The 50,747-nt window shown below is 71.5% G+C and carries 43 protein-coding genes and 10 pseudogenes; 27 read left to right on the top strand and 26 right to left on the bottom strand.

The features are described 5' to 3' along the window. Positions 1 to 998: 998 nt before the first annotated feature. On the bottom strand, positions 999 to 1,208 hold the full coding sequence (locus ACZ4V6_RS34525) for a hypothetical protein (RefSeq protein ID WP_467834919.1): 210 nt from the start codon (positions 1,206 to 1,208) through the stop codon (positions 999 to 1,001). A gap of 256 nt (positions 1,209 to 1,464) precedes the next feature. Here ACZ4V6_RS34525 and ACZ4V6_RS34520 point away from each other — a divergent pair, with 256 nt between their 5' ends. From ACZ4V6_RS34520 to ACZ4V6_RS34490, 7 genes are all read left to right on the top strand, one after another. Then, entirely contained in the window at positions 1,465 to 1,785 is a 321-nt protein-coding gene (locus tag ACZ4V6_RS34520; protein WP_467834918.1) for an ankyrin repeat domain-containing protein, read from the top strand. Next, the gene (locus ACZ4V6_RS34515) at positions 1,778 to 2,266 is read left to right on the top strand and encodes a hypothetical protein (protein ID WP_467834917.1); all 489 of its coding nucleotides are present in this window, start codon (positions 1,778 to 1,780) and stop codon (positions 2,264 to 2,266) included. The genes ACZ4V6_RS34520 and ACZ4V6_RS34515 overlap by 8 nt, the downstream gene beginning before the upstream one ends. Next, the gene (locus ACZ4V6_RS34510; protein ID WP_467834916.1) at positions 2,263 to 4,911 is read left to right on the top strand and encodes a helicase associated domain-containing protein; all 2,649 of its coding nucleotides are present in this window, start codon (positions 2,263 to 2,265) and stop codon (positions 4,909 to 4,911) included. The genes ACZ4V6_RS34515 and ACZ4V6_RS34510 overlap by 4 nt, the downstream gene beginning before the upstream one ends. Before the next feature lie 140 nt (positions 4,912 to 5,051). After that, positions 5,052 to 5,246 (top strand): hypothetical protein, encoded by a 195-nt coding sequence (locus ACZ4V6_RS34505; protein ID WP_467834914.1) that lies wholly within the window; start codon positions 5,052 to 5,054, stop codon positions 5,244 to 5,246. Between the two features lies 1 nt (position 5,247). Continuing rightward, the gene (locus tag ACZ4V6_RS34500) at positions 5,248 to 5,640 is read left to right on the top strand and encodes a hypothetical protein (RefSeq protein ID WP_467834913.1); all 393 of its coding nucleotides are present in this window, start codon (positions 5,248 to 5,250) and stop codon (positions 5,638 to 5,640) included. Positions 5,641 to 5,900: 260 nt separating this feature from the next. Then, positions 5,901 to 6,941, top strand: a complete 1,041-nt coding sequence (locus tag ACZ4V6_RS34495) for a tetratricopeptide repeat protein (protein ID WP_467834911.1) — start codon at positions 5,901 to 5,903, stop codon at positions 6,939 to 6,941. Positions 6,942 to 6,943: 2 nt separating this feature from the next. Then, positions 6,944 to 7,963 carry a polyprenyl synthetase family protein gene (locus ACZ4V6_RS34490; RefSeq protein WP_467834923.1) on the top strand — a complete coding sequence of 340 codons (1,020 nt, stop codon included), beginning with the start codon at positions 6,944 to 6,946 and terminating at the stop codon, positions 7,961 to 7,963. 37 nt (positions 7,964 to 8,000) lie between these two features. Here ACZ4V6_RS34490 and ACZ4V6_RS34485 read toward each other — a convergent pair. Next, positions 8,001 to 8,780 (bottom strand): annotated as a pseudogene (locus tag ACZ4V6_RS34485) (alginate lyase family protein); the annotation flags it as partial. 163 nt (positions 8,781 to 8,943) lie between these two features. Between ACZ4V6_RS34485 and ACZ4V6_RS34480 the strand changes: the two are divergent. Continuing rightward, the gene (locus tag ACZ4V6_RS34480; protein WP_467834910.1) at positions 8,944 to 9,441 is read left to right on the top strand and encodes a cupin domain-containing protein; all 498 of its coding nucleotides are present in this window, start codon (positions 8,944 to 8,946) and stop codon (positions 9,439 to 9,441) included. A gap of 125 nt (positions 9,442 to 9,566) precedes the next feature. Here ACZ4V6_RS34480 and ACZ4V6_RS34475 read toward each other — a convergent pair whose 3' ends face one another. Next, positions 9,567 to 9,722 carry an NlpC/P60 family protein gene (locus tag ACZ4V6_RS34475; RefSeq protein ID WP_467834908.1) on the bottom strand — a complete coding sequence of 52 codons (156 nt, stop codon included), beginning with the start codon at positions 9,720 to 9,722 and terminating at the stop codon, positions 9,567 to 9,569. A gap of 121 nt (positions 9,723 to 9,843) precedes the next feature. Between ACZ4V6_RS34475 and ACZ4V6_RS34470 the strand changes: the two are divergent. Beyond that, positions 9,844 to 10,138 (top strand): annotated as a pseudogene (locus ACZ4V6_RS34470) (transposase); the annotation flags it as partial. A gap of 1,691 nt (positions 10,139 to 11,829) precedes the next feature. Here ACZ4V6_RS34470 and ACZ4V6_RS34465 read toward each other — a convergent pair. Continuing rightward, positions 11,830 to 12,768 carry an alpha/beta hydrolase gene (locus ACZ4V6_RS34465; RefSeq protein WP_467834906.1) on the bottom strand — a complete coding sequence of 313 codons (939 nt, stop codon included), beginning with the start codon at positions 12,766 to 12,768 and terminating at the stop codon, positions 11,830 to 11,832. Positions 12,769 to 12,875: 107 nt separating this feature from the next. Between ACZ4V6_RS34465 and ACZ4V6_RS34460 the strand changes: the two genes are divergently transcribed. Further along, positions 12,876 to 13,511 carry a TetR/AcrR family transcriptional regulator gene (locus ACZ4V6_RS34460; protein ID WP_467834904.1) on the top strand — a complete coding sequence of 212 codons (636 nt, stop codon included), beginning with the start codon at positions 12,876 to 12,878 and terminating at the stop codon, positions 13,509 to 13,511. 103 nt (positions 13,512 to 13,614) lie between these two features. On the opposite strand, the pseudogene ACZ4V6_RS34455 reads toward ACZ4V6_RS34460, so the two are convergent. Together ACZ4V6_RS34455 and ACZ4V6_RS34450 are read right to left on the bottom strand one after the other, a co-directional pair. Next, a pseudogene (locus ACZ4V6_RS34455) lies at positions 13,615 to 14,026 on the bottom strand (winged helix-turn-helix domain-containing protein); the annotation flags it as partial. A gap of 59 nt (positions 14,027 to 14,085) precedes the next feature. After that, positions 14,086 to 14,949, bottom strand: coding sequence for an alpha/beta fold hydrolase (locus ACZ4V6_RS34450; RefSeq protein WP_467834903.1), 864 nt, complete (start codon positions 14,947 to 14,949; stop codon positions 14,086 to 14,088). Between the two features lie 223 nt (positions 14,950 to 15,172). Here ACZ4V6_RS34450 and ACZ4V6_RS34445 point away from each other — a divergent pair. Beyond that, a pseudogene (locus tag ACZ4V6_RS34445) lies at positions 15,173 to 15,469 on the top strand (helix-turn-helix domain-containing protein); the annotation flags it as partial. Positions 15,470 to 15,971: 502 nt separating this feature from the next. Here the strand turns inward: ACZ4V6_RS34445 and ACZ4V6_RS34440 are convergent. From ACZ4V6_RS34440 to ACZ4V6_RS34430, 3 genes and pseudogenes are all read right to left on the bottom strand, one after another. Beyond that, positions 15,972 to 16,238: a DUF6199 family natural product biosynthesis protein gene (locus ACZ4V6_RS34440; RefSeq protein WP_467834902.1), complete on the bottom strand. Its 267-nt coding sequence runs from the start codon at positions 16,236 to 16,238 to the stop codon at positions 15,972 to 15,974. Positions 16,239 to 16,464: 226 nt separating this feature from the next. Further along, a pseudogene (locus ACZ4V6_RS34435) lies at positions 16,465 to 17,028 on the bottom strand (MFS transporter); the annotation flags it as partial. Positions 17,029 to 17,343: 315 nt separating this feature from the next. After that, complete coding sequence (locus ACZ4V6_RS34430; RefSeq protein ID WP_467834900.1) at positions 17,344 to 18,684, bottom strand: erythromycin esterase family protein; 1,341 nt, start codon at positions 18,682 to 18,684, stop codon at positions 17,344 to 17,346. A 122-nt stretch (positions 18,685 to 18,806) separates the two neighbouring features. Between ACZ4V6_RS34430 and ACZ4V6_RS34425 the strand changes: the two genes are divergently transcribed. Next, a complete protein-coding gene (locus ACZ4V6_RS34425; RefSeq protein WP_467834898.1) occupies positions 18,807 to 19,397 on the top strand; it encodes a TetR/AcrR family transcriptional regulator in 591 nt (196 codons plus the stop codon). Positions 19,398 to 20,144: 747 nt separating this feature from the next. Here the strand turns inward: ACZ4V6_RS34425 and ACZ4V6_RS34420 are convergent. Together ACZ4V6_RS34420 and ACZ4V6_RS34415 are read right to left on the bottom strand one after the other, a co-directional pair. Further along, positions 20,145 to 20,744: a hypothetical protein gene (locus tag ACZ4V6_RS34420; RefSeq protein WP_467834897.1), complete on the bottom strand. Its 600-nt coding sequence runs from the start codon at positions 20,742 to 20,744 to the stop codon at positions 20,145 to 20,147. A gap of 359 nt (positions 20,745 to 21,103) precedes the next feature. Continuing rightward, the gene (locus tag ACZ4V6_RS34415) at positions 21,104 to 21,538 is read right to left on the bottom strand and encodes a hypothetical protein (protein ID WP_467834895.1); all 435 of its coding nucleotides are present in this window, start codon (positions 21,536 to 21,538) and stop codon (positions 21,104 to 21,106) included. A gap of 556 nt (positions 21,539 to 22,094) precedes the next feature. Between ACZ4V6_RS34415 and ACZ4V6_RS34410 the strand changes: the two genes are divergently transcribed. Then, positions 22,095 to 22,919, top strand: coding sequence for a C40 family peptidase (locus ACZ4V6_RS34410; RefSeq protein ID WP_467834893.1), 825 nt, complete (start codon positions 22,095 to 22,097; stop codon positions 22,917 to 22,919). On the opposite strand, the pseudogene ACZ4V6_RS34405 reads toward ACZ4V6_RS34410, so the two are convergent. Together ACZ4V6_RS34405 and ACZ4V6_RS34400 are read right to left on the bottom strand one after the other, a co-directional pair. Beyond that, positions 22,898 to 23,167 (bottom strand): annotated as a pseudogene (locus ACZ4V6_RS34405) (transposase); the annotation flags it as partial. The gene ACZ4V6_RS34410 and the pseudogene ACZ4V6_RS34405 sit on opposite strands and share 22 nt — an antisense overlap. A 78-nt stretch (positions 23,168 to 23,245) precedes the next feature. After that, positions 23,246 to 23,548, bottom strand: coding sequence for a transposase (locus ACZ4V6_RS34400; protein WP_467834891.1), 303 nt, complete (start codon positions 23,546 to 23,548; stop codon positions 23,246 to 23,248). 1,071 nt (positions 23,549 to 24,619) lie between these two features. Between ACZ4V6_RS34400 and ACZ4V6_RS34395 the strand changes: the two genes are divergently transcribed. After that, on the top strand, positions 24,620 to 24,844 hold the full coding sequence (locus ACZ4V6_RS34395) for a hypothetical protein (RefSeq protein WP_467834889.1): 225 nt from the start codon (positions 24,620 to 24,622) through the stop codon (positions 24,842 to 24,844). Between the two features lie 256 nt (positions 24,845 to 25,100). Here the strand turns inward: ACZ4V6_RS34395 and ACZ4V6_RS34390 are convergent, their stop codons facing one another. Next, positions 25,101 to 25,283 (bottom strand): hypothetical protein, encoded by a 183-nt coding sequence (locus ACZ4V6_RS34390; RefSeq protein WP_467834888.1) that lies wholly within the window; start codon positions 25,281 to 25,283, stop codon positions 25,101 to 25,103. A gap of 1,317 nt (positions 25,284 to 26,600) precedes the next feature. On the opposite strand from ACZ4V6_RS34390, the gene ACZ4V6_RS34385 reads away from it, so the two are divergent. The 3 genes and pseudogenes from ACZ4V6_RS34385 to ACZ4V6_RS34375 all read left to right on the top strand — a co-directional run. Beyond that, complete coding sequence (locus ACZ4V6_RS34385) at positions 26,601 to 27,329, top strand: dienelactone hydrolase family protein (protein WP_467834886.1); 729 nt, start codon at positions 26,601 to 26,603, stop codon at positions 27,327 to 27,329. 73 nt (positions 27,330 to 27,402) lie between these two features. Further along, a pseudogene (locus ACZ4V6_RS34380) lies at positions 27,403 to 27,816 on the top strand (transposase); the annotation flags it as partial. Between the two features lie 178 nt (positions 27,817 to 27,994). Then, positions 27,995 to 28,420 (top strand): annotated as a pseudogene (locus ACZ4V6_RS34375) (helix-turn-helix domain-containing protein); the annotation flags it as partial. A gap of 76 nt (positions 28,421 to 28,496) precedes the next feature. On the opposite strand, the gene ACZ4V6_RS34370 reads toward ACZ4V6_RS34375, so the two are convergent. The 7 genes and pseudogenes from ACZ4V6_RS34370 to ACZ4V6_RS34340 all read right to left on the bottom strand — a co-directional run. Further along, the gene (locus ACZ4V6_RS34370; protein WP_467834885.1) at positions 28,497 to 28,877 is read right to left on the bottom strand and encodes a hypothetical protein; all 381 of its coding nucleotides are present in this window, start codon (positions 28,875 to 28,877) and stop codon (positions 28,497 to 28,499) included. A 365-nt stretch (positions 28,878 to 29,242) separates the two neighbouring features. After that, positions 29,243 to 30,607: an RICIN domain-containing protein gene (locus tag ACZ4V6_RS34365; protein WP_467834883.1), complete on the bottom strand. Its 1,365-nt coding sequence runs from the start codon at positions 30,605 to 30,607 to the stop codon at positions 29,243 to 29,245. Between the two features lie 206 nt (positions 30,608 to 30,813). Next, positions 30,814 to 31,854, bottom strand: coding sequence for a C40 family peptidase (locus ACZ4V6_RS34360; RefSeq protein WP_467834881.1), 1,041 nt, complete (start codon positions 31,852 to 31,854; stop codon positions 30,814 to 30,816). 553 nt (positions 31,855 to 32,407) lie between these two features. Next, on the bottom strand, positions 32,408 to 33,037 hold the full coding sequence (locus tag ACZ4V6_RS34355) for a hypothetical protein (protein WP_467834879.1): 630 nt from the start codon (positions 33,035 to 33,037) through the stop codon (positions 32,408 to 32,410). A gap of 4 nt (positions 33,038 to 33,041) precedes the next feature. After that, a complete protein-coding gene (locus ACZ4V6_RS34350) occupies positions 33,042 to 33,689 on the bottom strand; it encodes an RNA polymerase sigma factor (RefSeq protein WP_467834877.1) in 648 nt (215 codons plus the stop codon). Further along, entirely contained in the window at positions 33,686 to 33,886 is a 201-nt protein-coding gene (locus ACZ4V6_RS34345) for a hypothetical protein (protein ID WP_467834876.1), read from the bottom strand. The genes ACZ4V6_RS34350 and ACZ4V6_RS34345 overlap by 4 nt, the downstream gene beginning before the upstream one ends. Positions 33,887 to 34,458: 572 nt before the next feature. Then, positions 34,459 to 34,662: pseudogene (locus ACZ4V6_RS34340) on the bottom strand (hypothetical protein); the annotation flags it as partial. 271 nt (positions 34,663 to 34,933) lie between these two features. On the opposite strand from ACZ4V6_RS34340, the gene tap reads away from it, so the two are divergent. The 3 genes from tap (at position 34,934) to ACZ4V6_RS34325 (ending at position 38,288) form a co-directional block, all read left to right on the top strand. Next, positions 34,934 to 37,063 (top strand): telomere-associated protein Tap, encoded by a 2,130-nt coding sequence (tap, locus tag ACZ4V6_RS34335; protein WP_467834875.1) that lies wholly within the window; start codon positions 34,934 to 34,936, stop codon positions 37,061 to 37,063. A gap of 48 nt (positions 37,064 to 37,111) precedes the next feature. Then, entirely contained in the window at positions 37,112 to 37,669 is a 558-nt protein-coding gene (gene tpg, locus ACZ4V6_RS34330; RefSeq protein ID WP_467834873.1) for a telomere-protecting terminal protein Tpg, read from the top strand. Positions 37,670 to 37,967: 298 nt separating this feature from the next. Next, the gene (locus ACZ4V6_RS34325) at positions 37,968 to 38,288 is read left to right on the top strand and encodes a hypothetical protein (RefSeq protein WP_467834872.1); all 321 of its coding nucleotides are present in this window, start codon (positions 37,968 to 37,970) and stop codon (positions 38,286 to 38,288) included. 61 nt (positions 38,289 to 38,349) lie between these two features. Here ACZ4V6_RS34325 and ACZ4V6_RS34320 read toward each other — a convergent pair whose 3' ends face one another. From ACZ4V6_RS34320 to ACZ4V6_RS34310, 3 genes and pseudogenes are all read right to left on the bottom strand, one after another. Further along, a complete protein-coding gene (locus ACZ4V6_RS34320; RefSeq protein ID WP_467834871.1) occupies positions 38,350 to 38,586 on the bottom strand; it encodes a hypothetical protein in 237 nt (78 codons plus the stop codon). A 76-nt stretch (positions 38,587 to 38,662) separates the two neighbouring features. After that, entirely contained in the window at positions 38,663 to 39,889 is a 1,227-nt protein-coding gene (gene thrS, locus ACZ4V6_RS34315) for a threonine--tRNA ligase (RefSeq protein ID WP_467834921.1), read from the bottom strand. Positions 39,890 to 40,084: 195 nt separating this feature from the next. After that, a pseudogene (locus ACZ4V6_RS34310) lies at positions 40,085 to 40,298 on the bottom strand (hypothetical protein); the annotation flags it as partial. Positions 40,299 to 40,876: 578 nt separating this feature from the next. Here ACZ4V6_RS34310 and ACZ4V6_RS34305 point away from each other — a divergent pair. Genes ACZ4V6_RS34305 through ACZ4V6_RS34295 form a run of 3 tightly spaced genes read left to right on the top strand, consistent with a single transcriptional unit; the run spans position 40,877 to position 43,874 of the window. Next, positions 40,877 to 41,989, top strand: coding sequence for a bifunctional DNA primase/polymerase (locus tag ACZ4V6_RS34305; RefSeq protein ID WP_467834870.1), 1,113 nt, complete (start codon positions 40,877 to 40,879; stop codon positions 41,987 to 41,989). Next, positions 41,986 to 43,497, top strand: coding sequence for a DNA primase family protein (locus tag ACZ4V6_RS34300; RefSeq protein ID WP_467834869.1), 1,512 nt, complete (start codon positions 41,986 to 41,988; stop codon positions 43,495 to 43,497). Before ACZ4V6_RS34305 ends, ACZ4V6_RS34300 begins: the two co-directional genes overlap by 4 nt. Next, complete coding sequence (locus ACZ4V6_RS34295) at positions 43,494 to 43,874, top strand: DUF6009 family protein (RefSeq protein ID WP_467834867.1); 381 nt, start codon at positions 43,494 to 43,496, stop codon at positions 43,872 to 43,874. Before ACZ4V6_RS34300 ends, ACZ4V6_RS34295 begins: the two co-directional genes overlap by 4 nt. A 141-nt stretch (positions 43,875 to 44,015) precedes the next feature. On the opposite strand, the gene ACZ4V6_RS34290 is transcribed toward ACZ4V6_RS34295, so the two are convergent. After that, positions 44,016 to 45,962 carry an acyl-CoA dehydrogenase family protein gene (locus tag ACZ4V6_RS34290; RefSeq protein WP_467834866.1) on the bottom strand — a complete coding sequence of 649 codons (1,947 nt, stop codon included), beginning with the start codon at positions 45,960 to 45,962 and terminating at the stop codon, positions 44,016 to 44,018. A gap of 384 nt (positions 45,963 to 46,346) precedes the next feature. Between ACZ4V6_RS34290 and ACZ4V6_RS34285 the strand changes: the two genes are divergently transcribed. Together ACZ4V6_RS34285 and ACZ4V6_RS34280 are read left to right on the top strand one after the other, a co-directional pair. Further along, positions 46,347 to 47,027 carry a ScbR family autoregulator-binding transcription factor gene (locus tag ACZ4V6_RS34285; RefSeq protein ID WP_467834864.1) on the top strand — a complete coding sequence of 227 codons (681 nt, stop codon included), beginning with the start codon at positions 46,347 to 46,349 and terminating at the stop codon, positions 47,025 to 47,027. Between the two features lie 119 nt (positions 47,028 to 47,146). Next, entirely contained in the window at positions 47,147 to 48,376 is a 1,230-nt protein-coding gene (locus tag ACZ4V6_RS34280) for a cytochrome P450 family protein (RefSeq protein WP_467834863.1), read from the top strand. A gap of 54 nt (positions 48,377 to 48,430) precedes the next feature. Here the strand turns inward: ACZ4V6_RS34280 and ACZ4V6_RS34275 are convergent, their stop codons facing one another. Continuing rightward, a complete protein-coding gene (locus ACZ4V6_RS34275; RefSeq protein ID WP_467834861.1) occupies positions 48,431 to 49,894 on the bottom strand; it encodes a multicopper oxidase family protein in 1,464 nt (487 codons plus the stop codon). 334 nt (positions 49,895 to 50,228) lie between these two features. On the opposite strand from ACZ4V6_RS34275, the gene ACZ4V6_RS34270 reads away from it, so the two are divergent. Both ACZ4V6_RS34270 and ACZ4V6_RS34265 read left to right on the top strand, forming a co-directional pair. After that, positions 50,229 to 50,426, top strand: coding sequence for an acyl-CoA carboxylase subunit epsilon (locus ACZ4V6_RS34270; RefSeq protein WP_467834859.1), 198 nt, complete (start codon positions 50,229 to 50,231; stop codon positions 50,424 to 50,426). A gap of 116 nt (positions 50,427 to 50,542) precedes the next feature. Then, on the top strand, positions 50,543 to 50,747 hold a 205-nt coding region (locus ACZ4V6_RS34265), incomplete at its 3' end, for a carboxyl transferase domain-containing protein (protein ID WP_467834857.1).

Genomic DNA, 50,747 nt, shown 5'->3' with positions numbered 1-50,747 from the left:
CCCCGCGGAGCGGGTACCTCCGCGCTGGCGCGCGGAGGATCGCGGGCCCGGCGCTGCGCGCCGGGCACAGCGGCCGGCCCTTCTCCGCTGACGCTTCGAAGGGCTTCGCCCCTGGCCTGCGGCCAGGGGCAGCGCGGTCCGCTGCGCTCCCCGCGCGGGTGCTGCGCTGCGCGCAGTTCACTCCCCGCAAGCGGGGAGTGAGGGTCCGTCCGCTGCGCTCCCGGACCGGGGCCCCTTCGGGGCCCTGCTCGCTACCGGAGGGGGCAGCCGGGGTCCGGCGAGCTCCGTCTGCTGCGTGTCTCGGGGTTGCGGGATGGCCAGCGGGCCTACGGCTCAAGCAACGAGGGCGCGGGAGGCTGGGGTTTCTGGATCGGTTAGCCTCCGCGCCCTTGTGCTTCCCTCCTGGCCCGGCTCGCCACCCACTGCACCACCACGTTGACCACAGCCATGAGGCCAGCGAAAACAAACGCGTCCAGCCACGTCCTATCCGTCAAGGCGTGGCTGGCCACTGCGGCCGCCCCGTAGACGGCAAGCCACACGGTCACAACGACTGCCCAGCGCAGCCACCGTCGAGACCACCACTTGGCCAACCGTTCCCGTCCCTGCATACCGTTCGGCTACCTTCGTGACTGCTCGTCAACGAGACTGTTTTTGTGGGTTGGACGGTTATGGGAAGGGTTTTTCGCTTCCGGCTCGGGTCGCGTTCTGATGGCGTCTCAGGCGGGTGAAACTCTGGACCGCGAGAGCCGGCCAGAGCAATGCGCAGGCTCCTGGGAACCACAGGTTGAAGCCCGCGGGCCCGTACTGCTGTCGCCACAGTGCCAGGCCGAACCAGACCAGCATGAGGACCGCGGTTGCGAGGTGTACCCATCGCACTGTCCGTAGGGTTTCGGCCTGGCCCTGGGGTAACGGATACGAACGATCTGTCATTCCCGTCGGCTACCCCCGGGGGGCTGGTCACCTCCACCGCCCTGCCACTTTCCCGGGGGCGCTGGGCGTTAATGCCGGGCGCGGATCGTCTTCTCCTGGCGGTGACGGCGCAGGGTCCACAAGGTGCCGAGGAAGAACAGCGAGAACATGACTGCGCATGCGGCCGCCTTGACGATTGCTGTCCTGCCCTCGTCACCGGTGATCGTGTCGATCAGCAGCAGGCACCACAGTAACGCGAATCCTCCGTGGAACCAGCGTCCGAAGCGAAGGATTCTCACCGCGCGGGCCGGAAGCGGGTACCGGCTTCGCCACCTGAACGGACTCATAGGCGTCGGCTACCCGCCAGCAGGCAGTTCGCACCCTGCCCCCTGTTTTATGCAGCTTGATGTGATGCACGATGTATCTTTGGGGGAAATGGGCTACCCGCCTGGGGGGTGTTGGATAGGGTCGGTGAAATAGTGGGCGCGGGTGGAGGAGGGAAGAGCAGATGGGCCGTGATGTGTTGGGGCCGGGTTCCTGGCCTGAGGTGGAGCCGTGGAGGTCAGTGAGTACGAGACCCTCTCCATGCTCCTGGATGCTGGGGCGGACCCGGACGAGGTGTTCTTCGAGCTCACGTTGCTGACTCACGCGATCGACCTGGAAGGCCAAGGCCACGTGCAAGCGAACTACCCGCTGGACACAGCCTCCACGGCAATCTTGCTGGCCTACGGTGCCGACCCTCGCCTGCTGGCCATCGACGGCGAGACTCCCCTGCAGATCGCCGAGTACTACCACCATGAACCGGCCCAGCGGCTGCTCCAGCGCTTTCTCTCCCTCACCCCGGCAGAAACTCCAGGGAGCGCACGTAATGAATGATCGCGGGCTTTCGCCCCTCGGCCCGGACTCCCCTTACAGTGGCGCCTCGATTTACATGGATGTGGAGGCCGCCGCGCGGCTCGTGGGCCGGCTTCGAGACGCCCTCGGCCTCCAGGACAACGGTGCGGAACTCACCGTCGGGCCGGTGCGCGCGGAAGGCGAGTCCAACGACTACGCCACCGGCCGGCGCGCCCACCCCTTCGACTTCCTTCAGTGGCCGACCGTGCTGGAGTGCGAGGCCCAGGCAGGAGCGCCGGACGAGGTGGTGCAGGCCGTCACCTCTGTGCTCGAAGCGCTGTGGTGTGGCGGATTCAAGGCTGTAGCCACCTGCGCCTTCGAGGACGAGCTGCCCGCACGCGGCGGGATCGACAGATACCCCCGCCCCGCTCCTGCCCCCGACGAGGGCAGGGTCTCATCGGGCACGGGCACGTGGTGGAAGAACCTGTTTTCGCCCGGAAAAAGGAAAGGTCGAAATCTGTGATCAGCCTCCGGGAACATCAGGCCACCCAGAGAACGGCAATTCGGGAATGGGTCAAATTCTTTGCAAGATCTTCTGTGCCCGCGCAGGGGGCCCGGGGCACGCTGGTGTCCGCCACCGGATCGGGCAAGACGATCACGGCTGCCGCGAGCACGTTGGAGTGCTTCCCTAACGGGCGGATCTTGGTGACCGTGCCGACCCTGGACCTGCTTGCACAGACCGCTCAGGCGTGGCGGGCGGTCGGGCATCGGGCGGCGATGGTGGCGGTGTGTTCGCTGGAGAACGACCCGGTGTTGGGCTCGCTGGGGGTGCGTGCCACCACGAATGCGATCCAGCTCGCGCTGTGGGCCGGGACCGGGCCCGTGGTCGTGTTCGCCACCTATGCCTCCCTGGTGGCCCGTGAGGATCCGGAGGATCCGACGGGCCAGCGGATGGTTCGCGGGCCGCTGGAGGCAGCTCTGGCGGGCGGGGAACGGCTCTATGGCCAGCAGATGGCCCCGTTCGACCTCGCCATCGTGGACGAAGCCCACTCGACCGCGGGTGATCTTGGCAGGCCGTGGGCGGCGATCCACGACAACGCCCGCATCCCCGCCGACTTCCGGCTCTACCTCACCGCCACCCCCCGGATCCTCGCCGCTCCCCGCCCGCAGAAGGGAACCGGCGGCCAGGAGGCGGAGATCGCGAGTATGGCCGACGACCCGGGCGGCACGTACGGCGCGTGGCTGGCCGAGCTGGGGCTGTCGGAGGCGATCGAGCGGGGCATCCTCGCCGGGTTCGAGATCGACGTCCTCGAGATCCACGACCCCTCCCCCGTCCTCGGGGAGTCGCAGGAGGCGCGGCGTGGCCGGCGCCTCGCGTTGCTGCAGACGGCGCTGCTGGAGCACGCCGCCGCGTGGAATCTGCGTACGGTCATGACCTTCCACCAGAAGGTGGAGGAGGCGGCCGCGTTCGCGGAGGAGCTGCCGAAGACCGCGGCCGCGCTGTATGCGCGTGATGCCTCGGACGAGGACCTGACGGCCGCGGAGAAGCTACCGGCGTCGTCGATCGGCGCACAGTTGTACGAGCTGGAGGCCGGCCGGCATGTGCCGCCGGAGCGGGTGTGGTCGGCGTGGCTGTGCGGCGATCACCTCGTCACGGAGCGGCGGGAGGTGTTGCGGCAGTTCGCGAACGGCATCGATGCTGACGGGCGCAGGGTGCATCGGGCGTTCCTCGCCAGCTGCCGGGTCCTTGGGGAAGGTGTCGATATTACCGGGGAGCGGGGTGTGGAGGCCGTGTGTTTCGCGGACACCCGTGGTTCGCAGGTGGAGATCGTGCAGAACATCGGCCGGGCCCTTCGGCTCAACCGGGACGGTTCCACGAAGGTCGCGCGGATCATCGTGCCCGTGTTCCTGGAGCCGGGCGAGGATCCCACCGACATGGTCGCCTCCGCCTCATATGCCGGGCTGGTCGCTGTGCTCCAAGGCCTGCGCAGCCACGATGAGCGCCTGGTCGAGCAGCTCGCCTCCCGCGCGCTCACCAGCGGCAGGCGCACGGTCCACGTCCGGCGTGACACCGACGGGCGGATCATCGGGGCCAGCGACGGCGAGGACCAGGAGCACGCCGACGCTGCGGCCGGGTCGGTGCTGCTGCACTTCTCCAGCCCGCGCGACGCCGCGACCATCGCGGCGTTCCTGCGCACACGGGTCTACCGGCCCGAATCCCTGGTCTGGCTAGAGGGCTACCAGGCCCTGCTGCGGTGGCGGAAGGAACACGAGATCACCGGCCTGTACGCCGTCCCCTACGACACAGAGACGGAGGTGGGGGTGACGAAGGCCTTTCCGCTGGGGCGATGGGTGCACCAGCAGCGCAAAGCCCTGCGGGCGGGTGAGCTGGAGGAGCGGCGCAAGACGCTCCTCGACGCCCCGGAGGCCGGGATGGTCTGGGAGCCCGGCGAAGAAGCCTGGGAGACCAAGCTGGCTGCGTTGCGCTCCTACCGGCGCGCCACGGGGCACCTGGCCCCGAGGCAGGACGCCCTGTGGGACGACCCCACCGACGGCAAGCCTGTCCCCATCGGTCAGCTACTGGCGAATCTCCGGCGCAAGGGCGGCCTCGGCAAGAACCCCGAACGAGCCACTCTGCGGGCGCAGCAGCTGGCCGCGGTGGACGAGGACTGGAACTGCCCGTGGCCGCTGGACTGGCAGCGCCACCACCGCCACCTCGCCGACCTCGCCGCCGACGAACCCGGCGGGGTCCTGCCCGACATCCAACCCGGCGTGACGTTCGACGGCGACGACCTCGGACGATGGCTGAAACGACAACGCCGCGACTGGAGACTGCTGTCGAGCGAGCAGCAGGACCGGCTGACCAAGCTGGGCGTGCAGCCCGCCCAGACGCCGCTCCCCGCCCCCGCGACAAAGGGCGCGGCAAAGAGCCCCAGCAAGGCAGAGCAGGCCTTCCACCGCGGACTGGCAGCCCTCGCCCAATGGATCGAACGGGAAGGACAACGGCCCGTCCCCCGGGCTCACGCCGAACAGATCACGGTCGACGGCACGACCGAGCCGGTGGTCATCAGGCTGGGCGTATGGGTATCGAACACCCGCGCCAGACGCGACAAACTCACCCATGACCAACGCACCGCACTCGCGGAGCTCGGCATTGAATGGGCGTAGCAAGGTCTCTTGGATTGACCTGTAGCGGCGGCAGCGGGCGCTGGAGTGTGCGCTCGGCGACTTGTGTTCTCCTCTCGGATCATCCGTCGCAGGCTGGTGCGTGCTGCGGTCAGGTCTGTTTCCAGGATTCTCACGCGGGCGTGGAGCTCGTGGTTGTCGTCGGTGGCCTGCTGGAGGCTGTCTTCGAGTCGTTGGTCGGTCCATGTGAGTTCGTCGACGCGTTCGGTCAGGTGCCTGGTGTCGAGGGCGTCGAGTTGCTGTCCGAGCTGGTGCTGGATGGCCTGCCGCATCCGGTTCTCTTTCTTCCCTCAGGGCCCGGATCTCCTGCCTGGTGAGTTGGAGTTCTGTGCGCAGCGTTGCTGTGGTGCTCCGAGTACGCGCGGGCGGGGGGACTTCAGCGCGTACATCGACGCCAAGGGCGACTACACCGACCCGGACGCGACGCTGGCCACGGCGCTGCGCGCGCACTGCCTGACGCCCGACTTCGCCGCACGGCTCGCGGCCTGGGAGAACGGCAACGGTGCCGACGGCGTCCTGCGCGCCCGGAACGTCCCGACGCGGTGGACCGTGAGCGACAACGGCGCCGTGGGCAACGGCCACGGGGTCGTGGTCGTGGTCGTGGTCGCCCTGACGTTCGGCAGCGGTGGGACGACCCGGACGACCAAGCTCTTCGTGCTGCTGGAGCGGTACGACCGCATCATCGGCATCGAGGCGACGGGCAGTTGCTGACGCAGGGCGGCGGGCGGTGGGCCTCCTGGCTCGGGGAGGAGGCCATTGCCCGGCTGGTGTGTGCGCTCGGTGTTGTCGTGCCTTTCGTCGATCGGCGGAGGCAACCCCGGAGCGAGGTCCTTCGTCTTGACGGACGACGAACGGGCCGTAGTCCTCTCTTTCCTCCCTCAGTGGAAGGGCTGACGGCCGCCGGACTATACACCCGACGTATACGCGATGTGTATACAGGGGGGTCCGGGCCACCGAGCGGAAAGGCTTCGATGTACGGCAAGGCATTCGCCCCGGAGTACCAGGGCGCCCTCACCACCCTGTCCGTCAACGCACCGCTGGCGGACGTGCTCGCGGCCGGCACCGAGCAGATGCAGGAGGCCGTACGGGCCGGACGGACCGCCGAGGCGGCGCGCACGGGCCTGGCGGTCGCCGAAGCGCACCGGCGCCTGGGGCAGGTGCGCGAGGCCGAGCGGGCCTGGAAGGCGAGTTACCGCACGGCCCGGGAGGCCAAAGACCTCGCGGGCATGGCCTGGGCGCTCTGGAGCGGCGGCACCCTGGCCCGCCAGCGAGGCGCGTTCCCGCTGGCCCGCCGGCTGCTCGCACTCGCCGCCGAGCTCGGCGAGCGGGCGGGGGACGTCGTCGTGCGCGGGTACTCGCTGGCGGGTCTCGCCGAGACCGGCCGCATCCAGGGGGACTACGAGGCCGTGGGCCGGCTGCACGAGCAACTGCTCGACGAGGCCCGCAGGCGCGGGGAGGCCCGCCACACCGTCTGGGCGCTGGAGGGCATCGCCCAGATGCGGCGCAACACCGGCCAGTACGACAGCGCCCACGCACTGTTCGCCGAGGCGGCCGGGATATCCGCCCGCGCCGAGGACCGGCGCGGGCACGCCTGGGCCCTGCGCGGCCTCGCCGACGTCGTCTCCGTGCGCGACGGCGACACCGAGCGGGCCCTGTCCCTGCTGTCGCAGGCCGAGGCCACGTGCAGGGAGATGAAACTGAAGAGCGCCCTCGCCTACAACCTCAAGATGCGGGGCAACGTCCTCTACCGCGCCGGGCGCTACGCCCAGGCGCGTGACCTGTACCGGGACGCGCTGGCGGAGTTCCGTGAGATGACCGAGCCGCGCGGTGAGACGCTGGCCCGGCTCGGGCTGGCCAAGGCACTGGCCCGACTGGGCGGTGACCGCGCCGCGACGGCGGCCGAACTCGCCGAACTCGCCCGTCTGACCGAGCGGATCGGACTGCGGCACGCCCGGGAGATGGTCGCCCGGGCCCAGGCGGAGTTCGTCCCGGACGGGGAGGTCTGCGCGTGACGGTGACGGCCCTACCGGCGGCACCGGCCCAGATCGTCGACCGGTGCGCGCGGTTGACCCGGCCGGCGTTGCGGGAGGCCGTCGGCCAACTGCACCCCTGGGTCGGTGAGATGGCCGCCTACTCCTTCGGCTGGTGCGACGTGGGCGGCGCGCCGGTCACCGCCCCCGGTGGCAAGGGCCTACGGCAGGCACTGGCCGTGCTCGGTGCGGAGATCGCCGGAGCGCCCCCGGAGACAGGGGTGCCCGCCGCCGTCGCGGTGGAACTGGTGCACGCCTTCTCGCTCCTGCACGACGACATCATGGACGGCGACCCGGTGCGGCGGAGCCGTCCCGCCGTCTGGCGGGCGTACGGGACCGGCCCCGCCGTCCTCGCCGGCGACGCCCTCTTCGCGCTCGCCGTCGACACCCTCGCCACGTCCGCCGGCGGGATCGAGGGCGTACGGCTGCTGTCGGCGGCGCTGGGCGACCTGGTGCGCGGACAGGCCGACGACCTGCTGTTCGCGGGGCGCCCGTGGTCCGGGCCACGCCGCGTGCGCAGCACGGAGTACCGGCACATGGCCGAGGGCAAGACCGGTTCGCTGCTGGGCTGTTCGCTGGCCCTGGGGGCGCAGATCGCCGGCGCGTCCCCCGCCGTGGTGGCCGGCCTCGACCGGGCCGGCCGGCAGGCGGGGGTCGCCTTCCAGATCGCGGACGACGTACTGGGCACGTGGGGCGATCCCGCCGTCACCGGCAAGCCGGTGCACGGGGACCTGCGCGAGCGGAAAAAGACCCTGCCGGTGGTGTCCGCCCTGGAGAGCGGCCGCCCCGCCGCCCGTCGTCTCGCCGCTGTGCTCGAAGCGGACGGGGACGTGGCCAGGGCGGCAGAGCTGGCCGAGGAGGCGGGGGGACGCGCGGCGGCGCTCGCCGTGGCGCGGCGGTGCAGGGCCTCGGCGCTGTCGGAGCTCGACCGGATCCGGGCTCCCGCCCGGCCGGCCCGCGACCTGCGGGCGTTGCTGGACGGTGTGGCGGTGCGCAGCCAGTGACGAGGTCCGGGGCCCGGACGGCGGGCCCCGACGCCCATCCGGCGATCGAGTCCAGCCGCTCCGGCGCCGGGCGCAGCAGCCGCAGGTCGCCTCCCGGCGGCGCTCCCGAGGAAACGAGGGCCTTACGGGCCCGGCTGTCTGCCGCGCCGGCGGCCGCGTGGACGACGCCGGTCGCGGCGTAGCGGTGGAACTCCAGTTCCGGGTGCGGCCAGGCGGCGGCCCCGGTGGCGGCGGGGAGCAGGTAGTCGACGGCCTGGAACAGGCTCTGTCCGTCCGGGCCCTCATAGCCCCACAGGTCCACGCCCACGTGCTGGCCGATCGCGGCCGGCCGGGTGTGGGCGACCAGGGTGAAGGCGGAGTAGTGCCAGCTCCGGGTGCGGGCCGGCTCCTGGGGCCGGCTGCCGTCGGCGGCGATCTGCGGGATGATGCGTGTGGTCGCCGCCTGCCGGACGGTACGGCGTGCCAGGTCCTCGTCGCCCGTCGCGTACGCGGGGGCCGCGAGCTGCACGTACGCGGGGGCCGCGAGCTGCATGTCGTAGAAGGTGCCGTGGTTGTTGGTGGCGGCGCTCTCCTGGTGGCCGAAGCCGCTGTCGTGCAGCCGGCGCAGGAAGTCCTCGATCCACCGGGTCATCGCGGCACGGTCCCCGGCGGACCAGCCGGGGGCGCCGGTGTCCAGGAGGGCGATCGTGCGGAGGACGCCGGTGTACGACTGGGAGAAGTCGATGATGCCGATGGCCCGGCCGTCGTACCGGCAGGGGACGGACTGCGCGTGGTCCAGGCGGAGGTTCATCTCAGGGGCAGGTCGCGGCGGCCACGTGACGGGGCCGATCCCACGGCCAGAGCTCATCTGGCGTCGGGTGATTGACCCATGATTATCCACCGGGAATGAACCATTTCATGGGTCTTTCCCCGTCGTAGAGTTGTGGACACAAGGCCGTGAGGGAACACTGGAACGGCCTCTGACCAGGGGAGACACCACAATGAGCGCCAACATGCTGAAGCCCGTCCTGACCCGTGCCGTCGAAGCGGAGACGACCAGTGACCCGAGCAGCACGATGACGCTGCTGGCCGACTGCGGCACCGACGGCAGCCCGATCACCAGTTACCGTTCGACCTTCGCGAAGGGCGCGGTCGGGGCCCCGGCGCACTTCCACACGCGGGCCTCGGAGCTGTTCTTCGTGATCGGCGGCGCGCTCCAGGTTTTGGTGGACGACGAGGTGAAGACGCTGAACGAGGGCGACTTCCTGCTTGTCCCGCCGCGCACTGCGCACGCCTTCGCCGCGGCCCCCGGCTCCACGGCCGACGTGCTGTTCACCTTCACGCCCGGCATGCCGCGCTTCGACTACCTGCGCCTGCTCGGCCGCGTCATGCGCGGCGAGGCGAGCCCACAGGAGATCAAGGATTCCTCCGAGCTGTACGACAACCACTACGTCGACAGCCCGCTCTGGAGTGCCACCCTGGAGGCGGCGGCCGAGTAGGTCCGGCTCCGCGGGGAAGATCCGGACGCCACCGACAGACCGCTCACGAGACGGTTGCGGAGGGTGGCACGGCCGGCGTGGATCCGGCTCCAGGTGGTGCGCGGCAACTTGGCCCCGGCTGTCCCTCACGTCCGCATCACCAGGCCGGAGCAGTCGAATCCGCTCGAGCCGGTGCCGCCCCGGACGTAGGGCTTGCCGAGCCGCGCGCGGGCATGGGCGATGACGGCTCTCGGCGTCGATCGGACCCGCTTGCCCACCTTGCGTTCCTCGCCGGTCTTCACAGGCTTTCCGGTCCGGCGTGGATCAGCGTCGGCGAGCCCGGGCCGTTGAGCCACTGCAGCACCTTCACGCTCGTGCCGTACGTGCGGGCCGGCCCCTAGGCCGTGTCTGATGATTGATCTTGTGGTGGGCCGTGGAGAGCTGACGGATGCGGCGTGGGAACGGATAGCCCCCCCTGCTGCCGGGTGGTGTCGGGCGGGGCCGTCCGTGGCGGGATCGCCGGCAGGTGGTCCATGGGGTGTTGTGGCGGTTGCGGACCGGTGCTCCGTGGCGTGACCTGCCGAAACGGTACGGGTCGTGGCAGACGGTCTACGAGCGGTTCGCCCGCTGGGAGGCGGACAGGGCCTGGGCCCGCCTGCTCGAGCAGGTCCAGGTCCGCGACGGCTCGCCGCCCGCGACGTCGCGCTGGTCGGCTTCCTGCGCGAGGTCCCCGTCCTGGCCGCGCCCATGACCGACCTCCTGCGGCACGGCCCAGCCGCACCCATCCGGCACCCCGTCCCCGACCCCGACCACCGCGTCGGCCGGACGCACGCCCGACACCCCTGACCACCAGCAGAGTCAGGGCCGTGGTCGGGATCCGAGCGGGCACTGCTCAGACCCGCCCGCGGCCACCAGGTCCCCGACCACGAGCCCCACCACAGCAGGCCACAGCCATGCGCAGGCACTACGCAGCCGTCGGACATGCGGTAGAGGCAAGCCCGGCGGGCGATAGGACACCACACCGCCGTCCCACGTGGGGTATGAGGAGCTGAGGGCGGGGTAACAGGAGGGGCGGCCGGACGAAGTGGCAGGCGTCCGGGTGCCGGCGGGAACACGGCGGGGCGGTGGCGGTCAAGACCTGGGGAGGTCACACGCCACCGCCCCGCCGCGCCCCTCTGGCGGCCCATCCAGGAACCCGGCCACAGGGACGACTGGATGCACACCCGACACCGGTCCCACCGGTGTCACCACCTGCCTGAAGGCCTTGAACGCCGCCGCCCGACAGCCGGAGCTCGCCGTGTTCCTGCGCGAGGTCCCCGTCCTCGCCGCAGCCATGACCGGCCTGCTCCGACACAGCCCCGCAGCACCCATCTGGCACCCCGTCACCGGCCCCGCCCACAAGGCCGGCTGGGCGCACACGGCACGCCTTCCCGGGCCCTGCCATGGACGCCGGGCCCAGGCCTGCAGGCCCGACCACCGCAGGTCACAGCCCCGCGTGACGAGTCAGCTGACGACCTGGAGCTCCCCGACCCGGACGCCGACGGGGCTGGTGCGGGGCTCGGTGAACCGGCCGGAGTCCGCTCCCCGCCGGTGACCTCCCGATCCACGGTGCAGGGGGAGGTGACGGTCAGCGCGAACCGCTCGCCGGGCCGGCCGCTGCTGCGCGCCCGTATTCGCTGCGACCATCGATGTGCTGCGGTCCTTCTGGTTCTGCCCAAGAAACCGGCACCCGCCGCAAGACACGTGCTCAGCAGCGAGCCCGGCCGGTATGCGGGCGGCCGGGCTCGGCGACTGCGGTTACTCGGCGAGGGGTTAGATTGCGGTGGGCGCCGCTGTCGGGCTTCTCGTGCCTTCCAGGACAGGCGTCTCAAACCCGGTGAGGTCGAGTGGGTTTTGGTGGGCCCGAGTGAGTCCCTTGCAACGTACGGCACCAGTTCCCTGACCGGCACCCTCGACGGGCTGGAGCCAGGTGGCGAGGCGGCTCGGGGGCGGGGCTCCTCGTCGGTGCGGCCTCCGGCTGCGAGGGCTCGCCGCTGGGTCGGGAACGTCGTCTGTTGTTCGCCGAGTACGCCACGGGCACGCAACTCGGCAACGTCGGGGAGGTGGACGCCGGACAGGGCGTCGACGAGGCCGCGCCGATCGCGGGCACCAGGACTCCTGGTCGTTGTCGCCGGACCGCTCACTGATCGCTCGTCCGGCACGATGCCGAGCTGCGAAGGCTTCGGGAAGCTGATCCAGAAGACCGCGTGCTGTGAACAAGGGGACGCCTACAGCGCCTGCCGCAGCCGAAGCGGCCGGTCCGGTCAGCCCCGCGCCGGCCGCTTCACAGCAAGGGCCGGCGCAGTGGTGATCGCAGTCCCGCTTGCGTGCGGCCGAAGACCGGCGGCTGGCGGTGCCGCACAGGCCGGGTCAGTCGAAGGCTGTGGCCACGGCGTCCGCGAGCTGGTTCAGTACGTCCCGCGAGAGCTGCACCGAGCCGGTGAACGAGAGGAAGCCGTGAACGGCTCCCTTGACCGGGAGGTGCTGGACCGGCACGCCGGCGTCGGCCAGTTTGCGGGCGTAGTGGTCGCTCTGGTCGCGCAGGGGGTCGTTCTCGGCGGTGGCGATGACGGCAGGAGCGAGTCCAGCCAGTTCCTCGGAGCGTGCCGGCGAGACCCGCGGGTCGGCGCCCTGGTCCGGGGTGTCGAGGTAGGTGCCCCAGAACCACTCGAGGTAGGAACGGGAGAGGACCGGGCCCGCCATGTTCTCGTACATCGAGGGGCTGTCGTCGAACCGGTCGACCGCCGGGTAGGCGAGCACCTGGAGCGTGATGCGGGGTCCCCCGCGGCGCAGGGATTCCTGTGCGAGAACCGCGGCGAGGTTGCCGCCGGCGCTCTCACCGAACACGGCGATGCGCTCTGCGTCGCCCCCGAAGCCGGGGGCGTTGTCCGCGACCCAGGTCAGCGCGGCGCAGGCGTCGTCGACCGCGGCCGGGAAGCGGTGCTCGGGTGCCAGCCGGTAGTCGACGGAGACCACGATCGTGCCGGAGCGGGCGGCCACGGTGCGGGCCATGTTGTCCTGGGTGTCCAGGTCACCGAAGACCCATCCGCCGCCGTGGAAGAAGAGCGTCACGGGCAGTGGCCCGGCGCCCGGCTCGGTGAGGGGCCGGTAGATGCGGACGGGTATGTCCCGGCCGTCGGCAGGCACCGTGGTGTCCTGGACGTCGGCGACCGGTACGGGATCGCCGGCCAGGGCTCCGAAGGCGCGCCCGAACGTGCGGTTCTCCGCCACCGTCAGGGTTTCGGGAGCCGGTCCGCCTCCTGCGGCCACGTTCTTGAGCAGGGTCTCGATCTGGGGGTCGAGGGGCATGGCGTTCACCTGTCTGAAGAGACGGTCACCCGGGGTGAAATGACCTTTCCAGGATCATTGGCGGAGCGTAATTGGAATGTCAATTCCAACTTGGGTAGCGTGGGCGCATGAGCGCACCAGTGAAGGACGGAGAGCCGAAGGGGCCGCGGCTCACCAAGGGCGGCCGCAAGACCCGCGAACGCATCATCGAGGCCGCCGCGGAGCTGATGTTCCACCGCGGCGTGGGAGGCACGAGCATCCCGGACATCCAGGCGGCTGCCGGGGTCAGCGCGTCGCAGATCTACCACTACTTCGGCGACAAGCAGGGCCTGGTCCTGGCGGTCATCGACCACCAGACGGACGCCCGGCTCGCCCAGCAGCGTCCACTGCTGGACAACCTGGACAGCATCGAGGCCCTGCGCGAATGGTGCGACCGGGCAGGGAGCCGGCAAGACGCACGAGGATGCGAAGGCGGCTGCGAGATCGGCTCACTCGCCGGCGAACTCGCCGACAGCGACCAGTCGGCACGGACCAGACTCGTCTCCGCCTTCGACCGGTGGGAAGACCCCATCAGGTCGGGACTGGCACGCATGCAGGCACGGGGCGAGCTGAGCGAGCACGCCGATACCGCCGTGCTCGCCACCGCTCTGCTGGCCGCCATCCAGGGCGGCATGCTGCTGTCCCAGGTCCGCCGGTCGAGCACCGCCTACCGGCAGGCCGTGTCAGCGGTGATCGACCACATCGAGAGCTACCTCGTCCGGTAGCGGCTCGGGGGCACCGGCTCACCACTACTGAACTCGCCGGCGTGATGTCGTCAGGGTGAGACCGGTTGCGGCGAGGCATCCGTCGACGGCTTCGCTGCGGTATCGGAACCTGACGGCTCCACCCGTGACGCCGCAGCATCCGCGCGATGGCCGAGGGCGTGAGGGTCCGGTGGAACCGGCGTCCGATCAGCGTCTTGATCCTGGCCAGGGTCCAGGTCCGATCCGGCCGGCCGGCCGTGCGCGACCGGCCTCTTGGCCGGCTCCTGCTCCAGAACTGCGAACAGGGCCTCGTTCGGCTTGGGACGGGCGGCCGATCCCTTGGAATCCAGCGTCTGTCGGCCGCCCTCCTGCCAGGAACGGTGCCGGCGCTGCACCGAGCGCACGCTGACCCGCAGCCCCTTCGCCACCACCGCGTCGTCCTGTCCCTCGGCGGACATCCCGGCCGCCTCCATGCGGATGCGTTCACGAAACGCCCGCCGCCCGGCGGTCAGGCCGCCGCCTTGCGGATACCTCACGGTTCCGGCATACCGCGACGACCGCCCTTTGTCAGCCTCGCGACATCACGCCGACAAGTTCAGTAGTGGGTGAAGAAGTCGCCCAGGGCGGTGGCGAGCGGGCCGGGGGCTTCTTCGGCCACGTGGTGGCCGGCGTCGATGCCGTGGCCCCGGACGTCGTCGGCCCAGTCGCGCCAGATGGTGCGCGGGTCGCCGTACAGGTCCTCCAGGTCGTCTCGCAGCGACCACAGAACCAGGACGGGGCAGTCGATCCGCACACCCCGGTCTCGATCCGCCTCTTCGTGTTGGCGGTCCACGGTGAGCCCGGCGCGGTAGTCCTCCAGCATGGCGCGGACGACGTCCGGATTCCTGGTGGCGGCCCGCCACTCGTCGTGGTTCTCCTGTCCCATGGCCTCGGGGTCGCCGCGGTACCAGGCGTCGGGGTCGGCGTTGATGACGCGTTCGGGGATCTCCGGCTGGGCGAAGAAGAACCAGTGCCACCACGCGGTGGCGAACCGGGCATCCGCACGGGCCAGGTGCTCGCTCAGGGGCAGGCCGTCCAGGAACGCCACCCGGGTCACCGCAAAGGGGTGGTCCAGCACCAGCCGGAGCGCCACGGCTACCCCGCGGTCGTGGCCGACGAGACCGAAGCGCTGGTGCCCGAGCGTCTGCATGACCTCGATCATGTCCTCGGCCACGGCACGCTTGGAGTGCGGGACATGGTCAGGAGCGGGCGCCGGGCCGCGGGAGCGCCCGTAACCGCGCAGGTCGGGGCAGACGACGGTGAAGCCGCGCCGCACCAGGACGGGCGCGACCCGGTGCCAGGTCGCCGACGTGCGCGGGTGGCCGTGCAACAACAGGAGGGGCGGGCCCTCGCCCCCGTACCGGACGAAGACGGACGCCTCGTCGGTGCGCACCGTCGTCGTTGTGAACTCCTCAAACACGATATGCACCTTTCCGCTTCGAGACCCGTTCCGCAGTACCCGGCCGTTCCGCCTGTCCAGGACGGACCCCAGCACGTCTTCTGGGCGGTCGAGAAGCCAGGGTTGCGGTCAACCCTCCGTTGTCGGCGACGGCCGACCCTGGCCCCCTCACGGTGTATCAGGAGTGCCCCACGTGGTGATCTTCGTCTGACTCCGGCCTTGGCGGTCAAGGCCAGGAGGAAGGGTGATCCTCGTGGAGGACTGGGCGGAAATCCGGCGGCTGCACCGAGCGGAGCAGATGCCGATCCGGGCGATCGCTCGACATCTGGGCATCTCGAAGAACACGGCCGAGCGCGCCCTGGCGAAGGATCGGCCGCCGAAGTACGAGCGGTCGGCAGAGGGTTCAGTGGTGGACGCGGTCGAGGCGCAGATCCGTGAGCTTCTTCGGGAGACGCCGATGGTGCCTGCGACGGTGATCGCCGAGCGGATCGGCTGGGAGAGGGGGATGACGATCCTCAAGGACCGGATCCGTGAGCTTCGGCATGCACCGCGTTTCTTCGCCTTCCTGCACGGCTGTGTCACTGCTCGGTGCTCAGCTGCCTGGAAGCAGCACGAGGGAGCGGGGCGGCCGAGGCGGTCAGGTGGACGGGCGGCCGGTGATGGCCGGCAGGGTCGTTGTCCTGATCCGGCGGTAGGTCCTGAAGCCGTGCACGGTCAACGCTGTCCAGATGACGGTACTGACCAGAGGCCACCACAGATCCCGTCCCTGATCGCCCTGGATGAGATTGACGGCCCCGTTCACCGCCCAGCCGGCCGCGAGAACAAGTGCTGCCCACCTGGCCCACCGCCAGATCCGCATCGTTCCCCGGGCACGGGTTTCCTGTGAGCTCTGCTCGTCCTGTCGAAGTCGTGTGCCATCCATGCTTATCCGCCTACCCCCTGCCCGTCCCTTGCCTCCCGGCCCCTGGGAGAGGGCCGAAAACGGACGGCTTCGCCGGCTACGGGGACACTCCGAGGTGGGCTGGGGAGGGACTGGCTCGTAGTCAGATGTTCTGGATGAGCGTCCATGTGGCGACTGCCAAGAAGAGCACTCCGGTCGCTCTTTGCATCGCGTACCCCTTGTTGGTGGGTTCGGTCGCGTCAGGGTTCTTCACCCAGCCACGCTGGAGGCGGCTGTTTACCCGCCAGAGCAGTTGAGGGCGTATGACCTGGACCAGGCCCATGATCAGGAAGAGGGAAAGGAACAAGATGAGGGCCGGGCTGGTGCCGCTGTCTTCGGAGGAGGCATGCACGATCACATCGTGATTCATGGACCTTCGGATTCCCTGACGCGAACTCAGGAAACGAGCAGGGGATCCAGAGCTTCGTGATTCGTTCTGTTTCGCAGACAGACTCCGGAACTGCTCCGGGGCATCGTTCTGGGCACCCTGGAACGCGCGCACCAGGCTGGCCTTCCAGGGTGGGATCTGATCCTTGTGGGCGAGGCCCACCGGTGTTCCGGCCGGATCGGCAAGCCCTGGGCGGTCGCGGCAGGCGTCACAGCGAGTCGGGTGCGCTCTCCTGGGCGGGGTCCTTGCCTGCCGGGTGATCCGGACTGCCGGTCGGGGCGGCGGCACGCAGCGCCGCTTCGATCCGGCGGTTGCTGGTCATGGATGCCGTAACAGCCGTCATCGCCAGGAGGAGGGCGGCGGCGGCGTAGAGCGGGGTGCGGACGTCGTAGGCGGTGGCCAGCCAGCCGCCGAGGAAGGCTCCGAGGGGGGCGGCGCACATGGCGAGCATGCGGGAGGTGGAGGCGACCCGGCCCATGAGGTGGGCCGGGACGATCGCCTGCCGGAGGGAGGGCCCGAGCACCATCGTGGCGCCCATGCCGGCCCCGCAGAAGGCGAGCGCCAGTCCGGCCGCGTACGGGTTGGGGGCAGCGGCAAGGCCCAGGACGGCAAGACTCTCGACGGTGGCTGTGCACGTCAGTGCGGTGCCGGTGCCGAGTCGTCGGCCGAGGTGGGAGGCGATGCCTGCACCCAGCAGACCGCCGGTGGCCTCCGCTGCGAGGAGCAGGCCGAAGCCGTAGGTGTCGATGCCGAGGCGGTCGTGCGCGAAGAGGCTGTCCGGCGCGCGGGACCTCCTGCCGGAGCCCTCCGGCAGAGGTCTGCGCCGGCCTCCTGAACAGCCGTGACGCGCTGACCGCTCGAGCTCGCCCTCGGTTCATGGAGATCTCTCCCGAGGGGTCGCCCAGCCCTCCCGACGCCTTCGACACGGTGACGATCAGGTCGAACAGCGCCTGGTCGGCGAGGGGCCCTGCGGCGGGCCGGTCCTCGGCGGCCGCAGTGCCGGCGGCGGGGCCCGCCTCTCGGACCCGGCCACCGTGAAGGCCGCCTCCTTGCCTCTTTCGGAGCCCGGCTCCCTCCGCCCGTCGGGTCACCGGAGGATGTGGGCGGCTTGGACCTGGTGGAGGTGGACGAGGATGTCGTACGAGCGGCCGAGCGCGATTTCCGGGTCGTCGGCCGACCAGTACAGGCCGTAGGAGCGGGTGGGGCGGGCTGCGGCGAGCCAGGTGCGGGCCGCCGCGGGCGCGGTGCGCAGATCGATGCTGAAGTCGCGGTGGCGGAGCTTGTCGAGGGTGTGCTCGTTGTAGCCCTCGGGAGCCGGTGTGACGGTGTACTTCCGGGGCTGCTGGGCGGTGAAGTCGGGCAGGGCGTTGACGGTGCCCTGATTAAAGGTCAGACCGATATTGACGTAGTCCGGGCCGAGTCGGGCGCGCAGGAAGGCGCCGGTGGGCTCCGGGAACTCGTCCGGGTTGTCGCTGACGTAGGCGACGTGGCCGTTGTTGGAGGCGAGCAGGATGCGGCCGCCCTCGTGCCGCAGCCACCAGGCCGTGTTGGCGGCCATGGCCCGGTCGCGGTAGCGCATGCGCTCGGGGAACTGCTCGTCGGGGAAGGCGTAGCCGGTGAAGCTCTGGGTGATGGCGGCGGCGTTCTGCAGGGCCCAGGCGTGCGCCCGCTCGGTGTCGCGGCCGGCCGTGCGGGGGCGGCCGTGGTCACGGAGCAGTGCCAGGGCGGCGTCGGCCCGGTCGGCCTCGGCCCGGCGTGCCGGCAGTTGTTTGGTCAGCTGACCGGCCATCCACGGTCCCGCCTGTGTCCCGGCCGTCGGCTTCAGTCCCGCGTAGAGGTCCGCGATGCGCCCGGCCAGGTCGGGGCGGTGCACGGCGAGGTAGTCGGTGACGTGGCCGAAGGCGTCGGGCCCCGCGTAGCCGAGGTCGTTGCCCACGAACCGCAGCTGCGGCCGGTCGGGGCGGGTGATGTTGTATCGGCGCATCCACCGGATCAGGTCCAGGTACTCCTGGGTGTTCCAGAAGACGTACTGGCCCTGGAACTCGTCCCGCATGATCTGCGCGGGATCGCCGATGCCTCGGGTGACGTAGGTGTCCAGGCGCAGGCCGGTGCTCCAGCTCGCCTCCAGGGCGAAGGCGGTGAAGCCCTTGGTGGCGACGAGGTGCCGGAAGAGCCGCTGCTTGAGCGTGAAGAACTCGTGGGCGCTGTGGCCGGCCTCGCCCAGGCCCACGACGCGGGCGTCGCCGACCATGCGGCCGAGCCCGTTCAGGTCGTTCAGGGGCCGCGCGCTGCGGTTCAGGGCGTTGACCGGCTCGGCGGCCGAGGGGGCCGCCGCTGCGGCGGCGCCGGTGCCGAGGGTCTTCGCGGCGAGGACGGTGGTGGCCAGGCCGAGCAGACGGCGGCGGCTGACGGAGTGGGCGTGGCTCATGGGATCTCCCTCGACTGGTGGGTGCGGCACGACAGTACTCAGGATTTGGGCGCTTGCACAAGACGATTGTCTAAGGCATTCGTCTCACGCATGCGCACAATGCATCGGGTAGCGTTCTCGGCATGGGAAATCGCGAGGACCTACTGGCGGGGGCCAGGCGCTGCCTGGAGGAGAAGGGCTGGGCCCGGACCACGGTGCGCGACATCGTGACGGAGGCCGGCGGCGTGAGCATGGCGGCCATCGGCTACCACTTCGGCTCCCGTGAGGCGCTCTTGAACGCCGCGCTCATCGAGGCGATCGACGCGTGGGGCACACGGATCGGCCGCACACTGGCCTCCTTCGGCGAAACCGGAAGCAGCCCGGCCGCACGCTACGAAGCGATGTGGGCGGAGGTCGTCAAGTCCTTCCAGGACGACCGGGCGCTGTGGCTGGCCACGCTCGAAGCCCTGCTCCAGGCGGAACACTCCGACGATCTGCGCCGCCACCTGGCCGGAAGTCAGGCCCTGGGCCGCCAGGGCCTGGCCGCGCTGCTGCTCGGCACACCCGAGGACGAGGTCGGCGACACCGCCGCCCGCACTCTGGGCGCCGCGCAGATGGCCCTGTTCACCGGCCTGATGACGCAGTGGCTCACCGACCCCGACCAGGCTCCCGACGCCTCTGAGATCGTCGCGGGCCTACGCGCCCTCACCGGCATCGTCGACGCACACGAGTAGCCAAGGCATCGGCAGGACCACGCCATCGCCGGACAACGACGGGCGGCCCGCTGCGTGACCGGCGAGGAACGGATGCCGCTGCCCGCGCGCCTTCCCCGGGCATGAGCCGGCCCGGACCGGCATGCCCGTACGCCGAGCCGTTCCTGGACATCCGAGGGGGTGAAACACCCTGGTCGGACAAGCCGAGGCGACTCCGGCCGTACGTGTCCGTCAGGTTCCGAAGCCGGCCGTGCGGATGGCCGAAGCCCTCCGCACCGCGGCGTGAGTGGTCCTGTCGCCTCTCGGCACGAGTCGATGTGGCGCCGTAGGCTCCGCCGGCCAGGACCGTGGTGAGCCCCGGTCGGCTTCGCCTGGTCCTTGGCCCGCGGGCTCACCGCCAGTGGTGCCGGCGGTGAGCCCGGGACCCGTCGCCGACGAGCGGGAGACCCCTGGTAGATCCCTAGCGCGGCCGTTGACGTCGCACGGCCAGGGCGGCGGAGAGCGCCGCCGTGACGGCGGCCAGGGGCAGGGCACCCCGCAGGGCGTAGCCGATCCCGCCGGAGAAGGAGATGGCTTCCGCAGCTTGCAGAGTGAGGCACGGCGCGCCCGGAACAGGAAGTCGGGCCGCTGTCACGTCCGCGGGGAAGTGGCCTTGCCTCCCTCTCGCGGACGTGGCGGCGGTCTGGGGAACAGCGGGTGCACGCGGTCACCGGACGGTGGAGTCCTCGGGGTGGCGAGCGCGTGTTCCCGCCTTGGGGCCGAGGCGGGTCAGGCGGCGACGATGTCGTCGTCTCGGCTCTGGTCCTTGGCGCTCACCAGCCACTTCGTGCCCTTCTTGTTCACGGTGATGGTGAAAGTGATGTTGTTGTGGCCGCAGAAGGGGCCGTACTTGGTTCCCAGGCACGTCTTGTGGTCGACGTCCTGCTCGAGGATGTATTGGGTGCCGCCGGCCTTGATGATGGCGGGGGCGGTCTCCGGGGTGACGGTGACTCCGTAGAGGAGGTCGCCGGCTGTCGTCGTGGTGGCGAAGATGCGGCTCGTGGTGCCGGCGGTCAGTGCTCCGGAGGCGTTCACGCACCGGGTGATGCGGATCTTGATGTTGGCCGTCTTGATGTCCACCCAGTGGTTGCGGACCTCCCACGTGGAGGTGGCGGTCGTGCACTTCTCCGACTTCTTGGCCTTCTTGGCGGCGCCGGAGGACTTCTGCTGTGTGGCTGCCGCGTTGGCGATCGTGTCGGTGGTGTCGTCCGTGGGCCGGGAAGAGGTGAATGCGCCCTGGGAACCGGCGACGATCCCGCCGGCCAGCAGGCTCGTGGCGGCGGCGGCCACTGCCATCGTGCGGATCTTGGGCATTCGTGTGCTGCGCATGCTGCTGCTCCTCGTGACGGTTACCGATGGTGTGGTGTCGCGCCGCGTGACGCGGCGGCATGAGAGAGCGCTCCCCCTGCCGCTGGTCCGCGCAAGGGCGGTGGCGACCGGTGGGGCGGGTTCGGCACCCCGAGAAAGGCGCCTGGCGGATGCCGGGCGGTGCGGGGTGAGGGAAGAGGCGATGAGGTGCGTAGGGCCTGCAGGCCCGGCAGGGCGCCTGAGGGCCGGCCGCGAGCTCGGTGACCGGGGGACGTGGTGGGCGGCTCTCGCTTCCTGCCGGTTCGCCGCGGGTGGTGTCCGGTGTTCCGTCGGCGGCCTGGGGCCGCCGACGGAGACGGACAGGGGGGCCCGTGTCCGGATCAGCGGATGCTGTAGATCGACTTCGCCTTGATGTAGACCCTGGCGCCCCAGGTGGTGCACAGGCTGGTGCTGTTGGCGGAGCGGTACTTCTTGGTGCCGTTGGCCTGGATGCGCCAGCCGGGGTAGGCGATGAAGCCGCCGCGCTTCTTGTAGAGGGCGCCGTTGCCGCCGATCGTGTAGCCCTCGAGGTAGTAGTGGGTGCCGCTCGAGGTGACGAGGTAGGGACAGCCGTCCGCCTGCTGGAAGGTGCCGGTGAACTTCTTCTGTGCCCCGGCCTGGGCCCCGGCGTTGACGACCGTGTCGGTGGTGGTGTTCGCGGGTTGGGCGGAGGTGAAGGCGCCGCTCGCGCCGGCGGCCGTCCCGCCGGCCAGCAGCCCCGTGGCGACGGCGGCGACGGCCATCGCCCGGACCTTGGACGTTCGTGCACTGCGCATGCTGGTGCTCCTCGTGACAGTGGTGGACTCCCTCGTCCCGCCGAAGCGCGGCGGTGAAACGGGGGAGAGGGCTCTCCCGCCGAACCCGTGCGAGAGCGCATGCCGGGCGGGCGGGAGGGGGTTGGGCACCCGTCGCCGGGAGGGCGCCTGAACGAGGCGCCGGCCGGGCGGCACGGGGCGGTGGAAGAAGCGTTGCCCAACGGCCGAGGGCGGGGCAACAGGTAACGGCGGCCCGGACAGTCCCGCCTCGTCCACGCAGGTCACAGCCGGTTTCCGCGGGCCGGACACTGTCCCTTCCTCCCGCCCCTGGAGAGCGTGGACAGGCCGGGACTGTCCCAGACGCCACCAGAGGCGGCGGGACACCGACACCGCACAACAGCCTCCTTCCAGGCCGCACGGCGCGGCCCTTTTCCGAAGGAGGTCGTGATGGCACGGCAGACCCTGCTCCCGCCCCCGGCGCGGACCCGCGGGAAGCAGAACCCGAAGCAGAGCGGTCAGCCGGCGCCACCGCGCGCCGCGTGCCCGAAGTACCGGCGTCAGAAGGGGCCGCACCTTCGTGTGGGGCACTACCGGGCTGGCCGTGGCCTTCGTGCTGCCCCCGCTCGCCGGTGCGCTCCTGGCCGTGCACGGCCCGACGGACTCACCGTCGGCTTCCGACGGGCCGTCGGTCGCCCTCCGGCAGAAGACGCCGGCCGGTGCCGGGCCCTCGGCGGTACCGCCCGCGACCGCCGGGCCCGACGCCGGCAAGGAACCGGAGAAGAAGACCGAAAAGATCAAGCTGCGGCCCGGTGACAGCCTGTGGAAGCTGGCCCGCACCCACCGCACCACCGTGAAAGCCCTGCAGCGGCTCAACGGCCTGGGCTCCTCGACGCTGATCCACGCCGGGAAGACGCTGAAGGTGCCCTCCGGCGGGGCCTCGGCCGACGCGGCGCGGCAACCGGAGACCGGCCGGCCCGCCCCGGCCGCCGCGCCCACGCACGACAGGCCGTCCGCGCCGGCGGCCGCTCCCAAGGCCCCCGAGCCCGAGAGGCCGGCGTCGAGCAGCGTCATCGCCTACGCCGAGAACCAGCTGGGCAAGCCCTGCGTGCGGGGCGGCACCGGCCCTCGCGGCTTCGACTGCTCCGGGCTGGTGATGCGGGCCTGGGCCACAGCCGGGGTGAAGCTCCCGCGCACCACCTGGGACCAGATACGTGCCGGCAGCGCCACCACCCGGGGCCGCCTGGTCCCCGGTGACCTGGTCCTGTCCTACGGCGGCGGCCACGTGGGGCTGTACATCGGCGAGGGCAGGGTCATCCACGCCCCCCGGCCCGGCACCACGGTCACCGTCGCGCCGCTGCCCGCCCCCGGCCACGTCGTCGCCTACCGCCGCATCCGGGCCTGATCCCCCCGCCGGCTGGCCGGCAGCTGCCAGAGGCGTTCGCGGGCCCGGTCCACGAGGTCGCCGGCGTAGCCGCGGTCGGCCCGGATCCGGGTGATCTGCGGCCGGGTGAGGCGCGGGCGCCACAAGACGTCGCGGGCGGCGTAACGGTCCTGGATGTCGGCGGGCGTCACCGTGATCGTCACGGGCAGGCCGAGCGTGTCCACGGTGACATGTCTTTTGCGGCCGTTGGTTTTCTTCGCGGCGTCGTAGCCGCGGCTGTTGCGGCCGACGGTGGGGGCGCCGTGGGGGCGCCGTGGGGGCGCCTTTGACCGACTGGGAGTCGACGATCAGCGTGACCGGGTGGGGCAACGACCCTTGCCGGTACGGACCCGGCGCCGGAGCCGGTCACGGATGCAGGTGACGACCCCGGCCTGGTTCCATCGCCAGAAGACCCCGTAAACCGTCTCCCACAGGGGGTCCGCAGGCAAAGCCCGCCGCTTCGCGCCGTTGTCGACGATGTGGCGGATGCCGCCGACGATGTCCCGCCGCGGCCACTTCGCCCTTACCGCTGCGCTTCCTGCCCTCCCGCACGGGGAGGCTGCTGTCCGAGGGCTGCGGGACGGGCAGCGTGGAGGTGCACTTCGGCGCATCCGAGGCGCCCGTGCCCTTGCCGGCTTTGTTCACGAGAACCGAGAGCACGTGTACACGACTTCGGACGGCGGTGGCGTCAATGCGTGAATTCGAACGCCGGGGTGTCGGCATGATCTCCGGGGCGCCCCGGCAACTGCGTCACGAGCGTCCGAACCTGCGCTTCTTGACGGGCCGTTCAGGCTCCGCGGCCTCCTGCTCGTGCTCCAGCTCGGCGATCGAGATCCGCAGGACAGCTTTCCTGGTGACGGTCATCGTGTAACTTTCAAGCCAATCCCTGACGGCGAGCTCCACGATCCAGCTCCTGTCCGTGTCCCGGAACACTCGCCGCCCGCACGCCTCGGCGTCCAGGTCTCCGTACCGGGCGGGAATGTAGGTGCGAGCCACCGCAGCGGCCTGAGTGACCGCCTGGTCCGGGCCTCCGTCGCACGGCACGGCCTGTAGCAGGACCGAACGGGAATCGTCGCGGTAGAGCCCTTCGGGACCTTCTACGAGGATCCACCAACCGCGGCGGCCACTCATCGCAGGTACCGTGCTGAAGAGCATTCACGAATGTCATGAGGGCTGCCGCCCGAATATCCGGTCGCGCCCACGTGGAGTATTCGCGTGGGGGCGAGCTTGTCCGTTCGCTCAACCGAGTGCTTCACGGGACCGACCTTCGCAGGACCGCGCTTTCCTGACAACAGTCGAACAGCCCCTGCCCGAGTGCCGTCACAAGTGGCGCACAGGTGCTGTTGGTTGTCGTAAACAAAGACACCAGACGCTGTTCGAAAGCGGGGGCGTCACAGATGCGCCCGCGCGCCCCATGACACCAACGGGGAGCAACCGGTAGCGGACCGGACGCGCGACGTCATGGGCTGCCGGTCGGTCGTTCGCACCCGGCTTCGTTGGCCAAGACCGGCATCGGGCGTGTCCGTGCCGGTCGTCGCCGGGGTTGCGGGGCTGACCCCGCCGTCCCTGACTCTGGCGGTCGCTGTCCGGCGCCTCTGTCCGAGACGCCGCTGAGGAGTCTCCGCGCTCCGCCTTCCGTCCACGCGGATCGTCCGCGCGCTCGAACCCTGAGAGGGGACCTCGTGTCCGCGCTTGCTCTGTTCGTTCTGGTGATCGGCATCGTCGTCGGCCCGGCGGTCATCGAGGGCCTCGGCCACCTCGTCCACTGCCGCCCGGCGCCCAAGACCCCGGTGACGGTGATGCCGACCGCCACCGGCGTCCTGGCCGCCTTCGTGGTCGGGGTGTTCGGCATCGCTCAGGCCAGCGCGCTGGCAGGCGGCGCCGGGCCCTCGCCATCAGGGCGCTGACCTGCCGTGGTCGGTCTCATGGCCGAGGGCCGGAGTCATGGTCGGGCCCGCATCGCCCGGCCTCCCGACAGGCCCTCACACGACTGTCGGCGGCCCCTCGCAGTGGGCACCGCCCACCGCCCGCCCGGCCACCGACCCCGCGAGCCCGCCATGGCCTCGCGGCCGTCGCCAGGGGTCGTTGCCGCGCCGGGCATGGTGACGCGGGAACCGGCGCCTTCCCCGCCGCTGTGGGGATGGAGCCGGTTCCCGGTGGGTGTCAGCCCGAGCGTGGGACGGCAATCCTGGCTGCGAGCGTGAAGCCCGAGCCGGCCAGTGTCACGGTCGTTCCCAGTGCCTCGAGGTGACCGGGCATCAGCAGCAGTACTGCGATGGCCCCCAGGAGAACGACGACGGCGATGACCACGGCCGCCACGGCATTGGCCACGGGCAGCCGGGGCACGGCGGCGGGGTGTTGCCGGCGTCCCGGAGCGGTTCCAGTACCTCGTTCTTCGGGCGGGTGAACTCTCATGTCGGCCGGTGTCCTCTCGTGTCAGCCCAGGTGGATCAGCGAAACGAAACGGAACCGGTGCGGTAGCAGCCGCACCTTGGTGTTCCGTGCTCCGAGAGATGCCCTCCTGGCGGCGCGTCAGAACGCGGGTACAGCACAGGAGATGTAAATGCGGCGTATGCGGCAGATACACCTGCCGCATACGCCGTAGGTTGCCTACGTCTGCAGCCCCGCCGGACTCAGGTCCGGCGGGGCTGGCGCAGGTCTGGGGGGCCTGCTGCTACAGGCCCCTTGTGCGGCCCGCTGCTACAGGCCATCCGCCTCTGTTCCACCTGGGCTGACAGGAGAACCGAGAGCCAACTTTTGCCAACTCAACCAAGTTGGCAACCAACTTCTATAGTCATTGTGCCCACACCACCGGGAGCCATAAACATGTCCCGCGCCGTGGACCCGGAGAACGGGCCCGTCACGGACGCCACCGCATCCCGGTCCCGGCCGCCGACCTCATCGGTGCAGCGAGAACCGCCGGCGATGAAAACCCGTCCGCCACTCCACCGCGTCCCCCTCGACCTGCACGAAGGACAGGCGCCAGCGACGGATCGCCGCGCCGATGGTACAGAGCGGAACCCCGCGCCGCCGCTCTGTGCCACCCGACGGCATGCGCGGACATCGGCTGCCGCGTGTCCTTCACCCGCCGTCCTCCGCCCCCAGCACCAGCCAGCGCGGCCCGCACCGCCCCAGGCTGGCGCGTTCTCCGACCATCTACCGCCAACGCCGCAGACATGGGCGCCATCCGGCATCACCGCGCGGCGGATCAATGCATCGTCGTTCCCCGTCCCGTCACCGAGGTGGCCCGGCACCGACCGGATCAGTTCACGCGTCCTCGTGTGGACGAGTGTGCCGACCCCAGCCCAGTACGCCCGGACACGCACGTCGCTGCTCGGCTGCATCCAGGCGAAGAAGGACCGGATGCAGGCAGCACGCGCCGTCGGCTTCCTCGTGGACGCGCGCAGCGGAACGATCGCCGACTTCCTCTTCGACAACCGTCTCCCAGGGCCTGCTCCCGAACTCGATCGGCTAGTGCCGCATCAGGCGGCGTTCGCCCCGGCGAGGTGCGGGTGGTGATCTTTGTGTTGACTTCTGTGTCGCCGTGCACCACCGCACATTCGAGGAGGTGAGTCCGATCAACGCTGTGACCAGTCGGGACTCCCTCCTTTGCATGGCCTAGGGAGCGCCCGCACAAGGCATCACGAAAGGCTTGAAACGCTGATGCGCTTCAGCTCCCCGACGTCGTCGGACGGCGTCACCGAACAGTCCTTCACCCTCGACGGGATTCCCGGCGTGCTGTGGACGCCGGAAGACGCCCGCGGTACTCGTCCCCTGATTCTGCTGGGCCACGGCGGCGGGCAGCACAAGACGGCCCCCGGTACCGTCTCCCGCGCGCGCCGCTACGCCGCCGGGGGTTTCGCGGTCGTCGCGATCGACGCGCCCAACCACGGAGACCGGCCCCGGGACGAGGAGTTCGGCCGGATCGCGGCCGAGATGCGGGCCGGCATGGCTGCCGGTGAGAATCCGGGCACGCTTGTCGCCGGCATGCACAGCTATCTGGCCCCTCAGGCCGTCGCGGACTGGCAAGCGGTCCTGAACGCGGTCCAGCGCCTCGACCGGGTCGGCGTCGGCCCGGTGGGCTACTGCGGCATGTCGATGGGCTGCGGGCTCGGTATCCCGCTCATCGCCGCAGAACCCCGGATCCGCGCGGCAGTACTGGGCCTGCTCGGCGCGCACGGACTGGCCGAAGACGCCGGGCGCATCACCGCGCCGGTGCAGTTCCTGGTCCAGTGGGACGATCAGATGGTGCCGCGGGACCAGGGTCTGGCGTTGTTCGACGCCCTGGCCTCGACTGAGAAGACGCTGCACGCCAACCCCGGCAGACACGGGGATGTGCCGCCGTTCGAAGTGGACGGCTCGCTGCGGTTCTTCGCCCGGCACCTGAGCTGAGACGAGATCCCGTACTCGGCGCGCCGGCCCGGAACCCGTTCCCGGCCGGCGCGTTCGGTCCGGACTGTCCGGCATGGCCGAGCGGGCGCGGGTACGGGAGGCCGATGACGACGAGGGCAGGCGACTGCTGCGGATCGTCCGCAGGGGCACCGGGCCTGTGGTGACCTGGCGGCGGGCGCGGTCGGTGCTGCTGTCAGCCCAGGGCATGAGCGCGGCGGGGATCGCCGAGGTGACGTTCACCAGCGCGGGCCGAGTCCGAGACGTGGTCCACAGCTTCGACACCGACGGCTTCGACGCGTTCCACCCGAAGTACAAGGGCGGCCTGCCGAGGACCTTCACGCTGCCCGGACGCCGGGAGGTCAAGAAGATCGCCAAGTCCGGGCCGGTCGACTTCCCGGTCGCCGAGGGGGTGATCGACGACATCAGCCACGAGGGCCTGCGGGTCCTGCTCCGCGAGGAGGGCGCCTCCTTCCGACGCGTGAAGACAGGAAGCGGGGCGACGTGTTCCGCCGCTACGTCATCCGGCGGAACAAGCGCGCCCAGGACGAGCGCCTGCGCTCGGTGGTCAGCAGGGCGAACGTTGCCTGATGCGGCATCAGCCAGGGACAACTTGTCCGCGGTTGGAACCGGCCTTCATCCGGTTTCCGGTTCGCGTCAGGATTCTCCTGTCGAACAGAGGAGGTCGGACGACGGACCGGGCGTTGCTGGCGGATTCCCTCCGAGCGCGTCGTGCGGCGTTGCAGCCGGAGGATGCCGGGCTTCCCCGCGGGCAGCGGCGCCGCACCGGCGGGCTGCGGCGCGAGGAGGTGGCAGCGCTGGCCGGGATGTCGGCCGACTACTACAGCCGAATCGCGCAGCAGCGAGGTCCGGCGCCGCCGGAGCGGATGCTCTTCGCGCTCGCCCGGGCTCTGCGTCTCAACCAGAGCGAGCGTGATCACCTCTTCGCCCCGGGCGGGGTTCCGGCGCCGCGGCGGATCCTGCGGGAGGATCAGGTCGGTCCCACGATGATGCGGATCGTCGTCGGCCTCTGGGACGTGCCCGCGATCGTGCTGTCACGGCTCGGCGAGGCGTTGCCGCAGACGCGCCCGGCCGGACCCTTCCGTGCCGCTTCCCCCCTGGACGAAGGACGTCACAGCGTCCGAGGTGACCGCGCCACCGGCCGGGCGCTCATGCCCCGCTGGACGCCCACCGCACCACCGCCGCCACCGCGAGCAGCACAGCCGGTGCCGCCCACGGCCACCGCATCACCCGCCGCACCGGGGGCGCCAGCCACAGCGCTCCCACCGCGCCTGCCGGAACGAGGGCCAAGGCGCAGGCGAGCTCGATCCCGCCGTACGTGGCTTGGTCCCAGTCGCCGTCCGGACGGGTGATGATCGCCAGCCAGAGGAAGAAGGCCGCCGCCAGGGTCAACAGCACCACCGGTACGGCGAGGACCACGCGGAGCAGCCGGCGGTCGTCGTCGGGGTGGTGCGGGCGGTCGTCCGCCGGGTGACGGGAGTGTCCGGTCTTCTGCCCGCCGCCGGTGTGCGGGGGTTTCGAGGACTGCATCAGCGGATCGCGTTCCTTGCCCGGTCCAGGTGAGGGGCGAAGTCGCGGCCATCACGTTGCGCCTGGTCGTTCTCCCGGTACGGTCCACCGTCGTACCGCGCGGCAAGCTCCTGTTGTTGCTCCACCGTCATCTCCTCCGGGGGTACGTGGGCGAAGTCCGTCGGTGTCCGGGCCCCGACCGGTGGAGCCGTCTCGCCTCCCCTGCTGGTCAAAGTCGTCAACCAGCGCAACGGGCGACTCGGTGAACCCAGGTGGTCACAGCACCAGCAGGGCCGCCGGTCCCGGTTGTCTCGCCCCCGGGCCCGCATGTCCTGGAACCCCGGGGGCTGCTGCTCCGTCTCCCCGTATCCGCGAGCCCGGGCACTTCAGCTCGCGGTGAAGGTGAACACCTGGCTGGAGGTGTCGGCGCATGCGGTCTGCATCGCCTCGGCGCCTTCGGTGACCGGGGGGAGGAATCCGATGCACAGGCCGCTGTGGAGGGGCCGGAGCCGGAAGCCGTTGCCGGTGGCTTCCAGGCGGAACCTCTGGCTGTCGCCGTCCGCGCAGTCACGGGGGGAGAGCAGGGCGCCGGAGACGGTGGAAGCGTCGTCGACGGCCAGGCAGCCGGTGCCGTGTGCGGGGTGGTGCCACTGGATGCGGTAGGTCTGTGCGCCCAGGTCCTCGAGGTAGACGCGGGGCAGGGAGGCGTCGGCGCAGGAGAGCTGGACGGCGATCTCGCGGTCGGTACGGCCGTTGCGTTCGCGGCCCTCGGTCAGACACCGGGAGGGAGCGGAGGCGGGGTGGATGCTGGTCCATCCGGCGGCCGGGAGCCGGGCGGAGCCGCCCGTCCGCCGGGGGCTGGGGGTGGCGGTGGGGCGGCTGGAGGCGGGGGCCGTCTCCTCGTGCTCGACAGGCGAGATCTCAGGGGCGGCTACGGGATCGGCGGTGGCCGAACGGCTCGGCGCGGGCGAGGAACCGGGCTGCTTCGACTCGGGGCTGTCGCTGGGCGCGGTGCTGAAGGGCGCGGTGCTGGGGGGCGGGGTGCTCGTGGGCGCGCTGTCCGTGCGGTGGTCGCTGGAGTCGTTGTCGTCCGGCCACAGGGCCAGGGTCAGTATTCCGGCGACGGTGCAGGCAGCGATCGCGACCATCGGGCCGTGCCGTTGCCAGTTCGACTGGGCGTGCGGGGCGGCGGGGCCGTCGTCGGCCGGGCCCGTGGCCGGTGTCCCGGCCGGGACGGGGCCGCCTGGTTCGCCGGCCGGGTCGGTGGCCGCGTCAGTGGCCGGGGCTTCCTTGTCGTCGGCGGCTTCCTGGGGGCTGGTAGGCGGTTCTTCGGAGGGGGCAGAGCCCGGTTCGCCGACGGGGCCGGTGGCCGAGGCTCCGGTCGGGCCGGGGTCTGGTGCGCCGGTCGGGCTCGGCTCCTCGTCCGTGCCTTCCCTCTCGCCCCGCGGTGTTTCCTGCCGGACGTCGTCGTCCCCCTGGAGGACAGTGCTCTGCGCGGCGTTCCCGGAGTCGGGCGGTGGTGCCGTGGTGCCGAACGTGGCCAGGCGTCGGCGGGCCTCCAGCCAGGCGGACACCGCGTCGTCGTCACCGCCGCAGGCCCGCACGTAGGCGGCCAGGAGTTCCTCGCGGGGAAGGTCGTCACGGGCGAGGGCGGCGGAGATGGTCGCGCGCGGCAGGACGTCGCCGACGTCGGTGGCGTTGCGCTCCAGCTGCCGGTAGCTCAGGTCCGCCCAGCGGCGTAACTGCCGCATGGACTCCATGAATTGCGCAGGGCTGTGCGCCGCCGCCGGATCCGGCCCCCGTCCCATCACCGCTCCCTTGTCCCGTGTGTACCAGGGGAGCTTAAACGTCATTGATCTGTTCATGAGGGCTGTTCTCCGTCATCGCTCGGCCGGCTGTGCGGATGGGGTGCCGCAGCCGCTGGAGGTCGTGTCACCCGCGCTGCGTTTCGCATCGTTCAGGGGTGTATGTGGCGGTAGGCGGTGACGACGCCGGGGTCGGGCAGGGGGGCGATGGTGACGGTGGTGCCGGGTTTGGGGGCGTGGATGATCTGTCCGTCGCCGATGTACAGCCCGACGTGGCCGCCTCCGTAGGACAGGACGAGGTCACCGGGCACCAGGCGGTCGCGGGTGGTGGCACGGCCGGCGCGGATCTGGCTCCAGGTGGTGCGCGGCAGCTTCACCCCGGCCGCCTCCCACGCCCGCATCACCAGGCCGGAGCAGTCGAATCCGCTCGGGCCGGTGCCGCCCCAGACGTAGGGCTTGCCGAGCTGCGCGCGGGCGTAGGCGATGACGGCACTCGGCGCCGGCTGGACCCGCTTGCCGACCTTGCCGGGCTTGCCGGGCTTGCCGGCCTTGCCGGGCTTCGCAGGCTTGGCGGGCCTCGCGGGCCTGTCCGCGGACGCCACCCTCGGCTGCCCGTCCGCAGTGGACGTGGCCGCCGGCGGCCGCGCCGGGCCGGCGGAGCCCGGTGTGGCGGGCACGACCAGGGTCTGCCCGGCGTAGATCAGCGTCGACGAGCCCAGGCCATTGAGCCGTTGCAGCACCTTCACGCTCGTGCCGTGTGTGCGGGCCAGTCCCCAGAGCGTGTCGCCGGGCCGCAGTGCGACCTTCTCGGCCTCGACGGGCCCGGCCTCTTCCGGGCCCTTCTCGGCGGGCTTCTTCGGGGCGGGTTCGGGCGCGGCCGGTGTCCCGGGCCGGAGCGTGACCGACGGCCCCTCGGCCGCCGGTGGACTGGACGGACCGTGCACGGCCAGCAGCACGCCCGCCAGCAACGACAGCACGAACCCCACGGCCAGCCCCGCCACGCCTGACACGACGAGGCGGGTCTTTCTCCTGGCCCGGCTCGGGGTGCGCGGCCTGCGGTGCGACGCCGGTGCGGGCCGGGTCCCCTTCTTCGGCGTCTGCTTCCCGGCGGTCTGCTTCCCGGTGATCTGCTCCTTGGCGGTCTGCTTCCCGGTGGTCCGTCGCTGAGGCGGGAGCAGGGTCTGCTGTGTCATCACAACCTCCTTTTGCGGGCCGGGATCTCACGGCCCGGAAAGGAGGCTGTTTCGTCGCGTCGGTGTCCCGCCAGATCTTCGGGCGTCCGGGACAGTCCCGGCCCGTCCACGCCCTGCGGCACCCTGCCGAAAGGACGGCGTCCCGCCCCTGGGAACCGGCGCTGACCTGCATGGACGACTCAGGACTGTCCCAGACGCCGTCATGCGTTGCCCACCGCCGACCGCACCCGGCACGCTCTTGCCACCGACCGGCCTACCCGGAACGACGCCAGACGCCGAAACGCATCCGGGTCAGCCGCGTCTCCTCGCGCCCGGTCTCCACGAACGCGACGAGCAGCCCGGCAGCCGGGCCCGGGCCCGTTCCGCCTCCGGCTCCACCCGTTCGCGGGTCCGTGTCGCACCCGGACGGCTCACCGCACCGGAAGCGAGCGCTCCCGATGGCGCTGCCCGGGGGCCCGACCCTGTCGGTGCGCGACGTGTGGCTCCCCGTCAGTCGTTCGCCCCCGCAGGTCGGGCTTCACACGCTCGACGTGCGCACAGGCACTCCTTTTCGTCAGCAGGCGCCGGTGAGTTCCTCGAGCTGGTCGGCGAGGCGGTGGTCGGGGTGGTGGAAGGGGGCGCCGGCCAGTTCCTCTTCGACCCTGAGGCGTTCGACGGCTTCGCGCAGGGCCAGGGTGGGGTGCGGCAGGCGGCGGGCGGACCAGGGGTGGGTGGGGGCGAGATGGATCTCGTCGTCGAGGTGGAGGGCCTGGTGGGCCCAGTGGTCGGCGTCGCGCAGTTCGCCGCGCAGCAGGTGGTGGAGGTGGAGGCAGTAGGCGGCGGTGGCGTTGTCGGCGCCGGCGGCGAACTGCCACCACCACAGGGCGCTGTCGGGTTCCTGGGCGAGGTTGAGCAGGCAGCCGAAGTACAGGGCGCCGTCGGCGTCGTAGGGGACGTCGACGATGCGGGCGAGGTGTCCGGCGGCGTCGGTGCGGCGGATGAGTTCGCTGGAGAGGGCTGTCAGGGCCGACTGCGCCTCGCCGAGGGCGGTGGGGTAGTAGCCCTCGGGGGCGGGGCGGGCGCCGAACATGAGGGTGGCGGTGACGTCGCGGACGATCTCCTGCTGCAGGGTGCCGAGGTCGGCGTCGGTGACCGTGTCCGCGAGGGCGGTCTGGTCGAGGTAGTCGTCGATGCTGCGTGGCACGGTGTTACTCCTTCTCCTCGTCGTCACCCAGGTCTATGCCGAGTTTGGCGGCGATGCGCTTGCGGGCCAGGCGGCGGTGGGTGCGGGCGGTGGCCGGGGTGATGCCCATGGTGTTGGCGGCCTGTTTGCAGGAGTAGCCCAGGACGTATTGGAGGATGATCACGTCGAACTGGCGTTCCGGCAGGGTGGCGATGGCGGTGTAGAGACCGAGGGGGGACTCTATGGCCGCCAGCTGCGTGCGCATGCGTTCCAGCGTGGCACGTACGGCGTCGTGGACGGCGGTGGTCCGCGCGGTTCCGGCGGGAGCGGTGCTGCGTCCGTCGGCGGCGGGGCCGAGGTTCATGCGCAGGTGGAGCTCGACGCGCATCTTCAGCAGGCGCCAGGCGTAGGCCTCCGGCCCGCCGTCCTCGAGCAGGACGACGGCCCAGTTGAGGGCGAGGTGACTGTAGAGGCGGCGCACGACCTGCTGGGCGGCCTTCATGTCGCCCAGCACGGTGGCGGCGTAGCGCAGCTGCGGCCGGGCGTACATGCGGTAGAAGGCGTCCAGGTCGGACGGCATCTCGTAGTGGACGCCCTGCAGGGAGTTCAGCTCCCGGGGCTGGGCGGGGAGGGCGTCGGGGACGTTGCTGTCCTCGGGGACGGCCATCGTCATGCCTCCTCGTCCCGGACGGGGGCTGCGGTGAGGGTCTCGGTGGCCCCGGTGCGCGCCGGCTGGGAGCTCAGCAGCTCGGCGACGCCGACCCGGGCGCCGGCGCGCAGCATCCGGCGCAGTCCCGCGACGACGTCGGGGAGGAAGACGCGCACGGCGGTGGCGGCCGCCAGCAGCGCGAGCAGATCGTTCACGGTCATCGGGACCTGGTCCTCTCCTGCCAACACGGCGTCAACTCCGTTTCCGCGACGGGGAGATGACGCTGCGGAGGACACCGCTCTGGGCCCTCGGCTGCAGGATTTCCGATGAGAGGGGTCAAACGCGCACACCCTTCCCGACCAATTTTTTACGACCTGTGATCACTTCACCACGCACAGGCATAGACCACAGCAGTAAGTTACCGCTCAGACACCATGCGTGAGCTGCGGGAACGCACGCCTCGCGCCGCACGGAGCCAGCCATCCCCACCGTTCCGGACAGGTGATCGAACCTTCGAACATGTGACGGGTATCACACGAGCAGAACGTTTCCGGAGCTGAACAAGACGGTCGCTGCGCCCGTACGACAGCGGGCGGGACGTGTCCCGGCGGGCATCGTCCGCACCGTCGTCTCGGTCGGGGGCGGCGACGGGCCGGGGCCGGGCGGCACGAATCTGCGTCCGCACGTGCCCGTCGACGCCATCGGGGCCGTCCTCACCGGCGGACCCGGGGCGCCCGGGGCGGTCCTGAAGCCGGCGTTCGTGACCCCGGACCCCGCGGCCCTCGACGTACGGCCCGGCGGCGAAGCCGGTCAGCGGCAGGATGATCTCGCTCGGCAGCGGCGGGAAGAGGTTCTCCAGGACGACGGCGAGGCCGGCGCCGGGCGCGCCCATGGCGTCCACCAGGTCGGCCGCCCATCCCGCGATGCCGTCCGCGGGCTCCTGCGGCAGCGCGAGGGTGATGTGGCCCCTCTCGAAGTCTCCAGGTGCGAGGCTCACGCCGCGGGCCGGTGCGGCGATCCGGGACCACGCTAGAAATCCCAGCTCGGTGCCGGCATGCGGACAACCGGCGAACTCGTGCGGTTCCCCCCACCCCGGACCCTGCGGTTTTCCGCAGGGTCCGGGGTGTCCCGCACCCTTGCCCCGACCGCATCGACCGCATCTGGCCGACAGTTCGAGAACACACAGGTCACTTAATTGTTTTGGGTTACATGAAAGGGTTAAATGAACGGGTTAAGAATGCTAGGGTCCGGGCAGAAGGGAGCCCTGCATGGCATCCGAGGAAGAGCTGTTCGCGAACATCGACGCGCTGCTGGAGGAGGAGCCGCAGCTTCCGCCCCCGGCGGAGCGTGCCCGCCTGCGCGAGGCCGCCGGCATCACCCAGGCCCGTCTCGCGAGCGCGCTGAGGACGACGACGCAGAGCGTGAAGAACTGGGAGAACGGGCGTTCCGAGCCTCGCCCGCCCCGGCTGGAGGCGTACCAGCGGCTGCTGAAGGGCTGGGCCGCGAAGTACCCCGTGCACGGCTCCCCCGCCGCCTCCGCCGCGTCACCGGCCCCGGCCGTCGCGCCGCAGCCGGTGACGTCCACCGGACCCGCCGCGTCCGCCACCGTGCCCGGAACGGGGACCACCGCGCCCGCGAGGCCCCCCGCCGCAGCGACCGCGCCCGAGCGGCCCGCCGCGCGCCCTGCGGTGTCACGGCGCCCGGCGGCGGGGAAGACGGCGCGGCCCGCGGCCGATCCGCGGTTCCCGCACGGCCCGCTCGCGGTGCTGGACGGTGACGGCTGCGCGTACGGCGTCGACGGGATCGTGCTCGACTGCCCGGCGACCACCGTCCCGGAGCTGGTGGAGTGGACGTTGCGCGAGTCCGGCCTCGGTGCGCCGAAGCTCCACCGCCACGGCAAGGACTCCGACCCGCTGATCGTGCTCACCGCCGCGGCCGCCGTGAAGCTCGGGCTGCCCGAACGCCTGGAGGGCCACGAGCAGCGCCGCTCCCTGCGGCTGCCGGAGGACCACCCGGTGGTCAGGCAGGTGACGAAGGCGAAGTGGCGGCTCACCCGGCGCGGGTTCGGCCCGTGGGCGCGGATCTACCGCAAGGCCCAGGGGCGCGAGCGGCAGTGCGTGCAGCTGGCGGTCCTGTCGTGGGACGCCCTCGACGAGCGGTCCTGGCCGGGCGTGAGCGGGATGGAACCGGCCGAGATCGCCCGCGTTCTCGGCGTCTACGCCCGGCGGGTCATCACCCCGCGCGGCTCGACGGCGGTCTCGGGGCTGGAGCTGATGACCGCGCTGCGGCCGCCCACGAGGCCGGAGCGCGACGAGGAGAGCGGGAACTGGGTGTCCGCCCACAACCCGGGCTCGCTGGGCACGGAGCCGATGGACCCGGCGCCGCCGGAGGCCACCCCGGAACACCCCGTGGTCGTGAACTCCGGCTGGAGCGGCGGCTTCCTCGACGAAGAGGCGTACCAGTGGGTGCGGCCGGTGGACTCGCTCACCGACGAGGAGTGCATGCTGCCGTACGCGGTCGGCCTGGACCTGAACACGGCGTTCCTCGCGGCCGCGGCCCGCCTGGTGGTCGGCCTGTCCGCCCCCGACCACTTCCACGCCCCGCGGTTCAACCCGAAGATCCCCGGCTGCTGGCTGGTCGACCTCTCCCGCATCGAGCTGGACCCGCGCCTGCCCAGCCCGTTCACCCCGGACGGCACCCGCCCCACCGGCCCGGCCTGGTACCAGACGCACACCGTCGCCTACGCCCAGGAGCTCGGGTACGACGTGCACCCGATCGAGGCGTACCTGCGCCGCGAGACCGGCGCCTACCTGGATCCGTGGCACGAGCGGCTCAAGACCGCCTACGTCGACACCCTCGCCGACCTCGGCGTCACCCGGGACCTGTCCGACGCGGAGTTCCTCGCCGCGATGGAGCGGCACAAGCAGGCCGACCCGGCCATGAACGCCGTGCTGGCCGCCGTCAAGGCGACCGTGAAGGGCGGCATCGGCAAGCTCAGGGAGCGCCCCCAGGGCAGGAACTACAAGGACGGGGACCGGTGGCCGGCCCTGGAACGCCCGACCTGGCGCCCCGACATCCGCGCCGCCGTCATCAGCAAGGCCCGGGTCAACATGCACCGCAAGCTCGCCAACATGGCGAAGATGACGGGCCGGTACCCGCTCGCCGTGCTGTCCGACTGCGTCGTCTACCCGAGCCCCGGCGACAGCCCGCTCGCCTTCCTGCCGTACGCGGCCTCCGGCAAGCCCCAGCCCGGGGGGTTCCGGCTCGGCCCCACCCCGGGCCTGGCGAAGCCGGAGGGCGTCCAGTCGATGCTGTGGGCGGTCGACCTGATGGAGAAGGGCCTCAACCCGGCCCGCCACATCAAGGGCGGGGACGCCGTCCTCGACGAAGGCGAGTAGGGCCGCGCCCAGCGGCCACGACCCCGTGCCCCGAAGGGAGCCGAAACCGTGGGAGAGATCGAGGACGCCATCGAGCGGGCCGACCGGGAAGCCTTCACCCGGGAACCGCCGAAGACGCTGAAGGGGCAGATCGGTTACCTGATCAGGCAGCTGGGCAGCGCGAGGGCCGTGGCGCAGGAGCTCGGCATCACCGCCGGTTCCGTGAACCGCTACCGGCGCGGCGCCCGCAAGCACGCCCGCGCCGACATCGCCGCGCGGATCGACGAGGCGGTGCGGCGGCGGTGGCAGCCGCAGGTGCGCCGGCGCCGGCGCCGGCAGGCCGCCACCACCGGCGGGATCACGGTGGAGACGAGGGCCCGGTTCGGCTACACCGCGCCGGTCGGCACGACCGACGACGGACGGTTCCGGCGGCTGACCGTGCACCTCCCCCCGGAGTACGCCCGCCGCCTGTTCGAGGCCCGCGAGGGGGGCGCCGGCGACCGGCAGCTGCGCGGGATCATCGCCGAAGGGTTCAGGGAGGTGTACTTCCAGGACGGCGGCGCGCGCGCCGCGGACCTCTCGGACGTCGCCATCAACGACATCGACTACCTGGATCTCGGCTACTGAACCAGGTCAGGGGCCGCTCCAGGGCCGCTGCGGGGCCGAGCCGAAGCACGATGGTTGTCACCGAGGCAGACTGTTGTCACCAGGACTTCCCGAGAGGGCACGCGAGGCTGGAAGCCGTACCCGAACCCGTGATCTGTGACGTTCTGCATCGGTGGACCGGTCGTCGGTGGAGCGCTGTCCCGTAGGGCGGCTCCTGGGCAGTCACTTCAGGCTCGTCAGCTCCTCGCTTCCGCAACCCACCCCGATGACCCGGCGTCCCACTCCATGAAGGACGGCTGGCGATCACCCGGGAGAGCACGTGACGAAGAAGGACCAGAGGACGGACGCGGCGAGGGAGAAGGACCGCGAGAAGTGGATGGCGCGTTTCCAGGTGCGGCTGTCCATGCAGCCGGGCGTGGACCGGGCAGTCGTGCTCCAGGCGGTCAAGGAGGTCACGACCCACTGCGCGGATACGGGGGAGCACCCGCGGGATGCCTTCGGCGACCCGGACGCCTACGCCGTACAGGCCGCCGCGCGGCTGGTGCCGACGGACCGGGCGGCGCGCGCGAGGCAGCACAACGCCGTAGTGCGCGCGCTCGACTCCGTACGAAAGAGGGCCGGGGACGTCGCCGGTCTGTGACCGGTTGAAGCGTCTGTCACGGCCTCGCGCACAGTTCTGGCACAGCCCCTGACCTTGTTCTTCATCTTCGGCGGTCTGCCGCCGGATCGGATGAGCCCGTGAAGGCGTCGAGCTCTTCGATGATCTCGCGGAGCTCGTGGGCTCCGCGAGACGACATCGCTCGGATCACGCCGTCGAGCAGGGCACGGCCTTCGAGCCCCATCCCCGGCCAGGCGCAGGCCCCCACCACCTGACCGATCCCCGCGCCCGTGGCCAGGTCGAGACGCAAGAAGCCGGAGAACGTCCGCCGCTGCTTCAAGCCCTGGCCCGGCGCCTCGCGGAGATCACCAGTCTCCTCGCCCCAGGTGACGGCGGACGCTGATCGCGCACGCCTGCTATGAGGTGGCGTCGGCCCACAGGCCGGTGCTGTGGGCCTCGATGAGAGCGCTGATGTGGGTGAGTGCGTCACTGACCGGCTGTGGGTCGAGTCGGCGTCCGTCACGCAAGCGCAGTGCGACGTGGTCGTCAGCGGCCTCCTTGGCGCCGATGACGGCTTGGTAGGGAACCAGGCGGGCCTCTCGGATCCGGGCGCCCAGGCTGCCGCGGTCCGGTCCTGCGATCTGGGCGCGCAGTCCCAGACGGGTGCAGCGTCGGGCGAGGGCTGCGGCGTTCGGCAGTTCGGTGTCGGAGATCGGGAGGATCACCAGCTGAGTGGGGGCGAGCCAGGCGGGGAAGGCACCGCCGTGCTGTTCGATGAGATGGGCGACGGCTCGTTCCACGCTGCCGATGATGCTGCGGTGGACCATGACCGGACGGTGTTTGGCGCCGTCCGCGCCGATGTAGTGCAGGTCGAACTGCTCGGGCTGGTGGAAGTCGACCTGGACGGTGGACAGGGTGGTCTCCCGGCCGGCGCTGTCGGTGACCTGGACGTCGATCTTGGGGCCGTAGAACGCGGCCTCTCCCTCGGCCGCCCGGTAGGGCAGGCCGGAGCGGTCGAGGACGTCGGTCAGCAGTGCGGTGGAGCGCTGCCACTTCTCGGGTGCGGCAACGTACTTGCCACCGGGCCCTGGGAGGGAGAGCCGGTACCGGGTGGGGGTGATGCCGAGCGCCTCGTACGCCTGGCGGATCATCTCCAGGGCCGCCTGCGCCTCCTCGGCGACCTGGTCCAGGGTGCAGAAGATGTGCGCGTCATTGAGCTGGATGGCCCGCACCCGGGTCAACCCGCCGAGCACGCCCGAGAGTTCGGAGCGGTACATGCCGCCCAGTTCTGCCATCCGCAGGGGTAGTTCGCGGTAGCTGTGCGAGCGGGAGCGGTAGATCACCGCGTGATGGGGGCACAGGCTCGGCCGCAGGACGACCTGCTCTGCGCCGAGGTCCATCGGGGGGAACATGTCGTCGCTGTAGTGCGCCCAGTGTCCCGAGATCTCGTACAGCTCTCGCTTGCCGAGGACGGGTGAGTACACGTGCTGGTAGCCCGCCCGCCGCTCGGCGGCACGGATGTACTCCTCCAGGGTGTGCCTCACGGCCGCGCCGTCGGGCAGCCAGTACGGCAGGCCGGCGCCGATCAGCGGATCGGTGTCGAACAGGCCCAGTTCGCGGCCGAGCCTGCGGTGGTCGTGCACGGTGGTCATCGCGGTCTCCCTGCTGGTTGCGGGGCAAGTGACCGGGCCTACGACGAAGCCCCGGGGCACTTGCCCCGGGGCTTCGGATCAGATCATCTCTCAGCGCGCCGGGACACTCTCCGGCGTCGTCGTCATAGCGGCGCGCTTCATGTCGCAGACGTTAGCAAGACGCAGCGATGTCCACACGGTCATTCCTCGTGAGGAATTCTTCGCGAACACCTCCCGCCGACTCGGCATCCGGTGCATCTGCTCCAGGACGCAGAACGCGTACGCCTTCCAGTCCACCGTGCCAGGCTCCAGGTGCGGCGCGGACAACAGGCGCGGACAACACCGGACGCCGCCAGGATCCCGTGAGCAGAGCGGTGTCGATCTCGGCGGGCCCGGCCTTCTCGCGGCCCCTCAGGTCCGGCCCGTCGCCCGTCGTCCAGGCCCGCGCGCCGTCCCACTCGCCGTACTCCTCGAGGCACGACGGATCGGCGGTGCTCAACTGCTCGGCCGGGTACTCGGCCGCCTCAAGATCCGCCGCCTCGAGATCCGCTCGAGAGGTCCTACGGGTGCGGGCGACTGACGGGCAGCTACCCGGAAAGGGTCGGTCGCTGCTCGGTCGCTCGGGCAAAAGGCCAGCTCAGGGGCTTTTTGACGGGGTGACAGCGACTGAAGCGACTCTAGGCCCGGTATATCAGGACATTCGCGTGTGCGCGTGTGTGCGGGCGCGTGCGCGCGTGTGGGCTTCATATATAGGGACCTTGAGTCGCTTCAGTCGCTGTCTGGACTGCCGCAGGGTTCTGACCTGCGGTTTCACCGAGCGTTCGAGGCAGCGACCGAAAGCCGCCCCGGTCGCTGCGGGGGTGCTTCGGTCGCTCATCGCCTCCGGGACGTGGAACCGGCCGGAGAACCGGTTATTCGCACAGAGTTGCCCTTTCGTCACTGCTGCTTCGCTAGTCTGTGTCCGTCGTTGAGTCGCTTCGGTCGCTGACGGGGGAATACATGGCCGATGAGCTGCGGGCTTTACGCAGCGACTCACCGCCGGCCGGTGCTGTCACCGCCGGCGTCACGCAGTCCCTGGCCGTCGCACGCTGGTGTGCCGGGCGCGGGTGGCCGGTCCACCCGCTCGCCCCAGGACGCAAGACGCCCGTGGCCAACTGCGCGGCCTGCCGTGAACCCGGGCACACCTACCGGGGGTGTCGCTGTCCCGCCCTGGGACGCTGGTGCCACGGATTCCGTGCCGCCACCCTGGACTTCGCCCGGATCGAGCGGTGGTGGGGCGCCCACCCGGAGTTCGGTGTCGGGATCGCGTGCGGCCCGGCCGGGCTGGTCGTCATCGACATCGACGCCCACGCACGCCGGCTGCCCGCGCGCGACCGGCTGCTGCCCGGCATCGACATCGCCGACACGGTGGACCTGACCGGGCTCGCCAACGGCTTCCACACCCTGGCGGTGCTCGCCGTCCTGCGGGGCGCCGCCTCGCCCGCCGAGGACGAGTCGACCCTGCGGGTGCGCACGCCCTCCGGCGGCCTGCACGTCTGGTACCGGGCCGTGAGCGGGCACCGGTGGCAGTGTTCCTCCGGTTCCAGCGGCGGGCGCGCGCTGGCCTGGCAGGTCGACGTACGGGCGCACGGCGGCTATGTCGTCGCCCCCGGCACCGTGACCGAGGCGGGGGCGTACGAGGCGGTGAGCGAGGTGCGGGAGTCCGCGCCGCTGCCGGCCTGGCTCGCCCGGGAACTGGAGCGCACCGGTCACCTGCCGCCCGTCCACGTGCCCGCGCCCCGGCCGGTCCCCCCGCGGGCCCGGCAGGCCGTGCTGGCCGCCGGGGGCGGACTCGGAGCCGCGGGCCGGGTCCTGGCCGGACTGCTGGCCGAGGTCGCCGCGTGCGCCGCCGTACCCGAGGGAGCGGCGTTCACCGAGAAACTCAACCGGGCCGCCTACACCGCCGGCGGGCTCCTCGCCGCCGGGCTGCTGACCGAGCAGGAGGCGGAGCGGGCGCTGCGGGAGGCGGCCGCGCAGGCCCGGCCGGGCCAGCAGCGGCGCTACGGCGCCGTCATCCGCGGCGGGCTGAGCGCGGGACGCAGCCGCCCGCTGTCCCTGGGAGGCCGCTCGTGACCCGAGGCCATGACAACGCCCTCTTCGACCCGCGCGCCGTCGCCGTGCAGATCCTGGCCCAGAACCTGCCCACGTCCCGCCCCGCGGACGAGGACCGGGGCCCGTCCGGCGCGGGCGGCACGGCCACCGCCGACGGGCTGCTGCCCGACACCCTCAGCGACCGGGGCAACGCCAAACTGTTCGTCAAGCTCTACGCCGACGACTACCGGTACGTGCCGGGCCTGGGCTGGTTCCGCTGGGACAGCACCCGCTGGCAGATCGACGAGGACGACACCGTCCTGTGGGCCGCGGGTGACCTGGCCGAGGCCCTCGCCACCACCGACCCGCGCGGACTGCACAGCACGGACGCGCTCCAGCAGCACCGGCGCCGGGCGCTGAGCACCAGCGGGCTGAACGCGATGCTCGCCCAGGCCAAGTCGGCGCCCGCCATGGTGCTCAACGCGGCGCTGCTGGACGCCGACCCGTACGCGCTGTGCACGCCCGGCGGGATCGTCGACCTGCGCACCGGGCGGATGCGGGCGCCCGACCAGAGCAAGGACTTCCACTCCCGTTCCACCACGGCCACCCCCGAGCCGTCGCCCACGCCCCGCTGGGACCGCTTCCTCACCGACACCTTCGGCGAGGGACCGGCGGGCGCGGAGATGATCGACTTCCTGCACCTGCTGCTCGGCTACTCCATCACCGGGGACGTCGGCGCGCAGGTGATGCCGTTCCTGTTCGGCTCCGGCAAGAACGGCAAGTCGGTGCTGCTGGACGTGGTGATGAAGCTCGTCGGCGACTACGCGGACGCCGCGCCGCCCGGGTTCCTGATGGCCCGCCCCTACGAGGGCCACCCCACCGACCTGGCCGAGCTGCACGGGCGCCGGGTCATCGTGTGCAGCGAGGTCAAGCCCGGGGACCGGTTCGACGAGGCGCGGGTGAAACTGCTGACCGGCGGGGACCGGATCAAGGCGCGGCGGATGCGGCAGGACTTCTTCGGCTTCCAGCCCACCCACAAGCTGTGGCTGCTGGGCAACCACCGGCCCGAGGTGGGCACGGGCGGCTTCGCCTTCTGGCGGCGGATGCGGCTGATCCCGTTCGAGCGGGTCGTGCCCGACCACCGCAAGGTGGACAACCTGGCGGACATCCTCGTCACCGAGGAGGGGCCCGGCATCCTCAACTGGCTCATCGCGGGGGCACGGCGCTACCTGAGCGGGGAGAAGGACCTCCTGGGGCCGGAACGGGTGCGCATCGCCACCACGGCGTACGCGGAGACCGAGGACCACATAGGACGCTTCCTCGGCGAGTCCTGCCGGCTGGATCCGGGGCTGAGGGCGGAACAGGCCGGTCTGTATGCGGCGTACAAGGCGTGGTGCCAGAATGAGGGGGCCCCGGCCGTCTCGTCCCGGTCCTTCGCGTCGCGGGTCCGCGAGATGCTGGGGCTGGCGTCTCCCAAGGAGATGATCCTGTCCAACCAGCGCAAGTACTACCCGGGCATCGGACTGACCGCCGACGAGGAGACAGCATGAGCGCCCTCATCGCCGAGGACGAGATCGCCCACGAGGTCGGCTTCGTCTGGCTCGAGGACGTCGGCCGGCTGGACTACGTCCGCCAGAGCCTGGACCGGCTGCCGACCCGCCGGGGCAGGCCGGCCTACCACCGCGACGGCCGTATGGTCGGCTACGCACTGCTGGGCCCCGAGGCCAAGCCGTCCCGTTCCTCGGGGACCTTCCGCCGGCGGGTGTTCTGGCTGCTGCCGCACGACCGGGACACGGCGCCCGACGGCCTGTACGCCTCGGGCGCGCCGGCCGAGGCCGTCGATCCGCGCACGCTGGCGCCCGGCAGCAAGGGGCGCAAGACCGGGCGCTCGGAGGGCGAACCGCGCCCGGTGCGGTCGTACCAGTGAACCGGCGGGCCGACGCGCCGTGACCGCCCGGCCGGGCCCGTGCGCACCGGGCCCGTCGTCCGGGCCGCACCTGCCTCACCTGCGTCGCGGGCCGGCCGGGGGCGCGGTCGCCCCCGGCCGGCCCGGTCCGGACGGTCGGCCCTAGTCGGCGATGCCCGCGTAGTCGGCGAGGGGGACGCTGCCGCTGTTGGCGATGGGCACCCCGGCCAGGTACGCCTCCGGCAGGTCGAAGGCGTCGACCAGCGTCATCATGTGCGGTGCGAGGCCGGCCACCGCCTTGTCCAGGGCGAAGGGCAGGGCGTGGACCTGCTCGATGCTCATGTGGCCGTCCGCGAGCAGGTCACCGGTGTGCGGGCCGAGCTGGGTGAGCAGGAACAGCCGGCACAGGCCCTCCAGCAGGTCGCGGGCCCCGGTCTGCGCGGCCTGGTCCACCGCGTCGAGGTAGGCGTCGGCCGCGCGCACCGCGGCGTGCACCGACACCATCTCCAGGGCGGCCGAGGAGGCGTTGTTCCAGCGGCCGATCGGGTCTTTGGAGGGGCCCTGGCGCAGCGACGCGCGGGCCCGGGCCTGCCACACGGACTCCGCGCGGGCCAGCAGGTGGCGCAGGAAGCGGATGTCGTCCAGCCGGTCGGCGTGCCCGGCCGGGGCGGGCGGTGCGTCCCGGCCGCCGGTCTCCCCGTGGAAGACCAGCTCGGCGGCCGCCTTCGCCCAGATCACCAGGTTGTCCCCCTCGGCGGTGATCGTCCCCTCGATGTAGTCGGGGAAGCCGGCCAGGCCGTTGACCGCGAACAGGCCCTGCGCGCCGCACCGTTCGCGGCACTCGGCCGCGATGGCGCGGGCCTGCCAGGTGATCCAGCCCTTGGCGACGGCCACCTGGCGCTCCGCGTCCGCCCGGTCGGCCTCGGCGTGCCGGGCCCAGCGGGCGGTGACCTCCCGGTGCAGGAACGTCATGCCGTACGCCGTGGACAGCGCCTTCAGCAGCCTGCCGTGGTGGGTGCGGTAGGAGTTGACGGGGACGCGGTCGCCCGCCCGCGGGCCGCTGACGTGGCGGTGCTCGCCGTAGCGGACGGCGACGGACAGCGCCGCCCGGGAGGCGCCGACCGCCGCGGCGCTCATGCACAGCTTTCCCACGGTGACCCGTCCGATCGAGCGCAGGAACCGCTTGCGGTGGTTGCCCAGGGTGCTGGTGAGGGCGCCGCTGTCGTCGAGCCGGCCGTGCTCCGCCTCCAGCAGGGCCTCCCGGGGCAGGCGCACCCGGTCGAAGGCGGTCAGGCAGTGGTCGACGGGCGCGCCGGGGCGGACGGGCAGCCGGCGCACCCTGACGCCCGGCAGCAGTCCGTGCTCGTCGCTGAGCGGGGTGAGGAAGAGGAAGACGCCCTGGTCCCGGCCGTCGGCGACGAGGCGGGCGGCGACCACGGCGGACTTCGGCCCGCCCGTGGTGCTGGTGTTGGGCATGAACTTCTGGGCGCCGGGGTGCGGGGTGTGCAGGACGAACTCCCCCGTGTCCGGGTCGAACTCGGCGGTGGTCTGCAGCGCGAAGCTGTCGTTGCCGTGTTCCAGCTCGGTGCACAGAAACGTTCCGGTGCGCTGCAGGGACGTGAACGGCGTCAGGTCGCGCCGGCCGTCGTCGCCGTGGTCCAGGAGGCTGCCCAGGAACAGGTTGTAGTGGATGCTCGCGACCGTGCACAGGCCCCCGCCGCCGTCCACGATCGCGGCCCACTCGTGCAGGCCGGCCAGCAGGTGCGGATCGCTCGCCAGCCGCTCGGCGTCGCCCACGGTGTCGTTGACCAGGCGGAGGCGTTCGTAGGACCGGGTCACCTGCTCGGCGGGCGTCAGCTCCCCCCGGTGACGGAACGTTTCGTTGGCGATGAGCCGGCGCCAGGGGGCGTGGACGCGGTGGCGCTCGCCCCCCTGGTCGAAGAGCAGGCGGGCCAGCTCCTGGGCGGGGGTGGGGGCGGGTGGTGCGAAGTGGTCCGGCGTCAGTCCCCCGATCAGGCGGGGGTCGTCCGAACTGCGCTGCTCCGGGAGGACGATCCTGCCGGTTGACGCTGTGAGGTGTTTCTCGGGCTGGACTGTCAGAAGGACCATGGCCCTCTCCCCGTAGTCGCAGATCCAGAAGAAGTGGCTGTGCGGTGGGGCAAGAAGATACGGACCTACCGGTTTTCTTACAAGTCATCAGTGAGCAAAGAGTGACCGGGCTGATACAAGTTCTCCACTGATTCTCCCTCGTCCCGATAGCGGAATGCCCGATTCAGGCGGGAAGGGGTCCGGTATATGCGGCCGTCATAGGGGAGGGCCGGAGTGAACAGAAACCGTCCGCAGGGTTTCTTTGGCCGGTCAGAGCCTGGAGAAGCGGGCCTCATCGCCGTATTCCGGGCATCTCGCGGGCCGCTTGATCCTCCCTGGAGTCGGTGGGAGGATACGAACCTGCCGGTTTCTTTTGAGTGCTCTTGCTGTAAGCGGAGGTGGGCCGTGGCGTTGCAAGAACGCGCGATCAGGACACGCCACTCGATCCTGGTCGCCGCCGCCGCGGTCTTCGCCGAGGTCGGGTACGAGGCGGCGACGATCTCGGAGATCCACCAGCGGGCCAACGTCACCAAGGGAGCGCTGTACTTCCACTTCTCCTCCAAGGAGGAGCTGGCCCAGGAGGTGCTGGCCGACCAGCTCGGCTCCATGCCGCAGCCGGCCCCGCAGGAACTGGCCCTCCAGGAGGGCCTGGACGCCACCTTCCTGCTCTCCCACATGCTCCTGCTGGGCGACCCCCTGGTGCGCGGCAGCATCAGGCTCACCGTCGAGCAGGGGTCCCCGCAGGACGGCCTGGACCGGAAGGTCCCGATGGCGGGCTGGATCGAGCACAACATCGCGCTGCTGGCCCGGGCCAAGGCGAACGGCGAGGTCCTGCCCCACGTCGACGTCCAGGACGCCGCGCGGGTGTTCGTGGCGGCCTTCACCGGGACCCAGATCCTGTCGAAGATCATGACGGGCCACGCCGACCTCGCGGAACGCGTGGCCTCCGTCGAGCAGCATCTGATGTCGAGCATCGCGGTACCGGCCGTGCTCATCCGGCTCGACATGGCGCCGGACCGCGGCGCCCGCGTGTACGAGCAGGCCATGAAACTGCGTCAGGAGGCCGAAGCACTGCTCGCCGACTGACGAAGGCCGAGGCCCCCGCCGGGCAGACCCCGGCCGACCGGGACGACCGCGGCGCGGGCCGGGCGCGTACGGACACGTCGAAACACACACTGGGCAAGACCCAATGGGGGGAAGTGCCGATGACAACGACAGCCTGTCCTTACGCCCTGGACGTGGCGGGGCGAGACCTCGCCGCGGAGGCGACGATGCTGCGGGGCCAGGGGCCCGCGGTGCAGGTGCAACTGCCGGGCGGAGTCCCCGCCTGGGCGGTGGTGGCGCAGGAGCACGTCGAGCGGCTGCTCACGGACCCCCGGGTCTCGCGTGACGCCCGCAAGCACTGGCCCGCGTTCATCTCCGGCGAGATAACCCAGGAATGGCCGCTGTACCCGTGGGCGGCCAACGAGAACATGCTCTTCTCCTACGGGGAGGACCACGCCCGGCTGCGCCGGCTGATCGCCGGGGCCTTCACCGCACGGCGGTCGCAGAACCAGCGGCCCAAGGTCGCGCGGATCGCGACGGAACTCCTCGACGACCTCGCCCGCGTGCCGGCCGGGACCCCGGTCGACCTGCGCGCCTCCTACGCCGACCTGCTGCCGCTGCGGGTCATCTGCGAGCTGTACGGAGTGCCCCGGGGCGCCGCCACGGACGAACTGAGCGCCGCCCTGCACACGGTCTTCTGCAGCACCCTCACCGCCGAGGAGGTGGACGCCGCGCGCATGCGCGCCTACGAGCTGCTCGCCGAGCTGGTCAGGACCAAGCGCGAGGAGCCCGGCGACGACCTGACCACCTCGCTGATCGAGGCGCGCGACGAGGAGGACCGCCTCTCCGAGGACGAACTGCTCGGCACCCTCTTCATGATGATCGCCGCGGGCCAGGACACCACCTCCGTCCTGATCACCAACGCCGTCGCCGCGCTGCTGACCGACCCCGAGCAGCTGGAGCACGTACGCGCCGGCCGTGCCGGCTGGAGCGACGTCATCGACGAGACCATGCGCGTGCACACGCCCCCGGCGTTCGCGCCCCTGCGGTACGCCGTCGAGGACATCGACCTGGACGGCGTGCTGATCAAGCAGGGCGACGCCATCATCGTCGCGTTCCACGGAGGGGGCCTGGAGCCGGAGCGGCACGGGCCGGACGCCGCCCGCTTCGACCTGCTGCGAAAGCGGCGCGGCGGCCACCTCGGCTTCGGCCACGGCACGCACCGGTGCCTCGGGGCCCCGCTCGCCGAGATCGAGGCCGGCGTCGCCTTCGCCGAACTCTTCGGGCGGTTCCCGGACCTGACCCTGGCCTGTGAGCCGGCCGACCTCCGGCCGATGCCCACCTTCATGCTCCACGGGTACCGCTCGCTGCCGGTCCTGCTCGGCTCCTGACGTCCGCCGCGGCGAGCGGCTCGCACCCCGGTGCCCCGCCGCTCGCCGCCGCCGTCAGGAGACCCGGAACCGGGCCATCATGCCCATCGCGGCGTGGTCGATCAGATGGCAGTGGTAGAGGTAGGTCCCGCGATAGGTGTCGAACGTCGCCTGGATCCTCACCGTCTCGCCCGGCATCACCATCACGGTGTCCTTCAGGCCCGACTCGGCGGGCCCCGGCGGCAGCCCGTTGCGCTCCAGCACCCGGAACTGCACCAGGTGCAGGTGCAGGTTGTGCGGCACCAGCTTGCCGGCGTTGGTGACCGTCCACACCTCGCTGGCGCCGTGGCGCACGAAGTCGTCGACGCGCTCGTGGTCGTAGACCTTGCCGTTGATGTACGCCTTCGCGTCGGGGGCGCCGGTCTCGTCCATGCTCAGCACCACCGTCCGCTCGGCGGTGGGGGCGGGCAGCGGCGGCAGGGTGCGCAGCACGGAGGGGATCTCGCTGGTGTCGGTGGCCGTGCGCACCACGTCGAAGCGCAGCACCTCGCCGAGCCGGTCGGCCGGCCCGCCGCTGAGGAGGGTGTTCTGCAGCACCAGCCCCGTGCCCACGGGGTAGCGGGAGAAGTCGACGACGACGTCGGCGCGCTCACCGGGGGAAAGGGTCACGGCGTCGGTGACGTGCGGCTTCGGCAGCAGACCGCCGTCGGAGCCGATCTGGACGATCTCCCCGCCGTCGGCCAGGCGCAGCCGCAGGGGGCGCAGGTTGGAGGAGTTCAGCAGGCGCAGCCGGTACTTGCGGGCGGCGACCTCGAAGTACGGGTAGGCCCGGCCGTTGGCCAGCAGCGTGGTGCGGTTGGAGAAGTCGCCCATGACGTACACCAGCTGGCCGCTGTCGTCGAAGCGGGCGTCGCGGATGGCGAGGGGGACGTCGTACGGCCCCTCGGGCAGCGGCAGCGCCTGCTCGACGTCGTCGGTGATCAGATAGGTGCCGGCCAGGCCCCGGTAGACGTGCTCGGCCTCCATGTGGTGCGCGTGGTCGTGGAACCACAGGGAGGCGTGCGGCTGCCGGTTGGGATAGGTGTACACGCGCCGGCCCCCCGGCGCGATGGTGTCCATCGGTGAACCGTCGTCCTGCTCGGCCACCGAGGCGCCGTGCAGGTGCACGGAGGTGGGCATGGTGAGGGCGTTGTCCTGCACGACGGAGACCGGGCGGCCGGAGCGGGCCCGGATGACGGGGCCGGGGAAGGCGCCGTCGTACGTCAGGACGTCCGTCCTGACTCCCGGCAGGATCTGCGCGCGTGCGGGCCGCATCGTGATCCGGTAGCGGTCGACGCCGCCGGCCGTGGAGTGGGGGACGAGCGTCCTCGGCACGGGCAGGGGGAGGCGGAACTTCTCCACGGCGGGCGCGACGGCGGCGACGGCCCGGGTGGCGGGCCGGTCCTCGCCGCGCAGCAGCGGTGTGAGGGCGGCCGCGGTGAAGGCGGCCGAACCCGCCGCGGTGAGGCCGGTGGTCAGTACCGAACGACGGGTGGGCATGGTCCTCCTTGGCGGCGGGCCGCGTCGGGGCGGGCGGGGGCGCGCGGCGGTGCCGACTTCAGCACGGGCCTCTCGAACAGCGCTGGGTGGAGGGAGGAGGTCCGCTCGCCGAGGCGCGGGCCGGCCCGGCCGCCCTCCCCCGCCCGGCTGTGGTTCTCGCGCGTCGGCGCAGGTCACCGGGTTTTTCCGGCCGGGCGGTCCCGCGCCGGACCGGTGCGGGACCGCCCGGCCGGGGTGCAGTGGCCGGCCGACGTTTCTCGACCGGGCCGAAAGCGGCTCTTGAGCGGGGTGGCCGACGGTTGCGGGGAGTTTCGACGAGGGGGGAGCCGGCCGGATGAGCAGCACGGACGCCGTACTTCGAGTGGAACGGGGCCGGGCCACGCCGGAGGAGCTGGCCGCGGTCACCGTCGTGCTGGTCTCTCTGCTGGCCGCGCAGGGCCCGGACACCGACTCCGGGCAGGCGCCCGAGTTCCCGTCGTGGAGTCCTGAGCGGGCCCTCGAGGCGTACCGCTCTCCCTACAACTGGCAGTAGATCCGGGGAGTTCTTGCCCTGGTACATTCGTGTGCGCGCCACTAACAAACCGTCATACCGGTTTGTTGCCCGTTGAAGGGACAGCGTCGGCCGCACCGCGAGGAGGGAGTTGTCCAGTGACGGTCATCAATGACAATCCTCGGGTCTCCGCGGAGCCGGCGACCACGCGCGAGCGTGTGGCCGAGCTGGGGATGGTGCGGGCGGAGGCGCTGGCCGGGCCGGGCGGGAAGGCGACGGCGGCGCAGCACGCCAAGGGCAAGCTGACGGCGCGTGAGCGGATCGAGCTGCTGGTGGATCCGGGCTCGTTCCGGGAGGTCGAGC

Source organism: Streptomyces sp. NPDC029152 (assembly GCF_055564355.1).
Note: the sequence above shows the minus strand (reverse complement) of the source record. Positions and strands in the feature narration are given on the sequence as shown.

Coding starts and splice junctions, on each gene's coding strand:
- tap (WP_467834875.1), top strand. CDS start 34,934: ATGGCATCCGAGGAAGAGCTGTTCGCGAACATCGACGCGCTGCTGGAG.
- ACZ4V6_RS34365 (WP_467834883.1), bottom strand. CDS start 30,607: ATGCGGCAGTTACGCCGCTGGGCGGACCTGAGCTACCGGCAGCTGGAG.
- ACZ4V6_RS34385 (WP_467834886.1), top strand. CDS start 26,601: ATGCGCTTCAGCTCCCCGACGTCGTCGGACGGCGTCACCGAACAGTCC.
- ACZ4V6_RS34270 (WP_467834859.1), top strand. CDS start 50,229: ATGAGCAGCACGGACGCCGTACTTCGAGTGGAACGGGGCCGGGCCACG.
- ACZ4V6_RS34495 (WP_467834911.1), top strand. CDS start 5,901: ATGTACGGCAAGGCATTCGCCCCGGAGTACCAGGGCGCCCTCACCACC.
- ACZ4V6_RS34350 (WP_467834877.1), bottom strand. CDS start 33,689: ATGACGATGGCCGTCCCCGAGGACAGCAACGTCCCCGACGCCCTCCCC.
- ACZ4V6_RS34290 (WP_467834866.1), bottom strand. CDS start 45,962: ATGGTCCTTCTGACAGTCCAGCCCGAGAAACACCTCACAGCGTCAACC.
- ACZ4V6_RS34420 (WP_467834897.1), bottom strand. CDS start 20,744: ATGCGCAGCACACGAATGCCCAAGATCCGCACGATGGCAGTGGCCGCC.
- ACZ4V6_RS34515 (WP_467834917.1), top strand. CDS start 1,778: ATGAATGATCGCGGGCTTTCGCCCCTCGGCCCGGACTCCCCTTACAGT.
- ACZ4V6_RS34345 (WP_467834876.1), bottom strand. CDS start 33,886: ATGACCGTGAACGATCTGCTCGCGCTGCTGGCGGCCGCCACCGCCGTG.
- ACZ4V6_RS34295 (WP_467834867.1), top strand. CDS start 43,494: ATGAGCGCCCTCATCGCCGAGGACGAGATCGCCCACGAGGTCGGCTTC.
- ACZ4V6_RS34430 (WP_467834900.1), bottom strand. CDS start 18,684: ATGAGCCACGCCCACTCCGTCAGCCGCCGCCGTCTGCTCGGCCTGGCC.
- ACZ4V6_RS34305 (WP_467834870.1), top strand. CDS start 40,877: ATGGCCGATGAGCTGCGGGCTTTACGCAGCGACTCACCGCCGGCCGGT.
- ACZ4V6_RS34275 (WP_467834861.1), bottom strand. CDS start 49,894: ATGCCCACCCGTCGTTCGGTACTGACCACCGGCCTCACCGCGGCGGGT.
- ACZ4V6_RS34370 (WP_467834885.1), bottom strand. CDS start 28,877: ATGCAGTCCTCGAAACCCCCGCACACCGGCGGCGGGCAGAAGACCGGA.
- ACZ4V6_RS34440 (WP_467834902.1), bottom strand. CDS start 16,238: ATGAATCACGATGTGATCGTGCATGCCTCCTCCGAAGACAGCGGCACC.
- ACZ4V6_RS34400 (WP_467834891.1), bottom strand. CDS start 23,548: ATGCGCCGAAGTGCACCTCCACGCTGCCCGTCCCGCAGCCCTCGGACA.
- ACZ4V6_RS34480 (WP_467834910.1), top strand. CDS start 8,944: ATGAGCGCCAACATGCTGAAGCCCGTCCTGACCCGTGCCGTCGAAGCG.
- ACZ4V6_RS34425 (WP_467834898.1), top strand. CDS start 18,807: ATGGGAAATCGCGAGGACCTACTGGCGGGGGCCAGGCGCTGCCTGGAG.
- ACZ4V6_RS34360 (WP_467834881.1), bottom strand. CDS start 31,854: ATGACACAGCAGACCCTGCTCCCGCCTCAGCGACGGACCACCGGGAAG.
- ACZ4V6_RS34280 (WP_467834863.1), top strand. CDS start 47,147: ATGACAACGACAGCCTGTCCTTACGCCCTGGACGTGGCGGGGCGAGAC.
- ACZ4V6_RS34460 (WP_467834904.1), top strand. CDS start 12,876: ATGAGCGCACCAGTGAAGGACGGAGAGCCGAAGGGGCCGCGGCTCACC.
- ACZ4V6_RS34465 (WP_467834906.1), bottom strand. CDS start 12,768: ATGCCCCTCGACCCCCAGATCGAGACCCTGCTCAAGAACGTGGCCGCA.
- ACZ4V6_RS34415 (WP_467834895.1), bottom strand. CDS start 21,538: ATGCGCAGTGCACGAACGTCCAAGGTCCGGGCGATGGCCGTCGCCGCC.